This window comes from Pseudoalteromonas sp. Of7M-16, from assembly GCF_022347805.1.
GTDB lineage: Bacteria > Pseudomonadota > Gammaproteobacteria > Enterobacterales > Alteromonadaceae > Pseudoalteromonas > Pseudoalteromonas luteoviolacea_F.
On the sequence record NZ_JAKRFY010000004.1, the window covers coordinates 57,672 to 115,342 of the forward strand.

Consider the following 57,671-nt stretch of genomic DNA (forward strand, 5'->3'; position numbering starts at 1 on the left):
CAATATTACGGTCAACTATTTATTGGAACTTTTCTATTCAACCAATTCAACAACTTAAAATTAAAAAGTCACCATATATCGAATTCACGAACTAAGGACGTGAAATTGACACATAAATGCTTGTTGTGGCTAATTCATGACTAGATGGCAACGAATACAAAGAAAAAAATTTAACATTAATAACTTCAGTGGTTTGTGGAATCAAATATTTTAACGGTTCGATTTTTGCTTAATACTAAGGTAGTAGAAATGTTTGATGGTGTGTTTATGAAAAAAACAGACAAATATTTTAGTAAGTTTGGGGTAGCGCTTCTATCTCTGGCGACAAGCTTTTCTGTGTTTGCGAATGAAAACACCTGTTTAGACGGACTTTTTGCGATTGACAGGTTTTCGGGTGATGGTCACAGTGCAATATATCACATAGATACTGATGCTCAGGTTAGTAGAGAAGTGCCAGGTGCTACATTTGCATCGAGCAATATTGCTGGACTAGGTGAGAAGTTATATACCATGCAGCGGATCGATAGCGACACAAACGCGTCTAAGTTGTATGAGTTTGATATGCAATCAATGCAGCAACGTGAAATTGCTGATACAACCAGTTTTCCGATCAAACGTTCGGCGGTTTCTCCATCGGGAGACTATTTATTAGCGACCAGCCAGACTTACATGTACCAATTTGACTTAACAACTGGAGAAAAAACAGTTTTGGGAAAAATGAAGTCTGACAGCGCAACGTATGACGATTTTGCTCATGGTGATATAGCGTATTCAGCGGATGGTAACTTCGTATATGTACTAAATGCAAAGGCACTATACGTTCTTGATGAAGCAACTATGACATTAAATGAAATTGGTGAGCACAACCTACACTGGGCGTCAGGCTTAGCGGTTGACGAAAATGGCACTATCTATGTTTCTGCTAGAAATAGTGGTGAAAACGCAAAAATATATACTCTGGACGGACAAACTGCCCAAGCAACCTACGTCATGGACGGTCCAGCGCACATTGCCGATTTAACCTATGTCCAAGGCTGTGGTGATACTTTACCTGTGATAGCAAACGCGCTCCAAAAAGAGATCGACAAGGCCAATTTATTCTGGCTAGCTAACGGAAACAGCAACAAGGTGGCGAATTTAGCGGGCTTTAAAGACGGTACTTTTAACTTTAATGATCAAGGGTTTCCTGTTGAGTCGAAAGACAAGTTAAACAAACACAATCGTTTTACTAAAAACCCCAATGCCAACCGCTGCGCGCGGATGTGGAACAACTTTTTAGAGCATCAATACACACTTAATCGCAATGGCAAAGGCAGAAAAAAAGCAGATGGCAGTACCAAGTGGTACTTTTCTACCGAGGCTGGTGAATATAAGGTGATAAAAGCAAGCAAAGGTAGCTGCCACTATGGTTATGCTTCTGGGGCACCGGGTAAAATCATTTACAATTCAAAAACAGGCATTGTGTCTGTTCAGTAACACACTCTTTGAAGCTTCATCAGGGTAACGCAGCGCTTTCGCTGCGTTACTTCTTTGGATTGGATGTTTGAGCAAAAAAATTACAACCTCAAATGCAACCTTTTCCCTCTGTGGCACGTCTTAATTTTAATCTGGGAAGTACCTATCTTTACTATTTTGAGGATTAAAATGCAGCTAATTTTATCAGCTATTTTTATTATTTTTACATTTGGCTCACTGAAAGCGTTTGGCGCGATGAGTACTGAAATACAGCATTTACTCGCATTTATTGAAGCTGCTAATTGTCAGTATGAGCGCAATGGCACAATACATAGTGCTCAAGATGCAAAAGCTCATATATACAAAAAATATAATTATTATCAAGATGATATCAACTCAGCGGAAGACTTTATACGGTTGGCAGCAACAAAAAGTAGTCTCTCTGGCAAGCACTACCAAATACACTGTCAAAATAAACCCATAATAAAAAGCAGTGAATGGTTGTTAGCGGAGCTTGCGAGGTATAGAGAGGAGTAGACAATTAAAAGAAAACGTTCTTTGTTCAGAAGTCTTATGCTTTACTCGCGATATCCGAAAGTTGAATATGCAAATTTAAAGTAATATTTATTAGGTTGTGCTATTCATTTAATTTTTAAATGTGACAAAAGAGATTTTAGGGAATAGAAAATTCTTTATTTAAATTTAATGTTTTTGACCTTTTTATGATCAGATAACTGTCATATATAATAATTTAATAACATAAAAAACCAATTGTTAATGATTAAATTATTCCAAGGGTTTGTTGTTTCCATTATAATACGCCTTCAATTTAGAGCTTTGTATTTTAGGGGCTTTTAAATATATAAGGCACTTTCAAGCAGCTAGCGACGTGACACGTGGCCTATCAAAGTTGCAAGCCTTACCAAACGCAGTTACCACTAGTCTTTGTGACTAAAAAACACATTTAATCGAATTAAATAGAACCGGTTCAAGGATCACGAGCGTGATCTTTTACTGGTTTTAGCATATTTCAGTCATTGTTAACTTAGGGATGTAATAAACACAATATGGCATTAAAAGACTTGTCAATTTCTAAACAGATCGGCTTAAGCTTTACGTCGGTATTTTTGGTCTTCTTGGGTGTAAGCCTTGTGACTTACAACGGACTAAAGGGGATCAGCGAAGACCTTGGATTCATAGTACAAACGAGTATACCGTCAGTTGAAATCGTTAAAGATCTGCAAATTGAATTGACCACCATTAGAAAAGATGAATTTGGTGTTGCCACAAACCCAAACCATCCAGAACTGGATGAATGGTTAGTCACTTTAGATAAGTTAAAGTCAGGTATTAATAGTAAAATATCGGCTTACAGTAAATTGAACGTCTCGGATCAAGAGCGTTTTCAGTTTGATGCGTTTGAGCGCGCGTGGCGAAAGTATGCGTCAGCGACGGCGAGTTTTAATCGATTAGTGCGCAGTGGAAATGTTGCTAAGGCAAACGACATTGTGCTCAATAGCTATACTTTTTTTTCAGATGCTATGGAAGAGCTCACTAAACTTGGCAAAATAAACAGCGACAATGTTGGTCAAGCAGAAACATCAGCGGTCCGTGCTGTTGGAACCGTGATCACTGTGATTGTTATTTGTGCTTTGATATCAGCGGTGATGATCGCTTTGATTTGTTTTGTGCTCAGTGGTGCAATCAGAAAGCCATTGGAAAAGGCGAAGAATTTGGCTGGTAATATCGCCAATGGTGATTTGAGTTCAAGAATTGATACACACGATTTAAGTGAAAACGAGCTAGGGTCATTGCTTCTTTCTTTAGAGAGAATGCGCGAGCAGCTCAATAGTCTTGTGGTTAAGATTAATGACAGCGCTATCCAGTTAACGACGGCAGTGGAAGAGGTCAATATGATCTCTGCGCAAAATGCCACAGGTATGCAAAATCAACAAAATGAGTTGCAATCGGTCGCGTCTGCTATGACTGAAATGCAAGCAGCAGTATCTGAAGTTGCTAAAAGCACGGAAATGGGGGCCGAGTCGGCCAATCAAGCCAACATGAAATCACGTGAAGGGAGCGCTGCGCTTAAAAGTAATATTGTACAGATCTCGAGTGTCGCAGACACCGTAACCCGAGCGGGTGACCTCGCAGAAAACCTCGAGAAAAACTCGCAAAATATCAATGTCGTCGTTGACGTTATCAGAGAAATTGCTGAACAGACGAATTTACTGGCATTAAATGCAGCAATTGAAGCAGCACGCGCTGGTACACAGGGACGAGGTTTTGCAGTTGTTGCTGATGAAGTACGTTCATTAGCGCAAAGAACGCAAGATTCAACAACTCAGATTGTCGAAATTGTGAGCGATTTGCAATTGAAATCAAAAGAGACAGGTGAAGCTACCAGAACGTGCCAAAAGGGCATCGATGTGTGTGTTCAGCAGACTGAGACTGTTAGCAACACAATCACCAAAATAGAGCAAGAAATTGACAGCATTGCGGCGATGAGCACACAAATCGCTGCGGCCTGCAATGAACAGTCAGTGGTTTCCGAAGAACTTAATCGCAATATCGAAAACATTAATGTAGCAGCTGTTGAAATGACTGAAGGTGCAAATCAAACGTCACAAGCTTGTCATGAAATCAGTGAGCTTGCACATGGCCTAAAATCAAGTGTCGAGCAGTTTAAGTTGTAAATGATGGGCTTTATTCAAAAGCAGTATCGTAAAAGTCACACCTTGGTTGAAAAAACTAAATGTTGTATATTAAAATTGTCTCGGTAGACTAATATTTATAAAGCGAACCTATATGGTTCGCTTTTTTATTATGTCTAAGAACTCTTTAAGTTGAAAAATATTAAAGTTTTTTGGGAAGGTTTTTAGCTGTCATATTTGTGCGCTCTGTATTTGTATTTATTATTCTGTACAATTTGTAAATTATAATTATTTTATAACTGATATTATTTAGTTTTTTTAATTAGTGGTGTTGATTAAAATCAAGGAAAGACAGTGGTTAAGTGGGTCATATTTTTAATTTTTGTATCCTATTCTTTCGTTAATGAAGCAAAAAACTCGCAAAAAATTGTGCTGAATGTCCCCATCGTCGAGCAAGGTAAGAAGCTGTGTGGTCCTGCGACCATAGAAATGATTTTTAAGTATTGGGGCATTAAACACTATACTCAATATGATATAGCAGAGTCTATTTTACATCATTATGAAGATGCGCCGGTATTTGTTCGCTCAGGTATTTTGAACAACTACCCAAGAGATTGGGCCGACTATCCAGGCACCAAAGTGACTTATTTACAGGGGTTTTTAGAGCAATATGGCAAGACGCGTAGCATTAAGTTAGGCAAAAAAATGGATGGGGCTGAGAGCGTCGATGAAAAACGCGCTCAGTTGTTTAATCACGTTAAGACATACATTGCCAGTGGGATCCCGGTAATTGTATTTCAATATTGGGAGTTACCTAAATCGCAAAGCCATTATCGTGTGGTGGTTGGGTACGATGAGGCTAAGCGTTTGGTGTACTTAAATGATGCAAAACGGGCGCGGCGTGTTGTACAAACTTATGAAGAGTTTTTAAACTTATGGAATGTGGAGCATCCAAGATTGCGTTATTACGCCGTTGCTTTTAATACTGAGCGTAAAAAAATTCAAATTCAGCTATAAATATAGCTGGGCGGTTTCTTAGGGGGCTGGCGATTAAATTTGAATGGGTTAGTGAGGAATATCATGATCAGAAAAGGTCGTTCATCAGATATTGAGTCAGTCTTGCTGGTGTGGCTTGCAGCTTCCCAGCAAGCCCATCACTTTGTACCAGAAAGTTTTTGGCGTGACCATCAAGATACCATGAGACATGTCTATTTACCCAGTTCAGATAATTATGTGTATTTGGATAACCATGAAATTATCGGTTTTTATGCATTGGTTGAAAATACCTTAGCTGCGATTTTTGTATTGCCTGAAAAGCAGGGGCGAGGTGTGGGTAAGCGGCTGATCGCAGATGCAAAATCACGTTGTAATAATTTGGAACTGTCAGTTTATAAACGCAACATTGCCAGCGTGGCGTTTTATCAACGACAAGGTTTTGAAATTATCGGTGAACAGGAAGACGCGATGACGGGTCAAAATCAATATATTATGTGTTGGCAGTGTGAGCAGTGCATTGACGCGGAGCAATAGCTTTGTGGACAAAAAGATTTTAACTAAAAGAAGCCAAAGGGCTTGGTGTCTCAGAGCCACTTGGTTGTTGCACTGTTCAGTTTTATTGGTAGTAGTGTGTATGACAGGTTTGATGACTATTATGTTTGACTTTCCGTTTGACTTGATAGTGCCATTGAGTTTGCTTTTTATTCCTGTGCTGCCAAACCTCAGCGAAATGATAACTCGCAGCGCTGAGCTTCGAGCTTGTCAGCCGAATGGCTTCTTTAGTCTATGTTCGAAAAAGGAACGAGATAAATATGGGCCTTTTCGAGCAAAGCGACGTCGGCAACAACATACACGTATGTAAAACTTGATGTTGAGTTCTAGTATTCTGATATACAAAAAGAATTACTGTTACATCGAATCGCAGGCGCTTTGCGGCCTAAAAATAGCGATAGTCTAAACTACAACAAAAATTCTGAATAAAAATTGAACTATTTTGGTAAAAATGCTCGACAAAAAAGATTTTCAGTGTATTATACGCCGCGTATGAAGATATTTGATTTATTTGTTGTTTGCGTTAGTTTCTGTTTTTGTCATAAAACCTAATTTTAGCCACTCATTTACTTCCGATACTGTACACATTTTTTTTAATTTTAATATAAATAGGTAATTTATGTCTCAAGTAACAGGCACTGTAAAATGGTTTAACGAGTCAAAAGGTTTTGGCTTCATCGCACAAGAAAATGGTAACGACGACGTTTTTGTTCACTTCAGAGCGATCCAGTCTGAAGGTTTCCGTACTTTGACTGAAGGTCAAAAAGTTAGCTTTACAGTAACTCAGGGCGCTAAAGGTCCTCAGGCTGAAAACGTAACTGTACTTTAATCAGTTATGTCGAGGTGCGGCGAACCGCTGCACCTTGTTGTTTATTCGACGAACTTTTCCTGCCCCGCAAATCCAGAACGTTTGCAAATCTCCCTGCAATTACAAAATCGCTTTAGATACTCCTGAAAATATAGTTTTTGAAACTGTCTCGTAAAACTTTGCTACGAATTTTCGATATGTCTGCTTATTACTCTATTGTACTTATTTCTTAAGTAACAACAGATCAAAGCTGCGACTCAAAAAGTAGCTCCTTGTTTTATAAGCAGAAATTTACCATGTTGCTCAGCCAATACTTATTGCAAGACGCTTGTGATTAAATTCGCTTTAAACTCAATCAAACAAACAATTTTAGTTGAAATGTGCGACCTATGGCTTTGCTGCTATTTCGCATCTTGTTGCAATTGATTGTACCGCTGTGGATTGATCATGTGCAGCTGTGAGATGCGTTGTTCTTCTCTTTTGTAACGACTTATTTCTTATCTCGATTTATGTATTTTTGCTTAGTGTAATCGGGTACAGTGATAGCCTGTTAAACACAAAGGAATCAAGAAAGTGGCTAAGCTACCAATTTATGTGGTTGATGCATTTACCAGTACTCAATTCAAAGGCAATTCGGCTGCGGTTGTGCCTTTAGATGCTTGGATAAGCGAAGAGTTAATGCAAAATATTGCAGCTGAAAACAACCTATCTGAAACCGCATTTATCGTGCGCGGTAGTTCAAACAGTTATCAGATCCGATGGTTTTCACCGTTAACCGAAATTGCCTTTTGCGGCCATGCAACACTCGCCACAGCGTTTGTATTATTTAATCATTTAGGCTTGAACAGTTCTGTCGAGTTTACAACACAAACAGTTGGCAGCTTAACAGTAACACAGCTCAGTAATGGGAAGTTGGAAATGAACTTTCCGATGCAAATGCCAGAACCGCTATCTGATGTGCCAAGCGCATTAATAAAAGGCTTATCGGTCGAGCCTAAAGAAATACTGAAAAATCGCCAAGCGTATTTTGCAATTTACGATACGGATACGGATGTAAAACAAGTTAAATATGATGCCGAGCTACTTAAGCAGTTGGCCCCATTGGATGTGGTGGTGAGTGCACCAGGAGTTAATGATGATTTTGTGTCACGCTATTTTTGGCCAGCCAATGGCGGAGAGGAAGACCCTGTAACTGGATCAATTCATACCGGCCTTGCGCCTTTTTGGGCAAAGAAGCTCGACAAGCATGTATTACATGCCTTTCAAGCTTCAGCGCGAGGGGGACACCTTGTGTGTGAAGTCGACTTTTCAGCCCAGCGCGTCACAGTGATCGGTGAAGCTGTGCTTTATCTGCAAGGTCATATAACGGTATAAAACGGCTGTTGATGAGGTCATCTAATGAGGAAATTACCATGATGCACAAACAAAAAATAGCGGTACTTGGATTGATCTTTGTGGCTTTGATGGCCGCAGTGACAGTGGTTGCACATATGTCATGTATTTGGTTGGGAGAAGCATGCTACCGTGCGCAGTTGGCCCCAAATATACTGGTGGAGTCTGCTAAACATGGCACGTGGCTGGCACCTGTTGCTACTGTGGGTGTCTCTTTGTTGTTTGCAATATGTGGCGCGTATGCGCTAGCCGGAGCAGGTTTAATCCGGCGTTTACCGCTCACTTATTTGGCCCTAATGGTGATTGGAATATTGTGCGTGATTCGAGGTCTTGCTGGCTTGGTACTAAGCATGGTGTTTATTGATCTGGTTACGCTATTCTCAGTTATGGCCAGTGTTATTTGGTTTATGTGCGGTATTTTGACTTGCTTGGCTCTAAAATGGGTGCCAAATATAAAAATGGCACCCGCAAGCTCTACAAGTACTTAAGTAAGGGGCTGTGGTGGGTTCGTTTCAGCGCCAAGTAGTATTTGCAAGGAATATACAATGCTAATGTAATGACTACCCATGCTATATAGGCAACCCAGAGATTAGGCTCATAGCTACTGGGCCAATCAAGTGGCGTGCTAAAAAAGTCTATGGTTTGGCCATAGGTTAAGTGGCTGTATATTTGTGCACTGAGGTTAATAACCGGAATATGGAGCAAATAGTAAAACAGTGGCACGCCGCCGAGTATTTTCAAACTATTAAGCCAGTTGAGAGAAAAGCTGCGTATTTGTGCGTATTCAAGGGAAGCCAAAACAAGTAGGCCTGGACCGATTGTCATCAGCAGGTATACCAAAGAGGGCGGGTATTTACTGTTGTTAAGTAATGACATGATAGACGTGATCAATGAGGGATCGGGCACAAATAAATTAGGCTCACCATATATATTACCCAGCTTTAAAAGTGCAAATACAACAATTGTGATCCCACCGAGCGTGGCAAACACCTTGTATCTCAAGCCCGCATTGAGTTTGAACAAAATGCCGCAGCAATAACCTAAAGACATGACTGCAAACCACGGAACTAAAGGGTACAGAGCGAAAATTTGGAGCTGATCTGTGAGGTTAAATGTGGTTGGGCTGTGAAGTAAATGCCAAAGCCAAGCCCTATCTTGCCCAAGCCAATTTAGAATAGCATGATCATTCAGAGCGTTATGTGTGATGATCACTGAGAACGATAAAATACAGAGCAAATTTAACGGTATATATATCATCCCGGCCAAGATAATCATAGAACAACCAATTACCCAAATCACCTGCAAAAAAACCACATCATAGCCAAACTGCCAGCTAAAATTGACGACTGTGAGCTCTAGTAAAATCAGCCAGCCCCCACGACTGAGTAGGTAGTTCCGTAAAACCGCTTTAGACTGAACTTGTTGGCCGTACAAATATGCGCTGATCCCCGTTAAGAAGATAAATAAGGGGGCACAAAAGTGTGTGACCCAACGAGTTAAAAACCATGCTAGCGTTGTTTGGTCTAAATCGGTAGGTGAAAAGGGGGTTTCGGCCCAATAGCGCCGGGTGTGGTCAAGCGCCATGAGGACAATAATTAAGCCTCTGAGAATATCTAGAGAGTACAGTCTGTCTATCTTTGCCACGTAGATTGTCTTATTGTGAACTTAATGTTAATTAACCTTAGTTCAATTTCTCAATATGCGCGGCTTAATGAAGTGAAAGAGTGTCACTTTTCTTACACTTAGTCGAATTGCTCTCGAAAAGCAGAGACAGATTTACCAAAATGACGCTTAAATTGTTTTGATAGTGCCTGTGGGTCTTGATAGCCAACGGAAGTTGCAATATCGGCGAAGTGTTTATTGGAGTAAATCAGCTGCTCCTTGGTTTTTTCAAGACGCAGCAAGCGAATATAGTCAAATGGCGTCATACCGATAGCAGATTTAAAGCGTCGGATCAGCGTGCGGCCAGATACACAGGCTATTTTGGCCAACTCATTGAGCGTAAAGTTCGTTTTTAATTGTGCCTTGATATGGGTTTGAACAGCCTGAACAGCGGTGTCTTTATGTGAATCGAGCGCACTACTGATCATAAATGCGGTTTGGCGCAATTGAGGCTCAGGTATCGCCAACCAGCTCACGACTTGCTGTGCAATACCCTCTCCTATTTGTTGTTTAATGAGCGCGAGCATGACATACATATAGCTATGGGCAGCACCTGCGGTATAGAGTTTTTGGTCGCACAGATAAATAGGTGATGTATCTAAGTTAAGTTCAGGAAAGTAGCGATTAAAAAACGCCTCTAGCCACCAACTGGCAGTAATACGCTGTTTGTCCAATAAGCCAAGCGCTGCCGCATACGCAACACCACAGCACCCAGCAACTAAGGTTGGCGCAGAAATGCCTTTTAGCTTTTTACTCAATAGCGGTGCATAGGAGCTTATCGTGCGGCATTCCTGCCAGAGGCGTTTATCTCCTTGGTATTGGCTGCCGATAATAATTAAAACGTCAAAGTGATTAAGTTCGTTCAGTGTGCAGTCCACGTTAAACGACAGACCTTGGCTGCTGACAATACACTCGTCACCCAGTGACACAATCTGCCATTGGTAGAAGGTTGTTTTCATAACGAGATTAGCCACATTCAATACATCGATAATGCCGGTAAGTGCACTGGCCATCACACCTTGCTGACATAGAATCGCTACCTTCATGTCGTTTTCGCCTTTAATGTTGTCATTGGTGACACTTTAGGGGGCGGGAAGCCTGCTGTAAAGTGACACTACTCTGATCTTTTAAAGGAAATATCTATGTGGATCCATTACCCCATTTTTGCGTTAGTTCTGTTATTTCTATGGCTTTGGCTAGCGACAGCAAGGTTAAGAATAACAGCCGTAAAAAGAGGTGAACTTTCGCTAAAAGCCGTTAATTATGTGCTAAAGGATGAAATGAACGACAGAACTCGACTGTATGGGAATAGCTATGACAACCAATATCAGCAGCCGATTTTGTTTATTTGTCTTTTGGCACTGCTGCATATCGAGTCTATCGCCAGCATTGGTTGGTACATGTTGGCGTTTATTTTCGTCGTGTCTCGATACTGGCATTGTTATGAGCATATTCGCTCAACCAACATTCGAAAGCGTACCGTTGCATTTGCACTTTCAAGCTTGAGCTTATTTGGCGGGTGGATAGCTTGGTTTACGCTGATGATTTTAGGTTGAAGTGCGATGATGTATAAAAAAGCAAGGCATTTGCCTTGCTTTGGTTGGTATCATTGTTTGCCACAAATTAACTGTTGTGGCGCAGTGAGATTGAAACTTTGTAGGGCTTGGTTATTTCAACCATTCAATCATGTTATCCAATAATGCCTGTGTTGCGATAAGCCCATCTTGGCCACCAACATCACACAAACCTAAGCCACATCCATCAAAGTGGTGTTCAGCTTTTTCTAGTAAATGCAATTCGCTGCCAGTACGGCATTGAACCTGAGCATACTGCTTGGTGAAAGCGAGACCATTAGCTTGTGCAGGGCCTGATGAAATATTACCAGCCAATGCATTACAGAGTCTTAGAGACTGAGTTGGAGAAACTATGGTGTCCGCCATTCCGTGACTGATAAACATATCAGGTGCGAGGTGTGGCGCTTGTTCAATAGCTTCCAATAAGCTGTTGTTTACTATTACAGGCTCGTTGCCAGTTAAGTCTTGCCAGTGTGCTTTACCAGATAATGTTGCTATCATTCTTTCAATATAGCCATGAACATAACTACCATCTTGCACTTCCTTAAGTTGGTGAGCAAAGTCAGGCACTGGAAACATGGGGGCGATTTTATCAACTTTGGCTGGGAATTGCTGAGACAGCCATACTGCCATGTGACCGCCAGCTGATTGCCCTGTAATGCGCACCGATTTATCGCTGGTTGTATAGTTTGCATTGTTTGCTTGTACCCACAAAAATGCATCGCGAATATCTTGCTTACTGTCTTCAATGTTTACTTGATTGCATGCAGGCCCAGCTTCTCTATCCTCGACTAAGCGGTAAAATGGCATGTACACCACAAAGCCTGCGTCTGTAAAGTGCGCGATTTGCGCTTCTGCTGTGCGTGCTGTGCCGAGTCTCTCTAGCCATCCGCCACCGTGGATCATCATAATTGGTGTCGCGCTGTGATTGTTAGCATTTTTGTACACCCGCATTTCCAAGTGGCAGCTACCGCGCTCATTATAGGTTGTTTTATAATTTGTCCGCTGTACTAATGGTGTCTCGGCAAAGCTTTGTGGTTTTGTTGTAACTGGCAATGTGGCGCTATAGCCAGGCATCCATGCATCTTGCACATAATTGAGGTCTTCACTGTTGCCGTAGCGCTCTGCACGAAAATCAAACTCTCTTAGGCAAAACTCGGTATCAGACTCATTTTTGTACTCAATTGCAGTTGTACACTGAGCATCTGTGTAATACCAGCTTCTGTGCACACTGTCTGCTGACAGTGCTTTACACTGACCATCTTGGCTATACAGCGTTGGCAATAAATTTGTAGCGGGCTTGCTGGCAACGGCAGCAAAGCAATAGCTTGCGCCTTGTAAAATGCCGGCAATTTCTGGAGAGCCGCTGTTTAGCATATCCCGCAATGCAGCATCATGGTGTTGAAAATAGCCCATTGATGCTTCAAGTGGTGCGCTTCCGTGTGTGGGCTTACCTTCTAAATAGTGTGTGAGCAGTGCTTGTGGATCTGGAAATATTGATGCACTTGCAATAGCAGAGGCGGACAAAGCGAGACAGCCAAGTAAGTTTGATACGTGTTTCATAAAGGTTCCTTGTTGACATACTAAAAGTAAAGACGTGTATTTATTTCATATATTTAGATGTTTTTGGGTGTTTCACATGAATGTAACAAGGTGTAACTGGTTTTGCTTGGTCAAGCGAGATAATAAAGTTGTAATTATATGAATAATAAAGGGAGTTTTATAATTGAATTTTTTATTCAAAAAGAATGTTTGGTGAATTTTTTGTGTCTCAAGTGTTATTTTTATTCCTTTTTTGTGTTTATACTGAGAACAAGGTTTTTGGGTACAATTGTTAAAACAAACAGTAAGTAGCGATTTATGAATATAAAAATAACAAAACTAGCATTCGTTGTAGCCGCTTCTTTAAGCGCAAATGCACATGCCAATATCGAGTATCCTTTGATGCCCGGTGATCCTCTTGTTGACCAGCAATGGCACTTGAAAAATACCGGCCAGGCCGCTTTCTCAGATAGAGGTGGAAAACCTGGTGAAGATATGAATGTATCGCTTACTCATGCTATGGGTATTATGGGCGCAGGAGTAACGGCGGCAGTCATCGATGGTGGGGTGGAAATAATGCACCCAGACTTGAGAGACAATGCACGTCCAGGTTCTTGGAATTTTACAAACAATAGTCCAGACTTGGCACCGGGCAGCCCAACAGACAGACATGGCACAGCCGTTTCTGGGATCATTGCTGCAAGTGCCTTTAACGGCATTGGTGGACGTGGTGTTGCGCCAAGAGCTGGCTTAGTTGGTTTCAACTATTTAGTATCTGGCAACCAAACAATGGCTAACTGGCTGCAGTCTCATGGTATGTATTCCGATGGCTTCGCTAAACAGTCTTTTGACTTTCCTCGTGTTTTTAACCAAAGCTACGGTAGAACGCTCTCTTCACCGAGAAGCTTCGATTACGAAGAGTCTCCATGGCTCAAGACATACGAAGATGCACAAGAAGAAATCACACGCACAACACACGGTGGTCGCGGCGCAATTTTTGTGAAATCGGCAGGTAATGGCTATGAAAGACAAAGTTTCACAGATAGCAAATTTGGGCGCGGCTACCTGCGCTTCGACAATTATAACCATGGTTTGCCACTGCAAAATGTAAACCTTGAGCGTATGGATTCAAGCTTCTGGAACCTAGTTGTTTCAGCGTATAACGCTGACGGTGAGCGCTCGTCATACTCTACAGTGGGTTCAAGTGTATTTGTATCTGCGCCTGGCGGTCAGTATGGTACAAGTTCACCTGCGATCATTACGACAGATGTATCAGGCTGTGATGCTGGTTATAACCCGCTTTGGTTGCGTAATGATTTACATGGCGGGCACCCGCTGGATCCAAACTGTGATTACAGTGCAAGATCAAATGGTACTTCGGCAGCAGCGCCGAATGTTGCTGGCGCGATAGCCGTTATTATGTCGGCAAACCCTGCGTTATCTTGGTTAGATGTGAGACACATCTTGGCAGCGACATCTCGTCGTATAGATGCAGATCATCCAGGCGTAGCACTGTCATTTAAAGATGCAGGCGGCGAGCAAGTGAGCTATCAAGCTATCGACGCATGGCAAACTAATGCAGCAGGTTATCAATTCCATAACTTCTATGGATTTGGTGCTGTCGATGTAGATGCAGCGGTAAACCTCGCGCGTTTTTACGATAAAAACTTAGGTGAGTTTGTAAAAACTGACAGAGAGCTTGTCACGGCAGGAGTTGAAATTCCAGATGGCCGTTTGAGTGGTGTGCAAAGCAATTATCATTACGCGCAAGACCTTACAGTGGATGCTGTGCAGGTTCGCGTAAATATCGACCATACCAGTACTCGAGATTTAGCGATTGAGTTAATTTCTCCGTCCGGAACACGAAGTGTGATCATGACGCCAAGAACAGGTACGATATTGGGCAATGAAGGTATGCAAAATACTCAGATGTTAACGCATCACTTCTATGGTGAACAAGCCAAAGGCGAGTGGACATTACGAGTGATCGATACTGCATCTGAAGATGAAGCTTACATCTTTGATCCACGTGCCTCAGGTGAGCCAAATATCAATATGGTTCATCGCAATAATACTGAAAATGGCGTACTAAAGTCTTGGGATATTCGCTTTTTTGGACGTAATTAAGGAGAAGTATCATGAAATTTAAATTAATCCCTTTACTCGCTGTTGTTGGTAGTTTATACGCAGCACAAGCGAGCGCCCAACCTGCATATGAAGCGACGGCTGTAAGCAGTTCGTCCGGTGTTAGCGTTAACGTGAATGGCAAAGATTATGTCCTAGCAGCATCAAAAAGTGACCAAGATATGGTGACTGGTGCTGCACTGATTGATGTTTCGACCGATGAGACCGTCACACTTACAGGTGAGCTGGTTGTTGAGCTTGAGTCTTTGATCAATGCCAAAGAGTTTGCCTCTGCAAACCGACTGAACCTGATTTACGTTCGAGGTAATCGCGCAATTTTCCAAGCTGCGCCCAATGCTGCGCTGTTGACGTTTAAAAGCGATGTTGAAAAATTAAGTGGCGTTGTAAACGTGCAATTAGGATTTCAAGTTGAAGGATTAGAAGCAGAGTAGGAAATTAAATAAAGCCACGTTTGTGGCTTTATTTTGATGCTGAATCCAAAGCCCCACATGGGGCTTTTATTTTTGCATAAGTTGATTAATGTACTTAACTGGTGCGCTACCGTAGCTTAAGAATTCTTCATGGAATGTTTTTAAATTAAAGTCCTTACCAAGTTTTTCTTTTTGCTGCTCACGCAAGTCATAAATCTCACGGTAACCACTGTAATAACTGGTTAACTGTACCTGACTTAATGTCGCTCTGCGCCATTTTCCTTCAGCCTCTGCACGTTCTTGGAATGCACCATTCATCAATAAATCTAGGCCTTCATCACGGCTGATCCCTTTGACCTGAATTGCATAGTCCAAAATGGTGTTACAGATAACACGCAAGTTCCATTTATAGTACATCAACCACATTTCAGGCTCGTGATTGCCATAGCCTTCTTCTAACATCATGCGCTCAGTGTATACCGCCCAACCTTCTATCATGGCACCGTTTCTTAAGATAGTCTTAATCATTGATGGCGATTTGTTGGCGTAAACAAGCTGCGTGTAATGACCTGGTACAGCTTCATGGATGTTTAGAATTTGTAAGATCCAGTGGTTGTACTCTCGTAAAATTGAGCTCGCTTGCTCTTCTGTTCTCAGCTCTAGTGGCTCGACATTATAATAGGTATTTTCTTTAGCGTCGTATGGACCCGGCGCTGAAATTGACGCCATGGCAAAACCACGCATAAACTCCGGCGTTTCACGCACGACCAGTGGCTTTTCGGGATCTAAAGAGATGAGATCCTTTTCCATAACAAACTTTTCAAGTAATGGGATCTGGCGTTTAATCTCATCAACAAACTTCTCTTTTGGCACATGATTTACAGATAAGTGCTTAATGAGTTTTGCGATGGCTTGTGCATCATCTGTAGGACGCGCTGTGTTAGGGAAGTATTTTGGCCACAACTGGTTTGTTAATTTAACCATTTCTTTGGTAACACGTGCTTTATCTGCGAGTGCTTTTTCATACATGGTCTTTGCGGTGTAACCTGACTGAATATCAAAAGCAAACTTTTCTTCATATAACTCTTCACCAATTCGGAAGCTACGCGCATTGCCATTGGCAGTTAAGTCTTTTTCTAATTCGGTTAGAAAGCTAATGTAGCCGTTAATGGCTGTTTTTGCATTGACAAAGCGAGTCTTAAATAGTGCTTTTTCATCTGCTGTAAGGGCATCTGATGCATCTATTTTGTCAAGCAGGTCGTCCGTCAATACTGAGAATGCCCCTTGGTTTTGGGCAATCGCCAATTGAGTATATTCAAGGGTTGGAGTGTCGATGCTTTTTTGTGCAGCTTGATAAAATTCTGGTACATATTTTAAACGCTCTAAAACCGTTTTGTATTTTACTTCGTCTGACTTAAAGCGGCTGTTTAAGATGGTGGCAAAACCGTATGAAATATTGTAATTGGATGGGTTCCACTGCCAAGCTTTAAACTTTTCAATTTCCCAGATGTTTTTTTCAAGGCCGTTTTCAAGCAAATAATAATCTGTTTTTTGATTGTCACTCAAACTGTTTAAATCAAAGCTACGCAATTGACTTAGTTTCGTTCTTGAGAAGGCTAAATTGCTTGCGCGCGACTCGTCATTAGGTATGGTAATAATATCATCATATTTGCCGTAGCCCACATGTAGAGAAAACTCTGGGTATTGACGCCACATATCTTCAATGAATTGCTCTGAGAATGCAGTAAACTCTTGATTTTGAGAAGCTTCAGCGACAACTGGAGCGGTCGATTGAGAAGTTGAATTTGTTGTTGTACAGCCAGCTAGAGCCAGGGCAGCTGCAACAGCTATTGTGAGCGCTGTTTTTTTCATTCGCTTGTTCCTATTTTTAATTTTCCTTATCATAACAATTTTTTGCGGCTCTTGCTTGCTCTGGCTGTTCAAGCCATACAGCACCGTTACTTTCTTTTGCCACAATGTCATCAGGGTTGTACATAGGGCATGATTTCATAGATAAACAGCCACAACCTATACAGCCATCAACCATCTCTCTGACGCGCATCATATATGCGATTTTTTCATCTAGCTGTGCCTGCCAGAAGCGTGACATATTTGCCCAATCTTCTTTGGTTGGTGTCCTGCTCTGCGGCAATTGGCCTAAGGTTTCCTGAATTTCAGAAAGCGAAATGCCCATTTTTTGCCCTGCTTTAATAACGGCAATTCGGCGCAGTACATCTTTTTTATACCTGCGTTGGTTACCAGTGTTGCGCCAACTTCGGATTAACCCTTTTGTTTCATAAAAGTGCAATGTAGACACTGCAACGTCCGCGCGTTTAGCCACCTGTCCAACACTTAATCGTGGCTCATCTCTGGGTGTAGAGTCCGACATCTTAGCCCCTTTTTAAAAGTTCAAATTAATGCTTTACCTAAACATAGGTTGAGGTTTTAGCCTAGCAGCAAATCAAATAAAGGAGAACAACATTGAACACAATTATCGTATATTCGAGCGCAAAAAAAATGGGCAACACGGGCGTAGCTGTGGAGGCAATGGCTAAAGAATACAACGCACAAACGTTATTTCTGGATGATTATGTCATCAATGATTATAGCTATGAGCACAAAAATAAAGATGATGATTTTAGAGCCTTATTTAGACATGTTCTCCAATTTGAACATGTGGTTTTTGCCTCGCCAGTATATTGGTATGCAGTCACACCCAGAATGAAGGCATTTATTGATAGGATCACTGAGTTTATGGATGACGAAGTACTTAAGCCAGAATTACGTGAGTTGAGAAGTAAACAGTTTTCAATACTGTCTACATCAATACACGAAACTGCACCGCTCGCATTTACGGATATGTTGAGAAAAACCTTTGAGTATTTGGGTATGCAGCTGCGCGGAATGTACCATCAGCAGTTCCCCTACGAAGACTAATTCGATTGTTGCTGTAAAAACAGCGTTTGATACTGCTTAGGCGTTTTATTGAATGCTTTTTTAAAGCTTCGGCTCAATTGACTGGGGTGGCTAAATCCTAAGGTGAAGGCGACGGATGTTACGCTTTCACCCCGTTCCAATAAGGTGCGCGCGGACATCAGCTTTTGACCATGGAGCCAGTTTTGGGGAGTAGTACCAATGCGTTTTTTAAATTGATCAAAAAACTTACTGCGGCTCATGCAAGCGATTTTGCACAGTTTATCGATGTCGAGTTGTTCGGATAAGTTGTGTTTCATGTAGTCTATGGCTGCATGGATACCGGTTTTGAAATTGCACTGCGCCACTTGCTGAAAAAGGAGGTCTCGGCTCTGTTGCTGCAATAGGCGAGCGACCAGTTCATTCAAAGCCAAATCAATGTAGAAGTCACGTTGTGGGGCATTTTCACAAAATAGATGGGTTAAGCGGTTCAGTAGTTGCTGTGTTTGTGCATTATGCTCATTGTGCACCAGTTCTGGATGATAATTGTATAGTAGTTCTGGGCTATCGTTATGTTGATTCAATTGTTCTGCAACCGCAGCGATTTTATCCCTGCTGATTTCTATTGCTAAACAGGTTGTTGGACGGTCAATACAGGCTGTCGGGAAATCAATATAGACTGCTTGTTCTGGTGCCAGTACAAAGCTTTCATTGGGTAAAAATGCTTGGTGATAATCACAACTGTTGACGTGCATGACCTTTTTGCCGGTCAACATGCCACAAAAAAGTACATTGTTGGAGTAAAGCCGGATATGCTGTGCGTTCTCATATGTATCATAAATGCTAAGTTCAACATCATTGCTTGCAAAGTGTACGCGATTCTCAACCAGTGACGTGATTTTTTGCCTTTTTTTATTCAGTTGATCAAGCATTCTTTATTCCCTGTTTGGACTCCTACGCAAACATTTTATACGCAGAGTTAAGTTTTTAATCCGCCTTTTGATTAATGTCAACCAAATAACAATAAGTTTACCGCCAACAGTGCGCGTGAAATAAAACGACAATTTCAAGTTTGAAGAGGCATTTATGATTTATGCAAACCCAAATACATCAGATGCAATAGTGAATTTTAAGCCAGTGTATGACAACTTTATTGGTGGCAATTGGAGTAAACCAGTTGATGGGGTGTATTTTGACAATATTAGCCCTGTTAATGGCAAGGTCTTTTGCCAAGTCGCTAGATCTGGCGCGAAAGATATTGCGCTGGCACTCGATGCTGCGCACAGCGCCAAGGAAGCTTGGGGCTCAACATCAGTGACAAACCGCAGCAACATTTTGCTGAAAATAGCAGACAGAATTGAAGAAAACTTAGAATATTTAGCAGTGGCAGAAACGTGGGACAACGGTAAAGCGATTCGCGAAACCCTTGCCGCAGATGTGCCTTTAGCTGCTGATCACTTTCGCTATTTTGCTGGATGTATTCGGGCGCAAGAGGGGAGTATTGGCGAAATAGATGAACACACGGTCGCATATCATTTTCATGAGCCACTGGGTGTCGTTGGACAGATCATTCCGTGGAATTTCCCTCTGCTGATGGCTGCGTGGAAGCTTGCACCTGCACTTGCGGCGGGCAACTGTGTTGTACTTAAGCCGGCAGAGCAAACACCGGTTTCTATATTATTATTGATGGAGCTAATCGAAGATTTAATTCCGGCGGGTGTAGTTAATATAGTCAACGGGTTTGGTATAGAAGCCGGTGAAGCACTGGCAACCAGTGATCGCATCGCAAAAATTGCGTTTACTGGCTCAACACCTGTGGGTTCACACATTTTGAAATGTGCAGCGGATAACATTATTCCATCCACTGTGGAGCTTGGCGGAAAGTCACCAAACATTTACTTTAGTGACGTCATGGAAAAAGACGATGAATTTTTAAGCAAGTGTGTTGAAGGTGCGGTGCTGGCCTATTTTAACCAAGGTGAAGTATGCACCTGTCCATCACGATTATTCGTTCAAGAAGATATCTATGATGAGTTTATAGCCAAAGTGATTGAGCGAACAAAGCAAATTAAACGCGGAAATCCTTTGGATACCGAGACCATGGTGGGCGCGCAGGCCTCACAGGCTCAATTTGATAAGATTTTAAGCTACATTGATATTGGTAAAAAGGAAGGTGCGGAAGTCCTACTCGGCGGAGAAGTTGAGCAGCTGAATTCGGAATATGAACAAGGTTATTATATTCAGCCAACCTTATTGAAAGGGCACAATCAAATGCGTGTTTTCCAAGAGGAGATATTTGGTCCAGTGATCTCATTGTGCACGTTTAAAGACGAAGCCGAAGCATTAGCGATGGCAAATAGCAGTGAGTTTGGTTTAGGTGCTGGGGTTTGGACACGCAACATGAATCGCGCGTATCAATTTGGCCGAAAAATAGAAGCGGGCCGCGTATGGACAAACTGTTATCACATGTATCCTGCCCATGCCGCTTTTGGTGGTTATAAGCGCTCAGGTATAGGGCGAGAAACACATAAAAAGGCGTTGGATCATTACCAACAAACTAAAAACCTACTAGTCAGCTATAGCGAAAGTCCACTTGGGTTCTTTTAAGTTATAGCCTTTGCAAGATGCGCGACCAGAGCCATGGTCGCGCTCTTTTTTGCAACATTGTTTGGCCAAATAGCATATACCGGTATCGGGGATACATGCCAATCGGGCAGCAACTCACTTAATTCTCCTTGCGCCAAGGCTGACTCGACCAGATAATCTGGGGGAGTTGCAATACCTAACCCATCTTTACACAGTTGCGTCATCCCCTCGACCGTATTAACGGATACTTGGAATTTAAATAGAACATCTTGGTGGCCCAATTGGTGATGGGTGAGTGTTCGTTTATTTGGCAGGCTGGCCAATTTTATCCAAGGCAGCCGTTCAAGGTCTTTTGGTTCATTGATTTGCATATCTGGCTTTATAAACCTAGGGGCGCAAGTCAATTTTCGATTAATGTGTCCAAGGCGCTTACTTTTGAGTTCGCTGCTGGGCAAGCTCCCCACCCGTATTGCGATATCAATGCCTTTCTCGATCAAGTTTTCGTATATATCACTGTAGTTAATGTGCACTTCAAGTGCGCTGTGTCGCTGACAAAAATCAGCCAGGGCACGGGTATACTGCGAGCGCACCAGTGCGGTTGGCAGGCTCACTGTTAAACGTCCACAGAGCGCGTTTGTTTGTGCGCTGATAGCTGATAAACCCTGTTCAACACTTTGCATCATATTGGTACTTACCGCCAATAATTGCTCTCCTTGCTCGGTTAAAGAAAGTTTTCGAGTTGAGCGATACAGTAAGGGCGTATCCAGCTTTTTTTCAAGCATGGTGACGTGGTAACTGACGACCGAAGGAGACAGGTTGAGTGCTCGCGCTGCGCCTCTAAATGAGCCCTGTTCAACAACAGTAGAGAAGATAGCGATGCTTTTTAAATCATCAATCATATTGAGTAAGTTTTTAGAACACTGATTTCTATTTATACCATCTAATAAAAGTTATAACAGGTATGTACACTCAAATTTTACATAAGAATGGAGTGTATTATGTTGATGATCATGGCGATGGGCTTGTATGCGTTTTCTATGTCAATAACGCCTGGACCGGTTAATTTAATCATTTTTTCTGGGGGGCTAAATCGTGGCGTCAATGCCACATTGCCCTTTATTTTTGGCGCGACAATGGGATTTAGCGTTTTATTAGTTGCAACTGGCCTCGGGCTTGGCTGGGTGGTACAGCAACATACTTGGTTAGTCACTCTTTGTACGCTGATAGGCTGTGCTTTTATGTTGTATATTGCGTATGGGCTTTTTCAGGCTGATGGGCAAATAGGCGCGGCTAAAGGATCACAAGCAGGGCTCGGCGCTGGTTTTGCATTAATGTGGTTGAACCCCAAGGCATGGCTTGGTGCAATAGCTGGCAACAGTCTATTTATAGAACCTAATCAAACTGCCAAGTTATTTGTGTTTGTGACGGTATACGCTTTGGTGTGTTTTATCTGTTTAACGCTTTGGGCAGTGTTTGGCAAACAGGTTTCTAAGCACTTAGCTAACGCGCAAAGTTTACCTTGGCTCAATAAAATTGCCGCAGGGGTATTGGTTGGTATGTGCGTTTTGGTATTGCTTGAATTGGTGAGTTGAGATTGGCGCGTTTATTTTTATCTCAACTAGATGGTTATTGATGTTTATGCAGCTACATTGCGTAGTGAATAATCGAGATTGCAAAGGGTTACTAACATACCTTCAAGCAACTGATGTCCATAGGCCCAGTTGAACAGAAGTTTTTTCACAGTGAAGCACGCTACACAGCAGGATATCTAGTTGCGGCCTAGAGTTTAACGCTCTAAGGCCCTTGTTAAGGCTATGGCTTGAACTTTTGCAAAGTACAAATACCAAATAAGATGAGGTGGATTGCATGATTAAGGGCCCCTGAAGTACTGAGATTCGAAGATTGATTTTGTGTTGTTGTGGCTCAGATTGGTCATCCTACTTTTTGCCAATTTTATCGTTTACTTCATTTGTTCACTGCCAGATACTTCTTTTAATTAGCACATTTGGAAAAGTAGCTGCTGAGCCTAGGAGTTGTATGCAACAATATAGCTATGTCAGATATTGTTGTTGCTTATGTATAATCCTAATTTACCGCTAGTTTACCATCCAAACTATTCGTTTAGCTTTGATCCGAAACACCGCTTTGTTGTCAGTAAGTTTGCAAGATTAAAACAGTACTTGGAACAGCAAGGGGTCATTCAGACCAACCTACAACAAGGGCCGGTAGGGCATTACTCCGATTTAGAGCTCGTTCATTGTGAGCAATATGTACGTGATCTATATCACAACCAACTGTGCCCAAAAGCGATGAGAAGGATAGGGATCCCGTGGTCAAAAGAGCTGATGGCGCGTACTTTTACTGCCCCATTAGGAACTTATTTAACTGCAACGCTGGCACTAAAAAATGGTATTGCATGCCATTTGGCAGGTGGCACACACCATGCCCATTACGATTTTGGTTCAGGTTATTGTATGGTAAATGATCTTGCCTACACAGCACAGCGCCTAATAGACGAGCAGCAAGTGCACAACGTGTTAATTTTTGACTGTGATGTGCATCAAGGAGATGGAACAGCGGCGATGTTGGCACACAACCCATATGTGTTTACCTGTTCAATTCACTGCGACAAGAACTTTCCCTTTAGAAAGCAACAAAGTGATTTGGATATAGGGCTAGATCCAAATGTCAGCGACCGTGAATACTTATCTATCGTTCAAGCAACAATAACTGACTTAATTGAACAGTTAAACCCCGACTTGGTGCTCTATGATGCGGGTGTGGATGTTTGGCAAGAAGACACGTTAGGCAAGCTCGATATTAGTTGGCAAGGGCTTGAACAACGAGACCATATCGTTTTGACCACGTGTCAGCGCAAAGGTGTACCTGTTGCGACTGTGATCGGTGGTGGTTACGACAAAGATCACGAACGTTTGGCAAAGCGGCATGCCATCGTTATTGAGCAAGCAGCCAAAATTTAACCCAATATGTTAAGCAAACCTGCATCTTACAAAGCACCACTTTGACTAATAAAATCAATATTTTGAAGCAAGATTTTACTATGTGAAATTTTGTTTTACCGAGTATTTACGATGTTTTTGTGGTCTCTTGGCCATGTTTTTTCCAGTATCAAGATGAGTCCGAGGTTGGGACAGTGTTTTTACCGAGAAAATAAAGGAATAGATTATGGAAAAGCATTTATTGATGATGGGGTTCATGAGCGCGATTGTACTTGTTTCTGTGCAGGTTCATAGTCGTGAATTTGTGCAATGCGGTGGCAGTGGTCACCATGATAGTGGTCGCCACGAAGGTGGTCGCCAAGTAGAAAAGCAAGAGTGCAGTTGGACCGACTCACAGAGCAACAGACAAATCCCCCAATTTTCCGTTAAATTTGAGCATGATGGTACGTCTAGTACCGAAACTGTCTTTATCTGTCGAGACTTAGGACATGTTTTGGGGCGTTTAGTAAACGGTATATGTTATACGTCATGGTATGGTCGAGAGTTTGCAAATAAACGCTTTCAGGTTCTGACAATGGCGTCTCAAAACTACCGCTGGGAAGTGGCAACAGAGCGTATCGATCTCTACGGCGCGACCGAACAAACTGATAAATACTTAGTAAAAGGGTCGTATGAAAGTGGTTTCAATACTTATGTATGTGGTGTGACTGATGGTCATGGCGTACTCAGGGCGGGGAAATTACTGAATGGATATTGCTGGTATGGGGCTGGTGGTCGTGAGCGGAGTTACCCGCTTGCTAGCGGCCGTGTCCATGTGCTTTTTTATACCGAGAGTTGAGCAGGTCGATAAAAGTTTTGAGCCGCAATGTACAGCCTTGGCTCTGCTAGATTGAATCACCCCCTTCAGTGCCAGCTTGTAGACTGGACTGGAATTTACAATGCCATATATAGATTAGGTAGTAAGTATCAGTTCCACCATCACTGCATGCAATTGTGTAGTCGTTACCAGCCTATGATAGGTAAACTTTCAATTCAGGCATACTTGGTTCGGAATTTGCCTAGATATTAAGGGGAGCACCGCTTTTGTACTGGTTGCCGGCATCACGATATAGACAAGTAGCAAAAGATTGCCATACACGGCAAATAGATTGATATATCTGCTAGGTATGTATGGACACAAGAGGGAATTTTTATGTATGTAAACAGCTATGTAGAAACGAGCTATGTAAACAGTGCGACTAACGGGGCAGAGGTTGCAGCAGAGCAAGCATCAAAACCGCAAATGCGAAGTCGTCAATCTACCCCAAGTATTGATAATCGAGAGCAATACGTTAAATATATAAATTCTGCCAGTGAGGAAAAGCTGGCTGGGTCAATTGATGCAATTAAACAATATGGGCCGCCAATTGCAATGTTTAGAATGAGTGATATTGAACAAGCGGCTAATTCAGGAGAAATGCATGATCGTATCGGCAGAGCGATAGCGCATTTTGATAAGGAAGCACAGAAATACCACAAACAGGAACTCGCAATCATCAATGATGGAGCCAAAACAGGGAAGTCTTCTAAGGAGATCTTAATGGAGATTGTCGAATTACGGGATCAACAATCAGAGCTTTTCAAGATGGGAATAAATTGGGGAAGTAAAGGGCTTGCCCATCCTGAAAACTATGACAAGCTGGTTGCTGCAACGCCTAGCTACGTTAATTACTATGCATAATAGCTTCAATGTTGTTCAGTTTAACGTCCAAATGAACAGCGCAACAATCAAGGTTTACTGGCAAGTAACTGTAACAGTTTACCCAAACACAGTTGGTTGTGCTTGTACTGCGAACTAAAAATAAGTACTGCAAAGATGTTGTTGATGACACATTGGTATCTGTTAAGTTTGCGCCTACTGACGTAAATGCTTCAATGCCGCCTTTCGACTTTAGAAGGTAATGGCTGGCTAAGCTTAAAAAATATTACGTCATCAATATTAAAAGTTTCTTCATTTGTTAATGCTGTAGTAGACGCCAAACCAATGGTCAGAGAAAGCAAACAAAGTTCCGCGTTAATATTTTAATAGTGGATAGCACCTTTATCTAAACAATTGCAGTGCCGAGGCGTCAAAGTTAGTTAAATTCGGAAATATGTCAGAAACTTCGATATCACTGAGTCCGAACCATTTGGCAATCGGTGCAAAGTACTGCTCATTAGAGAATTGTGGGATTAGCCGTCCTCCGCCTACATCAATTGCGCTTTCTAATTGCTGAGACAGCATTGTACCGTGCAGCTCCTTACCATTAACTGCCGCTCCCATTAACAGTTGGTTGCCAGCCCAACCATGATCTGTGCCGTCGCCATTGGATGTAAGCGTACGACCGAAATCTGACATGGTGAACGTTGTTACGCTCTCTTGCAGTGACAACTCTGCCAACGCGCTATGAAACTCGGACAACGCGGTTGCCAAAGTTGCAAAAAGGGCAGGTTGACGAATTAATTGGTCATCGTGGGTATCAAATCCGCCTAGAGAAACAAAAAATATTTGCCTCTTATTGCCCGTGTGGTTGCTGATACTCAGCGATTTAGCTACCGCTGCAAGCTGCTCTGATAAGGGGTTATCGCTAAATTGTGTGTTCAGAGTTGGCGCTTGTTCAAGGAGTGCATTCATGTTTTGGACATTGGAAATTGAACTAGAGAGCCTGCTTGCATACGCATCTTGGATTGGGTTGGTAGTAGTACTGAGCAATCTGTCGACAATACTTTTAACGTGGTCCACTTGGGGCTGATAGCCCTTTAAAGCATTAATTTTTGTAATGCCATTTTTGTTTAATGCATAGGGAGTTGTATTGGCACCAACTTGCCACGGATTGGCACCTGCAAGAGAAATATTGCTGGTAAAGCTCGCGTGCTGGTTTAAGCGCTCTAGAATTCGAGCGCCCCAACCTGTATTCAAAGAAACCTTTTCTTGACCATGCATCCAAGTGGCTTGTTGGTCATTGTGTGAGAATAAATGGCCGGGTAAGGGCACTGCTTTGTTTTTGTAATCAGCGAGTGAGGTCGGAGTGATAAGCGTGCCTACTCCGCCAACAAATCCCAATTGACCGGCATTAAATATTGGTTCTAATGCGCTCATACTCGGGTGTAGACCAACACCCCCCGAAAATTGCGTGGTGGTGTTTAATGTGATCGGCTCGGTGACCACTAAATTTTGTCGACTTAGTTCATAATCTACACGTTCAGAACCCGAGGTGGGAACGAGCATATTTAGTGAGTCACTACCGCCGTGCAAGAATATGCATACTAAAGCCTTATAGTCATTGATAGTACTTGAGGAGGCAGAACTGGCGAGTGCTTGCAATTGTAAACTGGTGAGTGCTGCAATGGAGGCTCCGCCTTTTAAACACAGTGACAAAAAAGCTCTTCTCGATTGCTCATTACTATATGGCATAGCGGCAACTCCTAGTTTTGATAATTGAAGTCAGGTGACAGTGATACCATGTAGAGTAGCTGAGCTACTCGATGAACAGCGTCTTTACGGGCAAAGTAGCTATCTAAATCAACCAGAGCAGAGCGTGTACTGTCTGACATGCTGCCTGCAAAATAAACAAGGTTGTAGTAGTCCAGTAATGCTTGTAGACCGTTGTTTGACAACATGGTGATGTCCGATTGCCCATACATATAAATGGTTTTGGGATTTAATGTGTTCTTTCGTTCTGCCATTCGCCATACAAGGTCGCCATAGTGGCCATTGGTCGTCGCAATCATGTTGGAATCAGTGGCTATCTGTAGCTCTGGTGCCACCAAGCCAAGCCCTTGTAACTCATTGGGTACATGATCTGGCCTGAAGAAATTAAATACGGAAGGCGAAAGTAGCGGGCCCTGGCCGTAGGTCGTTGATAAATTCCACGTGTAGTATCGATTTAATTCTGAGCGGGCGTTGAGGACGCGCCATAAATGCACTTTTGTGAGTATCGGCTCTTTTATTTTCCCGCTATGTACAAGCACTGAAGAGTATTTGCGTGCTTCGTCATCAAGTAAAATAGCCTTAATTACAGCAGCTAGGTCGCCTCTAATACCTTGTCCGTTATCATTGAATACCGATGCGACGCGCTCAACATAAGCAGGGGTAGGGTTGGACTTTACCAGCCTTTGTATCAATTGCTTGCTGATAAATGGCGCAACGTTTTGGTGTGAGAATAAGTTGTCTAATGCTTGCTGCATCGACTCTTCAGGCCCGGTGCCTGCCGGTATGATGTCGCCATTGAGCAATGCTTTTTCTTCCATTGAGTGGTAATCAGAAAAAGCGTGCATTGGTAAAGTATAATTTCGACTAGGTCTATCCCAGCGTGCTGAATATGCAAATGTCCAGCCCGTAAACACCTTTGCAAATCCTGCAATCTCTTGTTGTGAGTATGTTGGTATGGTGTTGTTATCATTCAGCTTCGCTGTTCCATCTAAATTCAGCTCATTTAGTCCGATTGTGAATAGTTGCATAACCTCGCGAGCGTAGTTCTCATCAGGTCTTATATTTCGCTCTGCATCCGCTTTTTCATTTCCGAGGTGGCTGAGGTATACGCCCATGACAGGAGATAAGGTTACCGACTCAAGCAGAGCTCTAAAATTGCCAAAAGCATGTTTTAAGAGGGTGTCATAATAGGCAACCATACCCTCAGGTTCACCTTTGAGTGACGTATTGGCATCTGAGACAACGAAAATCTCACTCAGCGCAAATGCTACCCGCTGCCTAAGCTGATCAGGCGCGCTTAAACTTGCCTTCCACCAGGCGTCAATGCGATTTATATGACTTGGATTTTCGCGGTCAGGATAATTTTCCAAAAAAGGCGTGTGGTAGGTGGGCTCAAGGAGTATTTGTTGGTCAAGCCACTCTTCTTCGCTTAACCCCGTCGCTGCTTGTATTTCTGTCAGTGTGGCACCAAGGGTCGCCTGCTGTAGTAAAGCTGAAGCTTGAAGCTCTGTCATTGCATTGACGGATTCAATGTCGGTTTCTACATATGTGCTCAAGCCAGCGTTATTGGTAACAGTTAATGAAAAAGTAAACAGATCTTTTTCGACTGAATGCGTGGTTGGTAAAATAACAGTCAAATTTTGAGAGTCGGTACCTATTAATGTGGCTTCGGGTCCGGCTACTTGCATCCAAGCGTAAGTTAAATTCTCTGTTGGGCTAGTCACAACACTATTAATAATGATTTCATTGCCTTTGCGCAGCACCGCACCGGGGGGCTTCAGGTCAACAATTGGTGCAGTACCAATGTTATCGGCAGCGCCTTCATTTTCTTCGTTGTTACCTTCAGATGAAGATTCATTACCGTCCGCATTACTTTGATGATCACTTTGCCCATTTGTATTGTCGGCTTGTGAACCCGAAGAGACATTGTCTTGCGTATTTGTATCACTGCTGCTTTCGGTACGGTCGCCGCTTGGAGAGGCTGCATTGGCATTTGAAGAGTTAGAGCTATCGGGCGCTGCGTTACTATTAGAGTTGGATTCGCCGCCTCCACCGCAGGCGGATAATAGCACGATGGTAGCAACAGAAAGGAAGCGCATCTTCATATCAAATTCCTCACAAAAGTCTCATCCTTTTATAGCATGGAGGAATATTTTTACAATGTTTTTTTATTAAATTAAAGTTTCTTTTTTAATGAAAAAGGATTGCATTTGCATTTATCTCAATGATTCAAAAAGAAAACCCAAAAGTGACTCAGGCAGGTTAATTATTGAGTCGTACAAGGTTATCTACATGGCACTGCTATTGCTGATTAACGTTTTATCCAATTTGAGTAGAAAGGGCTCACTTGAGGTTTTCATACCGTATTAAACTTTTTCAGACGCATTTGTTTTCAGTGTGAGCGAATATATCCAGCCAACAAAGAGCCCCAGTAGTGTTGAATTCAAGTTTAAAAAGCTCACGTCAGACAAGGTGACTAAAAAGGTGAGTAATGCAGGTTCCCGATACTGTTTAGATTGAAAGGCTGTTTGTAAACACATAAGTAAGGTGCCAAGTAAGGCAAATCCGGCAAGTATATGCGTAATTTCAGTGGGGAATGATAAAAAGATTGATACAACGGAAGTAGCTAGCACGCCAGCGCATAGATAAAAAACACCAGCCCACAGCACTGCTTTGTATCGTGCACTTTTGTCTTTATCTACTCCCTCATTCATACAGATAGCAGCAGAGATAGCCGCTAGGTTTAAACTAAAACCGCCAATGGGCGCAAAAAGCATATTCACAGTACCAGTACCAAATAAAATAGGTTTAACTGGAGATTGATAACCATACGTTTTCATCATCGCGATGCCGGGTAGGTTTTGGGAGAGCATGGTAACTATATATAGGGGGAGTGATATGTTCAAAATAACCGAGAGATCGATATTTGGTGTGACCCAACTGGGCTGAGCTAGGGAGAGTGTAGTTGCAAAAAGCACAGTGTTATCAGAGTGAAATACAAAAACTAGTCCAATGACGAGTAAGGTCAACATTGTGAACCTTGGGAACAATCGCTGGCTGGCAATATAGGCCGAAAACATAAGTAAAAATAGCGCTGGAGTTGTTGTTACAGGTTCAAAAGCGCGAATGCAAAAGGGCAATAAAATAGCGCCTAACATCGCCGTTGCTAGTGGGGCTGGGATCCGCTGTAATGCTTTTGACAATGGCGAGATAAGCCCAGTTAAAAATATGCATAAGCCAGTGAAGACAAAAGCGCCAATAAGGTATTGCAGCTCATAATTCGGCGCCGCGCTGACCAAAATGGCTGCACCGGGTGTAGACCAAGCGGTGAGAATGGGAGTTTTGTAGTACCATGAGTAGCCGATCGAGGTGGCTCCCATAGCGATCCCTAATGCCAGCAACCAACTTTCAATTTGGCTGGGTGATGCACCGGAAGCTGAGGCTGCCTGTAAAATGATCACAATTGAACTGGTATAACCGACCAATACGGCAGTGAAGCCAGCAACGATATGGTTTAGCGTAGAAGATTTTTGGTACATTCTCGCTCCATGAAGTAGAGTAAAATTAATGTGCGTTATAGCGCACGTTAGGTAATGTAGCACTGTGCGCTATAACGCACAATAGGGGGTTTAGTTAATGAAAGAGTCGATGTTTAAGTCCGAGATCGCTAACCATTTGAAAGCAGAAAGAAAAAGAAAAAAGTTGAGCTTGGATGCCACCGCAAAATTAACTGGCGTCTCTAAAGCTATGTTAGGGCAAATAGAACGTGAAGAATCCAGTCCTACAATTGCGACGCTGTGGAAAATCGCCAGTGGACTAAATACTTCTTTTTCGGCATTTTTTGCAAATGAACCGGCTTTACAGTCAGGAGAGCGAGTATTTCCCGAAGACGCGCGAATGAAGGTAAACACGATATTTCCGTTTCAACAAGATACCAGTATAGAGGTGTTCGAAATTACTTTGCTCGATCATCACCAGCAAATGTCCAGTCCTCATGACATCGGGATTGTTGAGCATGTTCATGTAATTCGTGGCAAAATGAAAGTCTATTTTGATCAGCAGTGGCATGTGTTAGAAGCGGGCGAGCGTATACGCTTTTATAGCGATCAACCTCATGGCTATGAAGCGATATCAGAAACAGTCGTGTTTCATAACATCGTAAGTTATCCAAAATGAAGGTCTCATTTATATACTCTGAGACTCTACTCAATTTCAGATCTGACTGTCTTACGATAAGCGAGCTTGGCATCTTTTCAAAAATGTTGGCTTGCAAGCTCACTAAGATATTGAAGTGACGGAGTGGCGTTAGTTAGTTTTTCTTAGCAAGCTGAAGCAAACGCTAAATATCAACAAGACACACCCTGCTAAAGCTGTAAAATTAGGTATTTCTTGAAATAAAAAGTAGCCAAACAGCAGCGAGTATAAAATATTGCTGTATTGGACATTGGCAATGACATTTGCATCACCATATTTAAAAGCCGTTACTCCAATCCATTGTGCGAGTGAAGAAATTACACCAACGGTGACCAGCAAAATAGCTTGTTCAAAAGTGGGTGTTACCCAATTTTTAACCGCGGGAATTATCGTAATAATCGCGATAAATACAGCTTGGTATACCAGTAAGTTGGTGCTGGATTCAACTTTGATAATCTTTTTGATACAAATTGAAGTGGTCGCAGCTCCTAACGCTCCAAATAACCCAAGTGCAAAATAGATACTTTTCGATCCATTGAAACTAGGTTGGATTATTAACATCACACCGATAAAACCGATAATGACAGTCGCCCAGCGATTTACCGTGATCTTCTCAGATAAGAATAAGGGTGAAAATAATGCAACAAATAACACACTTGTGAAACTAATCGCGATTGCACTTGCTAAAGGCAACTCTCTAAGCGTGATAAAACTCAGATAGAGTGCGAAAAATGCACCGATTATTCTTATTATGTGTAGTCGGACATGCTTGGGTTTTCGCAGGGTATTCACATTGCGAAATATAGTGGGCAGGAGCAACATGATAAAAACGAGCTGCCGAAAAAGTAAAATTTCAAATTCACTTATCGATGTGCTCAAAGTACGCACTATGGTACTCACATATACAAATAGTCCACAAGATATGAGCGCTAACATCACGCCCTTAAAGTAGCCGGGCATTGTTTTCGTAAACAATTTTAACTGTTCGATGTTTTTATACGCTGCTTGTTTATACGCGTTCGACATAATCAACTCCTCTTAAAACATGACTAGCCTTGGCTATAAACCTTTAGTCAGGTCAAATTTGATGTTTTGAAAAAAGCGCTTGAAGGCAGTTGACCTGACCATAGCTTCATACCCTAGCTTGCAACTGGCGTCATTATTCAAATAAATAAAGAGGAACCAAACGTGAAAAAACATCTGTTTTCAACCGCAATGTGTTTAACAAGTTTATTGCTGGTTAATAGTGCACTGGCTAAGGATTACAGTGAAAAGCATAATGCGGATCAAGAATTTGAGTTTGTAAAAAAAGATGCTGTCACTATCGACAGGAGCAGTTCTTTTCGCTTAAACATGCCACCGAGTAAAGCATTGCCTTTATTTACAGCGCCCGGTGAAATTCTTTGGGCGCCGGGTTGGAAACCCAACATACTTAGCGGGGATGGCTTCGAAAAAGGCACTGTTTGGTTAACCAAACATGCAAACAATACGACTTATTGGCATGTTTCCGAATATGATACATCTAGCAATGTGGCGCTGTACACCATGGTTACACCGGGAGTCAGTATGGGGACTGTGGGTGTGGTGGTGTCCAATAGTGGTGACAATGGCTCTTTAGTTTCAGTGACGTATAATTTAACAGGTCTATCTGAGGCGGGTAATAAAAAACTACTCAAGCTGTACAGTAAAAAACATTATCCAAAAATGATTGCTCAATGGAAAGACTGGATTGAGGCCAATATCGATAAAATTCACCGCCATTATTAAGCGGATGGCAGGGACAAGGCACGAGACTCGTGCAGTCACGGCCTTGTCCCCAAATACAGCTTATTCAATCGGCATGATGTGATTGAGATGAGAAGTTTTTTACTTGGATTCGAGACTGCATGGGGTACATATGTATACGGTTAATCAACTGGGAAAAATGTATGACTTGTCACGGAGCACTTTGTTGTACTACGACAAGATAGGGCTGTTGAAGCCATCTGCAAGGTCGGAGGCCAATTATCGGCTGTATTCGAACAATGATCTTAAGAAAATGGAAAAAATTGCCACCTATAGAGAGGCGGGCCTGTCCCTAGAATCTATTGCTGACATTTTGAATTCTGATGATACCAATTCGACCGCAATCCTTGAGCAACGATTGCACAATTTAAACAGTGAAATAAGTGAGTTGAGAAAGCAGCAACAGCTCGTTGTTGAGCTGCTGGGTAAAGACTCATTGGTCAGAACCACAAAAATTATGAACAAAGAACAGTGGGTAAATATACTGAGGTCGTCAGGGATGGATGAAGATGATATGCACCGCTGGCACAGAGAGTTTGAGCGCGATTTACCAGAAGTTCATCAGGATTTTCTAGAGTCATTGGGTTGCAGTCCTGAAGAAGTAAGTAGTATACGAAAATGGTCTCAGTAGCACGGCTACGAGAATGCAAAAGGTAATCACGGGCAACCAGAATGTGCAGTTAAACTTCTTAGTAAATACACAGTAGTCTGTACTTCCAAAACGCATAGCCTTTGCAATATCAAATGAGTCGCTAGCAATAAAATGCTTGAGATGGGATGGTGTACAAATTGTGTGGACACTGCTTGGTAAGAGAATATTTTTTGTAATTATTATTTTCTTACCAAGCAGCTCACACTTTAAAACCAAGTAACGGGCAAGTACTTGGTTTTATCATTACTGCCCGAGTAGGCGGACAGAATTGATGGGAGAAACTACTTCAACAGTGGGTTTTTACCATTTAAACAGTTTACATTTCTGAATTCGTTTACCGCCATAGTTAGCAACTAGATATGGGCCAACTTGTGCTTCACGAATGGTGTCAAATGTATAACTGATGATTTCAACGTCCAATGAGCCATCACTGTGCAATTCGTATTCAGCATTCAGTTTGGTTGACCCTATTTCAAATAAACTGACAAACTTATTTTCAAACAGGTATTGGTCTATAACGATGCCGTTGTTTTCATCAACAGCAAAATGCCCCTTGGCTTTATCCAATGTAACCAATGTATAATTGCGTGGGCGTGCATTGGCACCTTCACCGTAGGTTACTATCCAGTCTGCGCGATTGTCGACTGGGCTACCAACTTCCAGTGACATAGGAAACTCATACAAAGATCCTTTTCCTGGGGCAATTAATTCACATTGACCCTTAAAAAAGCCTTGCCATTGAGTTGGTGCAGCTTGGGCTGTGAGCGAAAGAGCCGAAAGGCTCATGCATAAAGCAAATACTTTTTTCATTTTTCCTTCCTTTTTGATGCCATTTTTGTGTGTGCTAATTTAAAAAACGTGGATTTTTTCAATAAATAACACAAGTACGAATTTTTTTATTAAATGGAAGAAAATTGACAGAATTGTCTACCGCTCATCAGAAAGAGGGTGTCACAATTAAAGTGTTGTGGTTATGAAAAAGCCATACTCAGATCTGTTGAGTATGGCAAAGTCTTGATTAGTCTTGTTGTTTGAGCGCTTGCTCCTTCACAACTTTAAGCGATTGCTCTTCTGTTATGCTGTAGCTAAGCTCTTCTAGCCCATAGCCAGATTGTTCAGGCGAGTTATCCAAATTCGCGTTGCGTTGGTAATAGTAAATAGCCTCTTGGTCTGATTGCACAGCAGGATCAGTTACATTCAGCGTAAATGCACCAAAGTTATTGTTCTCATTGGTTTCATTTACTTTTCGCTCGACATCAGCCATTAACACGATGCGGTATGATCCCTTAGCTAAGTTGAGATTTCGCATTGGTAATAACACTTCATGCTGTGAACCAACATCATTAAGCACTTGAACGGCGCCAAAGTAAGCCAGTGCATTGTTATTCGCATCCGCTAAGAAAACGCCTACTTTTGGCAATACTGGCGAGTTCGGGCATCCGTCATTCTTGACTACAAATGTGACTTTAAGATTACCTGCATAACCGGTAGATATGTTTGCAGGAGTCATGGAGCCTGAATGGAATAGCCAGTCCGGTTTACCAACAGTACCAAATGACGCCGTGTTGTGGCTCACAGATACTGAGTTATTGAACCTTGCGACAACTTGAAAATCGGTCGGCAAGCACAAGCTGCTCAGATAGGCTTTGGTGGTAGGGTCGATATTAAATGGACTGACTTTAAAGGTATTTTGCGTGTTTATGGGCCTACAGCCATTGCTAGCACAGTTTAAATTAGGGGCTTCTCTACCAACGTAATAGCCTGTTGCACCACCGTCTTTAGTTAAGAAAAATTCTACTTGGCCACCGGGGTTAAATATCTGAGAACCAAATAAATAGTAGTTAATATTAAAGTTTGCCGAACCGGGGTTTGGGATCACCGTATTGCTGTCAAAACCGACATTGCCAATTGTGATATTTGCCAAGACAGATGCACTGAAAAGTGACGAGGTAAGTACTGCTAGACGTAATTTATTAGACATAATTTCCCTCCATTGTTGAAATGTCTAAAATTTGCACAGATAAATTGGCGATAAAGGTTATGTTAAAAGTATGTTTATTTAAAGTTTTATTTGTGTGTTTTTGACTTGGCGCAAATAATTTAGTTTTTTCATATCAAATATTAAATCCATACAAATTAAGTGTTTTGTAGTTAGTATCTAATTACTAACAAAGATTGGTTTGATACTTGCGTGAAAGCCGGATTTACCGAAAGATAAATTTTTTAATATTTATGTCATAGTTGGAATTAAAGCTCTAATTAAAACAGGGGCTAGCCTTCAAAGTTTGGCTGTCTCGCTGCCTAGCAAACACTTCATGTTGCTGCAGTCGCAGCAGCTCCTTTTGGCTTGCAGGGCTGTTCGCTGGCAAATACGTTTTATCTATTGAAGGCATTACGAAATCGAAAATAAGTTTGACACGGGGTATGTGAAAATCGGAGCTAATTATTATGATTTTTGTGGCCTTGTGCATTGATAGCAGTGGATAAGTCAACGTTGCATCTTCAATAGTAAAACGACTGTGTGCATCCTCTAGGAATTGATTTTGCGCTACTCCATGGCGGATTAAATACTGGCGATTATATTTCGCATGTGAGGCTTTGGTTTGGTTGAAATTTTTACCAAAGCCTCCCGTACATATGATTTTACTAGTCTGATCAGAGTCCAATACATCGAGCGCGAGTTGACAACGTGCAATTGAAAGTGGGGATAATTGCCCATATTGGTCATTTTTATGCCCTAATACAATAATCACGCTGCTCATCAAATACCTCTTTTGTTATAAAAAACCTACGAATGCGCGCTTGGCAACCGATTAGTTAGATTTAAGGTGTTAGTTGCTGTGTAAACCAATGGCTCAGTGTGTATGCTAGGTTTTTATCCTGTTCTAACAGTGGATAACCGTGCCCTTTTCCTTTATATACTAAAAATCGACTATTGGCGTTTTTGGACTCAGTGAATAAAGTTTGTGCACTGGTGTAAGTCGTACCATCTTCTTCCGCTGCGATGATCACTGTTGGTTTATTTGATAAATCATCGACATATTTTTGAATATTACTATAGCTTTGTGCCGAAGAGAAAAAGCCGATCGCAGACACTGGGTTGTTCTGTGCCAGTGTAATGGCTTGAGAACCTCCGCAACTTGCTCCTATGACGCCTATTTTTCCATTTTCTCCGACTTTATTTCTAAGAAACTCGTAGGCTATTTCTACATCTTGAGGCCAGTGTCGAGTCATGTTTTTCCACGCTGAGGCTCTTTCTTGTTTCTTCATTTTGGCAATTTCGCTGACGTCAAATGCTGAGCTTTTACTCTCGCCATAGCCTCTAAAATCGATACTCAATGCGTGGCTACCTTGCTCTGAAAGTAGTTTTCCAATCTGGTTGTACATAGAGCGATTGAAATTACACTGGTGCAACATCAGTACTGCTGTGTTATTCGACTTTTCGGCACTAAAGTAGCTTGCCTTAAGCATAAAGCCATCGTTAGCTGGTAGATCGATATGAGAGTCGGCAACGCTGTTGAATGCCAAAAATAAGGCTGCAAGCTGTATTGTTGTTTTCATCACGGTTCCTTTGCTTTTTTGTTTAAAATGGCATCAATTTTTCCAACTACCAACTATCTTGCGGTGAACAAACAAGATGGTTAGACACATGTCTTGTAGAGCCGTAAAAAGTATGAGGTCAACGTCGTAAATCGCACTGCACTCAACTTGGCATCGTCAGGTTGAATATAGTTGCTTAAATAAAGAAGCCAGACCTACAAAATTAAAACCTGTTTGCAAAAAAATGACACTAATCACGCTGCTACCAAGCATCATGTTTCAATGATAAAAAATCGATTAAATTTATCTATCTATAATTATCAATGGTATAGCTCTATCAAAAGTCTATTTTAGCAATTAATAGATAAGCTTTAAGACCTATTAGCCCCACCTAGCACATATTCAAGTGGCAAATTAATTAGGAGCTATTATGAGATTACACCCTGTATTTATGAGCGCATTTTCTGTGCTGTCAGTTGCCACAATGTTTCCTGCTCAAAGCGGTCAAACTAAGTATATTGAGCCGCCAATGGCGAGCATTCCAAAAGGCACATTTGTGATGGGAAGTGAGCAGGGACGGGAGGATGAAAAACCGACTCGCAAAGTATCAGTGCCTGCTTTTCAAATGGCAAAATATGAAGTCACAGTTGCAGAGTATAGGAAGTTCATCGAAGCAACAGGATATGAATATACCCAAGGGTGTGCACACCGAATTGGTCGTCGTTGGTTCGGCAGCGGAGAGCGCGATGGTACTTGGGATGACAATATATACGTGTTAAGTGAATTTCACCCTGTGGTGTGTGTTTCGCGCAAGGATGCTGTGAATTATGCCAAATGGTTGTCAAAAGTGTCAGGTAAACACTATCGCTTGCCTACCGAAGCCGAGTGGGAATACGCCGCACGTGCAGGCACAACAACAAAATACTACTTTGGTGATGAGGGCAAAAGCCAAAACGCTTGCCGGTATTCTAATGTAGCAGATTTACATGCGTATTCGCTGACAGAGAAATTGTATAATGCTTCATATAGTGGCGGTTATACCGTTAATGATTGCAATGACAATGAGGTTCTCATTTCAACCGTTGGTTTATATGAACCAAACCGCTTTGGTGTATATGATATGATAGGCAATGTGGTTGAGCGCGTTGCTGATTGTTACAAAGACTCCTATCAAGGTGCACCTACCGATGGCAGTGCAGTAAAAGAAAATGGCTGTGAAGTGTATGTCGGACGTGGTGGAAGTTGGCATTGGGCTGCACATACCTCGAGTCAACGCATGTCCATGAATGAAGACTTCTTTGCGGCACTTGAAGGGTTTAGGCTAGTTAGAGACACAAAAGGAAAAGATATCCCAGCCAGTCAAGGGACGCCATGGTTTGTTAAAAAATTGAGTGCAGCTCAGCAAAAAGTAAAAGCCAAACATGTTCGTGAAAACCCTAAATACCCCACTAAACCAAAAAATTTAAAGGTTTCGAGTCATGACAATGGCAATAATAAAGTGACCTGGCAATCAGCTGGTAAAGGCCAAGTTACTGGCTATCAAGTATATCGACAAGATCCTTTGAAAAACGTCAGTACGCTACTGGCTAAAAACCACAAAACAGCGCACTTTATCGATAAAAAACCGTTGCAACACAATGCCAGATACCATGTCATTGCACTCAATGGTGATGCTAAAAGTTTGCCAAGTGCCAGTGCTGACAGTGGTTCAAAAACAGCCCATGTGATCCCATCACGTATTCAAGGTGAAGCATTTAACTTTGCGCCCGGTGTGGATGTGATCAACTCCGGTTTTGAACCAGAGTCTGACAAGATCATTAGCTCTATCGGCAAGAGTAAAGCGAGTTATTTCCTTGCAGCAAAAGAAGCTGGAAAGTACAAAATGGATATTCGTTTGTTCCACTCAGGTGCTGACCAACGTTACTGGATTAAAGTGAATGGCAATGTGATTACAACCCCTGCATTGTCTGGAGAGCGCGGTTGGAAAACAATACAAGGTATTGAGGTAAACTTAAGTAAAGGACGTCACACATTAACAGTGCAAGGAGAAGCCTCTTTATTCGCAGTAAACTGGTTTGATATTCAAAAAATGTAATACTGACCGGATGCAACATATTGACTGGGTAGGACTCGATATGGCTCTCAAACTATTGGGGTTGGGAGCCGAGCTGCAAGACGAAACCGATGTTATGACCTGCCGTCACTACATGCAAAACAGAGCTCGCACCCGATACCAGTGTGTTAACCGAGAAAAGTTCTCAAAATTGAGGTGGATTAACCCTTGTGAGCAGAACAAGAAAAAATCTAGCAGATAGCTATGAACGAAAAACGGACTTTAACATTTGATTATCAATGCCGTTTTTAATTACAAAGCAAGCGAATGTCCCCATCCTCAGAAAAAGAGCAAATCGCTCATTTTTGATTATGGGGAAATTCTAACGTGAAATGAAAGCCAGAAGTATTTATATTTCTATGGTTTAGGTGATAACCTTCTAAAAATCAAAGTGCTCAATTGACGTACTATCTAGGAAAAATCTTACTTAGCTTGTTTTTTCTTAAATCTTCTCGTTTTGTTTATGTAACTTAAATGAGCTATTTACTCTTGTTTAAGCACGACTTTTTTGTTGGGGTTTTCTGCAAAGACGTTAACACCTTCTGGAAATTGAAACCAAGGCAATGCTTTACTTCCCCATGCATGTAAAGGAGGCGTGATCCAGTTCGGGTCATCAAAACTACCGCCGGCAACCGCGATGCCGTTAGGCATAGCTTGGGCCGTCCACATTATTGTTGTCCCGCATTTTGTACAGAAGCGGTGAGTCACACTTCTTTCGCTATCTGCTATTCGCGTATATTCTTTGTATTCACCTTGTAATTTAAGGTTTTCTTTTGGAAAAAAGCAGCCCATACCAAAGGCAGAACCTGTACGTTTTTTGCAGGCAGTACAGTGGCAAATAGCTAAACCCATTGGGTCCCCTGAGACTTCATAATTAAATTCACCACAAGCGCACGATCCAGTTTTTACGGCAGTCATATATATCTCGTTTTTAGTTATTTACTTTAGATTAATGATGAAGTTATGGTTTATACAGGCTGCATAACGCCCGCTGATTCACAATGGGCTTTAAATGCCTTGTTCAAGTCTTTAAAGCTCTTGGTTAAACCAAGCTTAAGTAACGGATAAAGTAAGTAACCATGAGCTTTAAGTGTCGGCTTAGCTTGGAAAGAAAGTAACGTGCGATCAGTTGATACAGCGGTGAGGGTAAAGGTTACATCGTTACTGCGTACCGGAAATAGTTTTGGCGCGTTTTTCACTTCCACTTTCATTGAGAGCGTGCCGTTGGCGCTGTCATAGTGTGTAATTATTTCCTCTGCTTTTAGGCCATAAGGTTTATCGCTCAATTCACAAACTCGACCAGCACAACTTGCACCTTCCAATTGGGTATGTGCTTTCAGTGCGTAAGATTTTTTAACAGCTGGAAACCATAATTGAATGCTCGTGAAATCCTCTGCCAGCAGCTTCCATACGGAGTCTTTATCTAAGTTTATTTCGATAGCGGTAGCTATATTCATGTTTTTGTCCCAAGTTCAAAGTTTCAATTTATTGACATGAAATGATTTTAAACGGACACTCAGCATTCCGATATAGCAAAAAAGAGACCTTTGCGGTGCATAAAAGTTCCATAGACTGGCAGGATGTTCAGTTTTTTGTTCATGTTGCAAGAGCTGGCAGTGCAAGAGCAACGGCTGAAGCACTGGGTGTTAGTCACACCACAGTTAAACGTCGTATAGATAATTTGGAAAAACAGCTCGGTACGCGTTTATTTGAACGAAAGGTGACAGGCTTTAAACTTACCAATGAAGGGAAAACAATGATGAGCCATGCCACCCAAGCTGAAGATGCCATTTTAAGTGCTGAGCGCCAGCTACAAGGAAAAGATCACGAATTAAGTGGTGAGATCCACTTAACTTTGCCAGATGTGTTAGCTCATGAGCTGCTTATGCCACATTTGCATCAATTTACTGAGCAATATCCAGCGATAGATATTGAAGTACTTATTTCCAGCCAGGTACTTAACATCTCTTCGAGAGAATCAGATATTGCGGTGCGTATATTGGGGTTTGGTAAACAACCACCAGAACCTTTAATTGGCAGGAAGTTAGCGACGATTAGTAGCTGCTTTTATGTCAGTGAAAATTACCTTGAAAATAGAGACTTAGAAGCAAAAGACACGGATGCCTGCTTTTTAGGGTGGGGTGAAACAGATACTAACCCAGAGTGGATAAAAATATCTCCATATCCCAATATAAAAAGGCGTTATAACTTTAATACCGCGGCGTTACAAGCCCAAGCACTAAAAGCAGGGTTAGGGATCGCTATGTTACCTTGTTTCTTTGCGGATAAACTTGAAGGAGTGATGCGCTTACCCGATTGTGAACCTATGTTAAATCATGAGGTCTGGTTACTGTCTCACCCGGATCATAGGGATGTAACACGGTTAAGGCGTTTTAGAGAGTTTTTAGTGGACTTGTTTGAGAGCAAAAAAAAGGCATTGTTAGGACAGCAACAAAGCTAGACGAAGCAGTAAGTCCAAATTTTCATATGTTGTTGCTCTCAAGTAATTTAACTTTGTCCATACAAAAGGTGAGCAATGTTGTGCAAAAACTCACAACGTGTGAGGAGCAGCGCCATAGGCTTGGTATTTTCTATTCCTTCGTTTACGGGTATAGCTCAGAGGTAACGTTGCTCGCACCTTTTTGCGCTGTGATTATAATCAACAGCTTAAAAAAAGCAGACTATCAGAATTAGTTGAACCTAACATGTCAGTTCGGGAACATACTTATCCAACCAAAAAATTTATAAGTAATTGACTTTAAGTTGAAAGTTTAAATTTCGACAGTGTCGGTGCCAATAGTCAACTTCATTTATCGTTAAGAGTTGGCGTAGGGACTTCTATAATGGACGACATAAAAATACAGTGTGTTGCTCATGTATCAAGTTCGACTAATAGGGCTTAGTCAACCCCGATTTTCTGATACAGACCAGTAACAGACACCGATGATAGTCAGCATAGCTTCCATTTCAATGAGAAATCATGTTGTGGTAACTCCCGAGTAATTAAGCTACCTAAAACAGTACGGAAACAGCCAATCAAGTCCGGCTAGTGACAGTATTAAAGAAACCTGTAAAAATTATTGTGACCATTGTGAACGATAACGCCATGCCAGTGAACAATAAAAGTTGGTTAAAATACGAGGCAAAGGAGCATTGGCATCAATCATTTATCTGTCCTTTTGGAATATTAAAAGTTTCTCTTAATACGCAGTGATTATACTGAAGAGATAATCACTCTAGGACAAGCTGATAAAACTAACTTCCACATCCATGTTTAATTTTAATATTAGTTAATTTCTAGCTTGTCCAAATGTCAAACTTCCGCAATGAAACCGAAATATAAAGCGAGAAAGGAGTAGTTAAACCGTTACTTAAGTAACAGTAGATTCAAGGTCAACTTTTAATACGTTGCTTCATAATTATTTCCTCTAACTCATAAATTGTATTTTCAGGCTCAGCTGAGTTTACAGGTAAAACTATATCAGGCTCTATCGGTTCATGACATTTCACTGCACCAGCTGAGCGAGTAAATATAGCGGTTGGTATGGTCACTTCCAGATTAGAGCCAGCCAATTTGAATGGTTGAATTCTACCCGTAGTACATGACCGTACTCCAGTTCGCTGACCTACAATTACTGCTTGTTGAGCATCTTGAAATGCGGTTAGAAACAAGATTGTCGATGAGTAACTCAATGGTCCCATTAATAAATAAGCTTTACCGGGAATTTTTTGATTTTCTTTCCCTGATACGGGTATAAGCGGTTTATACGGGCGTTCAACTATTGTGCCTAAGTCACCTTTTGCCGGCCCTAATTTCAAGTTACGCTCAGTGAGGCGAACTTTATATTTAGATATAAATGGAAATGGCTTTGAGGCGACATAAGGCGAAATACCTCTTTGCCAGTAATGATCCGTTCCACCAGGGTTAGTACGTACATCTATAATAACGTCTTGCACTTTTGCTTGCTTAAATAGCAGCCAAGTCTCTTCCATAAACTTAAAAAATGATTCTTCAAGGTAAGGAGGGTAATAGAATCTATCGATACGTAAATAGCCAATATTGTTATTTAAAACCTTTCGATTAAGAAAGTCATCGATGGTGAAGGTAGATTTATCACTCTCGCCAAAGACGCCATCAATCACAACCTCTCGCCGCTTAGAGTCACTGTATATTTCAAAGTGATAAGCTCCTGAATCTCCATACATTAGCCAGAACATCTTAGCAAACCTATCTGAAGCCAGAGCTTGACGGTGGATTAAAGAATCACCATGCATCCGGCTTAAAATTGTGTCAATCACATCACTTGCATCACTACCGTTTATCTTGGTTATTTCATCACCAAACATTATATCAAGTGACTCGTATTTGTTGGTATTGACGTAAAGCTTATTCGATTTACTGATCCGTATATCAATTGGAAAAAGTTGTCCCCCGTTTGCAATATGCTGGTTATAGTTTTTATTTAGTTTGGGATAAAAAATTGCCATATGACCATCAGAGAAAAATGGATTGAGTTGAGCCATATATTTCCATGCTTCCAATTGGCTAAGCGGTGTATTTAGCTCCTCTGACAATTTATTTATATGTAGCTTTGCTGCTTCTACATCCATCGTAAACCTCGGATCAGGGTGTGTAGAATCCAGTAGCTCCTTGAGCTGTACAAAATCACTTTTGAGTGCCTCGACCGAAATTAATGTCGTTTTCGATTGATTAAGTTGTTGAGGTGATGAACAGGCCATTAATAGAGCTACACCTAATAAAACTAATGTTATTTTCATGTAATACCTTAATTATAATAAGTTTTATAGATAGACAGTTTCAATTTACAATCTTTATCCCATGAAATAAAATGATAAGAACTAACGTGCTCATGAATAAAAATAATAAGGAATGTTGTGAGTAAGCTACCACCATTAAAATCTATGCAAGCATTTGAAGCCACAGCACGGCATTTGAGCTTTAGCCTAGCTGCACAAGAACTATGTGTAAGCCAAAGTGCAATTAGTCATCAAATTAAATCATTAGAAGCATTTTTAAACAAAAAGCTATTTATAAGGAGCAACAATAAAATTTCTTTAACTGGAGATGGTGATATTTTTTTCTCAGTGATAAAAGATTGCTTTAAGCGAATGCAAACGGTAACTGATCACCTTATCCTCGAAAAGAATGTTAAGCTCAAAGTGATAGCACAAACCGCCGTCGCGGTAGAATGGTTAGCACCGAGAATACCTGAGTTTTATGAATTAAACCCCGACATTAGCATAGACCTTTCAATGACAGGAGAAGCAGAATTAGCAGAGCCGTCTGAGTACGATGTTTTAGTCGGTTCCTGGCCTGCCCCACCAAATTTTATTTCTCAACAGATAAGAGAGGAAAACTGGTTTCCAGTTTGCGCGCCAGAAATATATAAGCAATTAGACTTAGATAGGCCTCAATCCTTGTTAGACTTCCCTCTCATAAGCTCTGAGAACGGACAGGATTGGCTAATTTGGATACAACAACAAAAACTAGAGACACCTAAAAACTTAACAATACAACACGTAAGCCATGGGTTGTTAGCTGCTAAAATAGCACAAGGGAACGGCGGTATAGCTATGAGTTGCGACTTTATTATTAATGATCTCATCAAACAAGGCCAGCTTATTGCGCTGGATACATTAAGCTTCCATTTGCCTTGGGGGGATTTTTTCATTCACTTTAGCGCAGGAAGTCATTACCGCGATAAAATTGAAATCTTTGTTGGTTGGCTAGTCGACCTATGTAACGAGGTAAAATAACATCCTCTTAGTAGTCTTACTAAAAACGCGTCTGTTTAGTTGACCAAGTATGTCTATCAACATATTTCAACTTTGGCCTTAGTGAGTGTTTTAATTGGCTGTACATTTATACTCTATTCTCTACCAAAAGACCTGGGAACGGTTGATATCGCGGTTGCTAACGTGAGCGGTATCATGGGCTGATATGCAATTCTTTCTATTGCCGGAATGTACAGGGAGACAATTGAAAAAAGAATAACGCAAATGGTTTAAGCGGACTAAGCGCCAAAAAATGTAAAACCAACTAATTAAACAGGGTAAGCCTTGTACTTATACTTAGTTGACCTGTGCATGGCATTGAAATAAACGATAAGTACGCGTGTTTATTATCACAGTATATGAGTGTATTTTTAGGGGAGATTAGTTTGCTTGTTAGAAATGTCAAGGATGCTGAAGCCGTTCAATGGTGACTCATAACCTTGATAGTGGCCAGCTTGATCGGAGTAATAATTACAAGCTACGCTGGATTAAATGCGATTTTTGTTGGATACGGCTGGAGCGAGCCTACTTTCTTCACGGGATTAAGCCTCACGCTTACGAGTCGTTCAAAGAACAGAATAAACGCATGTCCGTTATTCACTCATTAGTGCCGAATAAATAAATGAATTTAGAAGTGTCTCTTTAAATTTCTAGGATTTCAGGCTTCAGTATAACGTACAGGAGATTCCCTAAAAAATGTTTGTACATCGCCTCTATCTCTTCTTTGCATATCGTCCCACCGCGTATCAGCATCTCTTGTCTTTCAGCAGGTTCTTTCACAATATATCCTGTAGAAGTGAATCCATTTTTTTCATAAAAAGCTTTACGTTTAATTCTCTGTTGAAAATTATCCGCTGAATTATCAAGCTCCTCAATATTCAAGATAACTCTTTGCCCGGAATATTCATCTTTCATCGAATCCATAACCTTGCTGCCGTAGCCATCAGAACGACGCTGCTCTGATATTGCAAAAAACTTTACAAATATAATGTTTTTATACGCTTTAACATAGATAAATCCCACCCAAATATCTTGGTCATATAGAGAATAAAACCCTGCTTTACCGTTTCTCAATCTATATTTAACAACCCATGAAGGCAGCCGTTGCACCTTTGGAAAAGCTTCAAAAAAAAGATCTATAACTTTTGCGTAGTTAGTATCATGTTTGGTAAGAGGTTTGAATTTGATGGTCATATTTAGTATCCGCAAATAGAGTGATATAGTTCGAAAATTAAGCGGTGGTCACTAATACGTAACGAAATATATCGCTACTCGCTTTTATTAACACTTTAACTGTTAAACTTGTGAGGATCTCACTAGCTCTGAAAACCAATCGAATGTTAAAGTTGTGGTGAAGGCTTTAATCCTATCAAGCACGGAAATAATAATATAAATGCAGCCCTAGTTTTTTTACTTTTCACATTTTTCCAATATAAGAACTTTGCTTTAAATTCATTCCTTATATCCTCAGCACTGTCTTTCATCATGAAGTCCTTATTCTTTTTCACGGGTTTGACTAGAACAAAATACTAGGCGAGTTGCAAACAGTATGTTGTAACAAAATTTGAGTTGGATAGCTCCGAATTGTTGGGTGAAAAATGATATCTGACAGTCTCTTGTTCTCTCAAAACGACCAGATGACACTCAAATCTACTCTTCTAATCACTAAGCTCATGTATAAACTTTTAATATATCAAGTTAGATCTTCTTCTTGTTCTGCTCATAAGGGTTAATCACCCCTAATTTTGAGAGCTTTTCTCGGTTAACGCGCTGCCATCTGGGGCGAGCTGTATTTTGGATGTAGTGACGGTAGATCATGGCATCGGTTTCATCTTGTAGCTCGGCTCCCAACTCCAATAGTTTGAGCGCCATATCTAGTCCTACCCAGTCAATATGTTGCATTCGGGCGGTATTAAAGCTTGTGCGTGCGTGTTGCTTAGCTAACTCGGGCTGCTCTAGTCGATGATAAATTTTGGCAAGTAAAAAGTGTTTCCTGGCGGGCTCAGTAATATTACTTGTTAAAGCCAAAGCTTGCTCAGACTGATCTTGACCTAGATATAAATTCGCGAGCTGTTCACTGACAGAGAAAAACACCCAGTAGTTTTCAGGTGTAACTGGTTGTTCTAGCACTTTTAAATAAAATCGTTGCTTTTCCTCAACGGTTTGCTCAAACAGCGCAAAGTGGTAAAAAATAAGCATATAGTGAGAACCGTCGAGTTGATGATCGGCAAGGAGTGTTTTGGCTTGAAACAAATAGTCGTACTTCTCTTTCTCACGCTTTAGTTTAAATGCATTTATCGATAGCAGAGTATAAGCCCTTATCTCTTGGACTGGTCGGTTAGCCAAGCGAGCTTGGCTGGCAGATTTATATAAATGCTTTTGAATTGTTGGGAAATCTTTGTGGTGTGCGGCAACATCTGCAAGTGACTTACTGATTTCGCTGTTGAGTGCATTAAAGTCGGCTTGGTCCATCAAGTTGCTGGCTTGCTCTAAGTGCTGTTGTGCGAGTTGAAACTGGTTTAATGCGATGAATAAACGCGCTTTTAACCATTGTGCATAGGCCATGTATATCGGGTGGTTTTGTTGCTCACTCAGGCTTATCATTTGCTCAATTCGAGCGCTGGCCACATTGTGGTTATATTCAGACAGCAAACGTTCTATCAGATGTTTTAAAACGTCTAAATCATTAGGGTCTTGGTTATTGAGCATTGCCAGCTCTGAGGTTGTAAAGGAGTCTATTTGCAGATAGAAATAGTCTGACTGTACAAGGCTATCTATTTTTCTTTTTAACTGTGCTTTAAGGTCATTGACAGTGGAGCCGTACAGATATCCTTGCCAATGCCTTAAGTGGCCTTGAAGGCGGTATTCCAGTAAAAATACGTGTTCATCTTCAATACGTTGTTGATATACAAAACCACTCAAAATTAGCTTGTCCGAAGAGGGCACGAGTTTTTTGTATTCTATGTAAGGTGAATTGAATATCGCTTGTGCGGAGCTAGTATTACTAGGAGCAAGGTAATTGGTAGACAAGGTATTGTTTAGGGCTTGTGTTTCAGAGCTGAGGTGCCCCTCAAACCGCGGGGAAATAGGCACTAACAAAACTGATTGAGCTTTTTGGGGGACACTATGGTTTGTTGTGATGTTACTGCTAGGCCAATACCAAAACAAAGCACAAAGACTGATCGTTGCAAATGAAATTAGCGCTAGGATCAGAGGCAGGCTTGCTCTACCTGTATTCTTAAGTGGGTGTTCGTCCGATGGAGTGTCGCCAACTGGTGGTGTGCTTAGTACAAGCTGCCATTGATAGCCGCGTTTGGGAAAGGTTTTTATCGCTTCGTCTGAAATTAGCGCCCTTAGTTGGCTGATATTTTGGAATACGACTTGTTCAGATACCACGCGATCTTGCCAAACATGATCAAGTATGTCCTCTTTGCTAAGAACTTTATCTTTTGATTCGATTAATAGTGTTAACAGCTTACATTGTGTAGGGGTTAAAGGCACATTACTCTGATTTTTAAAGAGTAATCCTTGTTGAATATCGAATTTAAAGTCTAAAAAATACAGCATGGTTTGGGCAATCACTCCATTGTAGTGGCTGCAATAGTAGCGCAGAGGCTGTCATTTGTGAATGCTCTGAATTCCACTTAGTTTTTATCGCTTAATGTATTTGAAAGTGACCAAGCTACACTAAAGGAGTTAGGTGTAGCTGCGTATGATTTTTGTAGCGGTAAATAAAAGAGACTAAATGGTGGCAAGATATTTATGAAATGGTTAAAGGATATAGATGAGTCTTTTGATGTGTTACTCACAGACTGTTATCAGCAAAGAGAGATGGAAATGGAATTCCACATCAACCAAATTCGATTTGTGGGGCTGATGTCACTATTTATTCTAGAGCTTTTGATAGGCTTGCTAAATAGAGGGATAGATTGGACGCTTATCATTGTAGACGTTGGCACTATGGCGTTGACTGCAATTTGGTGTTTGTGCGTGGCACGCTTTGCTAAAAGTGAGGGGTATAAGCCTTGGTTAAAGTATGTATCAATTCTATTCGACTATCTCATTATCTTGGCAATCACACTGGAAATGGAGTTTTTGTCTGAGATTGGGCACTTTTTACATGATATGCACAATACTGAATTTGAATTAATGCTCATTAGCGCATTGATTTTGTTTAATGTGATGAGTGCGTTTAGGCAGGGCAAACTCATTATTTACTATTCAACGTTATGTTGTTTGGCAACAGGAACCATTATTTTAGAACACAGTGGCACTGCCCGGGCGATTGAAATGCATGAACAGATTATCATATTGTTCTCGGGTCTACTGGCGTGGTCAATTTCAAGTTACATCACAAACACCTATACCCGTCTACGCCACAGAGAAAGGTTACTTAGGTATTTACCAAAAAAGCTAGTGAGTGCGGTTGAAACGGGCAAAGTCGATATCGAGCCCGGTGGCGAACGGCGCAATGTCACCGTACTTATGGCTGATATAAGACGTTTTACAAGCTTGTGTGAGTCGCATGAGCCCGAAGTCATAACCGGTTTATTAAATCGCTATTTTTCAGCCATGAGTGTTATCGTTTTTAAATATGATGGCATGGTTGATAAATTTATTGGTGACGCAATTATGGCAATTTTTGGCACTCCCCAAGATGAAGGTAACAGTGCCAGAAATGCGATAGATGCGGCAAAAGAGATGTTGCAGGCGCTAGAAGCACTAAACAAAGAGTTTGTCGACGAAGGATTGCCGAGTTTAGAAATTGGCATTGGTGTTCACAGTGGCGAAGCTATTGCCGGCAATGTTGGCAGTGTCAGTTGTATGGATTACACCGTCATTGGAGACACAGTTAATGTTGCTGCTAGAATTGAGAGCAAAACCAAAGATTTAAAAAAACCGTTGCTTATCAGTAAAGTGAGTGTTGTTCAATCAGAACACATTGACTTACAAAAAGCCGCTGAAGTTACCTTGAAAGGGCGTATTGAGCCGATAGAGGTGTTTTTTGATCCGTCAATTTAAATGTTTATTTTTCGTTTATACATTGAAAATATTTTGGTTTTATTTTGAGCGCTTTTGATTTATTATGGGGACAGCTCAAAAATAAGCTTGCCAAAATTATTGTTCTTTTTGGGAAGGTATTAAACTTTCTCATGCTTTGAAGCGCATGGAAGGGGTCATTGAGAATTCAAAGGAGTAATGAATTTTTGGTAAGCATATTTTTGAGTGGCAAAAAGAAAAGAGCAAAACGACTTTACATCGCTTTACTCTTTTGACATGGAATTACTTATTTATTCGCTTCTTTCGTCGCTTTAAGTTTAGCTGCATGATCTATTTTATAGTCAGGCATAGCTTTGTTTCCGTGGATAAGGTAGTTATCCATCCAACGCATTAGACGAATGCTGTAATCATATTGTGCTGCCACTTTGCGATTGCCGTGACCTTCTCCCGGGTAATAAATCAGGCGAACATCTTTACCTTGTACTTTCATATATCTGTACAATTCCATTGATTGTGCAGGGTGTACACGTGGATCATCTTTACCATGCATAATCAACAGTGGTGTTTTTGACTGACCGGCCCAGTATATAGGGCTTCGTTCCAGATACCATTGCCACTTCTGCCAAGGATAAGAGCGCGCGTGTACCAAAAACATTTCATTTGAAATATCAGTTGTGCCAAATTTTGATAATTGGTTTGTGACACCAACAAACATAACACTTGCCGCGAAATGTTCAGTAAGTTTTGTCGCGCCCCAAGCAGACGCATAACCACCGTAAGAGCCGCCAGTTATACCTACGCGTTTTGTATCAACTAAACCAATGTCGACAAGGTATTTTTTCATATCGACTAGGTCGTCAAACTCTTTGCCTGCGTAGTCACCTTGGCCTAACTTTGAGTAGTCAACGCCTTTGCCCGTAGAGCCACGGTAATTTGGATAAAATATAGCATAGCCGCGTGCTGCGCCCATTTGGCCAGGATCTGAATAGCTCGTTAACCAGCCATTTTTATCGTGAGACTCTGGACCGCCGTGCACAGACATTATAAGTGGGTAGCGTTGGCCTTCTTGATAATCCAGTGGGTAGATAAGTACACCGCCAATTTCAACACCATCTCGCGCTTTGAAAGTCAGTGCTTCTTGTTTTGCAAAACGTTTGTTATCTAACCATGCGTTTGAATTAGACAAACGAGTAGGGCGTTTTTTGCGCAGCATAAACACTTCGCTCGGGTGTTTTGCAGTGTGGGCTGTTAGTGCAATTGTTTTGTCTGAGTCAGAAACAGACAATCGACCGGCAATAAATCGGCCTTCTTTGACTAATTTTTTATATTTTTGCGAACCAACTTTAATTTGACCAACAAAGCTTTCGGCACCTACATGCCCTACGAAGTTCAGTGTATTTTTGCGATTAGACCACTCAAAGTCGCCAATATGGCCCATGAAATTAGGGATCCACTCTTCAACTTTGCCTGTTTCTGCATTTGCTAAGAATAAGCGACCTTTTGCAGGATCGTGTTTGTCTTCAGCGCCTAAAATAGCAATATACTTACCATCGTGTGAAAACTCGGCTTCACCTAACTTACCTTCAGTTTTAAACGATGTGGTTATTTGCCTTGTTTTGGCATCCATAACATGCCATTGAGACTTCATGTATTGGTCATCTATGAGTGCTGTAGGCTGCGTTTTTACAAGCAGTTTGCTCGCATCATCGGACCAATTAACATCGCTTACATACCCTTCTACGGCGACCACATCAGGCGTGATAGGCTTTTGGCTTGGTTCTAGGTTAATGATGTGAAGCTGTTTGTTCTTTAGGCCCAGTTCATATACTTCGGCCATAAAACCAAGTTTTTTCAGCTCTTTTTCAGAGCTATCTTTTGCTGGCATGGCAAGGACTGCAACTTGTTTCCCGTTAGGGCTAAGCTGATATTTTGATATGGACGTGTCTTTTAAAGCAAATACCTTTTGTGCCTCACCGCCGTTAAAGGCAATGCGATACAAAGTTTTAAACTTATCTGTTTTTTTCTTCGTTAAGAAATAAATAAATTGACCATCAGCTGACCAAGAGATGCTGCTGATATTCACTTTGCCGGTAATAAACGGACGCTCGACGCCATTGTCATCAACAAGGTGAAGCTCAGAAAAGTTTTTTCCATTTTTGTCAACGTACAGTTCACGCGGCACTGAGCGGGTGAATGCTACTGACTCACCATCAGGGCTTACCGCTGAACTGATGACTTTTTGAATTTTTGGAATATCTTCTAGGGTGATTGTATCTGACTGAGCTATTGCCAAAGCACTTGTGCTGACGAGGCCAACAGCAAGAGCAATAGTCGATTTTATCAATTTCATTATACTAGCCTTGAAAAAGAGTGTGAGAAAGACGTGAAACGTCGAGCTATAAAAAATTTACGCCATTTTACGTTCGGCCTTACAGAAAACCACTGTTTGCGACTAATCGTCCTAGGTATGCGACTAACAGCTTAATTGCATAAATAAGCATAATCGATGAGTGATTAAAAATGAACATTTTTACCGCGACATCATTGCTATTTTAACTCACGGTTTTGTGTTCTCTCCTGAGAAACGAATTATTTATTACCGCTAAATTTGTAGAGTTGTTTTTACTTTCAATGCATTAGCCGTTTAAACGCTTTTTGATAGCAGTAAATAACGTAAAAACTAGGCTGAACTTAGCACGCTGAGAAAGAGGCTGATTGCTAGCTGTTTTGATAGAAGAGCGGCCTACACTAGGATTAATGTTAAACCCTAGTGCAGAATATGACGTACGGAGTATGCGGTTGGATTTTGCTAGGTTTTTGCTAAATCTAGTGTGTATTGAAACGATACCTTGCACCAAAATAAAAGCGGCGACCGTTTTGATAAATGGCTGTTGGTGCATATTCATTTCTGTCGTATGTGTAAATAAGCTCATTATTGATATTCAGAAACTCAAAGATAAGATCCAAATCATCATTCAGTGACAGCGTCACATTGCCATCTAGTTGACCATAGTCATCCATTTTCGTTTCACCAATGCCTGTTGCGAACTTGGTACGGTAGTTGTGCGCAAGCCTCATACTGATAAAGCTATTTTCGTAATAGGCAGTTAAGTTTGCACTGTGTCTTGAAGTACCTGGGATCCAATCCGATTGTCCTGAAAGTTGTGATGTACGATCGCCGTCAACAAAGGTGTAGTTGGCAATGACGCCAAACCCGTATGCTATGGCCTGTTGATAGCTGAGCTCAAGGCCTCGGATCACACCTCCCGCACCATTGATAGGCCTGTCTATCGACATTAAAATGCCTTCATGAGATTCGAGTTGGCGATTGAACTCGATGAACGACTCAACATCTTTGCTGAATAGGGCGATAGACGCGAGCGCTGAATCAGCAAAATACCACTCAAATCCAAAATCAAACTGGGTGGCTCTGTATGGATCAAGGTCTGGATTTCCACCTTGCCCTTGGGCTTGTGTCACGTTGTAGTTGGTTGAAGGCATCAAATGATGGAATTGAGCACGTGACATAACTCTCGCGACTGCGAATCGAGAAATGAGTTGATCGGTCAAATCAAATTGAATATTGAGGCTAGGTAAAATATCGGTGTAATTTTTTGATTTAGTCTGCCAAGTATAATTAGCTTGATCACTGGGTAAGGTTGCAATGCGTTCATATGCGCTGGATTTTTGCCAAGTTGATACAACTCGCACGCCTAAGTTCGCTTGGTATGTATCGCCTGCAAGTTCAAGCATAGCGTAGCCTGCGAGCGTTTCTTCTTCAATTGAAAAGCGGCTGGTCTTTTCTTCTGATTGAACAAAGTTTAGTTTCGAAAAGTCGTCTGCTAATGTTTTGATATCGGCAAAACTGTACTCTTTTAATGTGTGTTGATCTCCGACGCCATCTAAATAACCACTAACAAATTGTGCAGGATAGTCCGCAAGAGTCGTATTTAATTGTCCAGCCAACCCATCCAGACCTCCATGCTGCGAGCGCATGCGAATAAAATCTCGTTTATGGCGTTTATATTTTCCTCCAAAACGGAAAGTTTGAAGGTGTTGATAAGAGAGAGCGCGAGAGAAGTCTTTTTGCAGAAAGTAACCAACATCGTTACCGTCTTGACTGTCATTGCGTGCTTCACTGATAAACCATTGGTTAGGGTTGAGTGGTGAAGTGTTATAACTGGTTTTAATATTTTTTACTTGTCTCGTGTCAAAGCTATAGTGGGTATTGGTTGCAAATTGTGCGGTATTATCTTCGCTTGTACCACCGTCACCGTGCGTATACCCAGCTTGGTACTGTGCATGCCACCAAGGACCAACGTATGAAAGGTCAAAATGAACACTTTGTGTTTGGATCTGTGCTTCTCTCCAAATGGCTTCCATACTGGTATTAAATGGCTGTGCCGTGGCTGGTGTTAAACTTCCATAGGCTAGAGTCTGGTCGATTATCTGATAGTCACTAAGTTGACTACCTGCATCTAAAGCTTTGCCCGGTTGCCAAAGGAAATTCTGGTTTGAATTATCGGCACTGAGCTGCGAATGTAGAAGGTGGGTTCTTAAAGTCCAGTGCTCATCGATATGGTAGGTTGCACTGGAGGTAAAGCTTGTAAGTGCCCTATCTTGTTGAAATACCGCAGAGCCACCGCCGCCGGGAGACCATATTTTTTGAAGGTCGCCAGTTTGAGCTTTTGCTGGGGTTAACTGCCCCGCATCATTAATTGTATAATCGCGCTCATGCCATCCCCAGGATTCTAGACCATCTCTGCGTAAGCTACGTTGCTGGTGGTTAACGGAAAACAACAAAGCGAAATTTTGTGATGGATTTATCCAGCTATAAACAGCTGATAGTTGGGGGTCATATTGCTGCGACAAGTCGTTATATTGCAATTGAGAGGTGAGGGACAGAGTACCTGGTTCAGAATAAAATGGATCGAGAGTTTTGATGTTAATAGCACCACCTAATGAGCCTTCATCTTGGTTGGCTTTAGGTGTTTTATACACTTCTAAACTCGATACGATGTCCGCTGGTAGTAAGGTAAAGTTGAATCCTCTACTTGGTAAAGAAGAAATCCACCAATCAGCAGATGCTAAGTATTGACCATTGAGGTAGGTGCGGTTTTGCTCAGGTGTGGTGCCTCTAACGCCGACTCGCTCGCCTTCGCCTTGAACCCGCGATAGTGAAATCCCGGTGATCCGTTGAAGTGCTTCTGCAACATTTTTATCAGGGAATTTACCGATTTCTTGCGTGCTTATACTGTCTGATGTTTGTTGACTAAAACGCTTTACATTGAGAGACTTGACAACGCTGTCATGGAAGGCCCTGATTTCAATATGTATTAGGTCGTCACTCGCACTCGACTTTTTCGTTGGGTCCTGGCTGGACTTGTCTTGATGATTTTGTGTTTGCTGGCTGAAACAAACAGAACATATAAATAGCATTAGGAGGTGAAACAGGTAAATAAAGCGTTTCATAATCATTGTTTCCAACTCCTATTTTTATTTAACGTACGGGAAACTTTGCTTTTATATTTCTATTTAAGTGCAACAGAAAGTGCTGTAAAGTTGCTTTTAGGTAAAATAAATTTGTCCCCCATCATAACATAGTGTGATCATAATGGAATAGTCCGCGATGTGTTGAACTGTATGGTTAAGGCCTGTTTTAGATTGGATCAATAAATGCGGTTTGAACGCTTTTTGTTAAATGATGTTTTAATTGATACTCAAAAAATGAGTGCCAGAGTCGAAGGGAATTGGTTTCCCTTAGAGCATAAGCAATTGGCACTAATAAAGTTATTGATTGACAGAGCGCCGAACCCAGTTAGCAGAGATGACATTATTAACCAGCTTTGGCCAAATTTAATTGTTAGTGATAACTCAGTAAGCCAGCTTGTAGCCCAAATTCGCAAGACCCTAAACGATACGTCTAAAGAACCTAAATTCATTAAAACTGTGCCAAGAGTTGGCTATCAGTGCATTGCTGATGTTGCAAATGCACCAACAATGATTCAGCACGCGAAAACACCACAAAAAAATGTGCCTTTAAACTGGCTAACTGCTGGGCTATTAATTGGGGGGCTTTGCTCATTTTTAGTTTTATTCGATTTCAGTGTATTTAAACCTATTACACAAGTTAAATATGTATCACGTTTAACGTCATCTCCTGGTGCTGAGGTTTATTTGAACTTTTCACCCAATGGCCGCTTTCTTGCCTATAGCCAGATTGTAACAGGGGAAAGTCAGTATGACTTAGTGGTCTATGACCTTCAGACCAACACCTCACACACAATCAAATCTTCGGGGTATAGTGAGCAAGCACCAAGTTGGTCGATGGACGGGAACTGGCTACTTTATTATCGATATAGTCCATTTAGCTGTGAAATAAGAGCTATTTCAGTGCACAACACCATAGAACTTTGGCGCTTAAATAAAGATGTATTTATCTTAGATTGTGACAGTGCACAAATACCTGGCAACGTGACTTGGAACTCATCAGGACAGCTTTTTGTTAGAGAGATGAATGCGGGTAACAAGGAGCTAGTTAAATATCAAATAGAAGCGACAGAAGATAGGCAGATCAACTTGTCTGGGCGAGCAGTGGTAACGCGTGCTGAAGACTACCATATGCGCGGTAACCGAGTTATTTATCAGCAGGCGCAACAATGGTATCAAGGTCTATTGAATGATGATGGAAAGGTTGCGAAGACGACGAAAATAGACATACAAGGGAAGCCGTATTTTGGCCTGAGTGACAGTGATATTTTGAGTGTGGGCAAAGAGCTAAAGTTACACTCAGCGAGCAATGAAGAGGTCTCTTTGTATAAACCATTTGGTGAGGTGTCAGAAATATCGCTGGATCGAAATAAGGGGCTTATTGCACATACTGAAGGCATTGCCGAAGTGAACTTATATGCGTACAACTTGCAAGGTGATAGTTTTGAACCTATTTCTTCTAATTCACGGATAGACACCCATGCCAGTATTTCTGCAGATGGTATGCAATTGGCTTATGTTTCGGCGGCTTCACACGCCGATCCTCATATTGAAAATGTAGAAATATGGTCAAAGCACCAGTTTAAATCTAGTCCAAGCCTTTTGACTAAATTACCAATACAAGATACACCGAAACTGCTGGTTTTTGCGCCCAATGGTGAATACTTGGCTGTTTTAAGCCAGTCTAATACACTATTTATAATCAGTACCTTTTCTAAAACTCCGCGCTCTGTCGTAAAGGAAAACCAGTCTTTAAAAAATATTTATTGGTCCGATGACAGTAAAGCACTCTTTTTCGAGACATCAGAATCAAACCAACCCCAGTTATGGCGTCATGATATCGCCAATGCCAGCAATGCATTGTTGCTTGAAAATGCACAGCAGTATGTACCACTTGTAAAGAAAAATATTAGCTTTCAATCATATATTGAGGATGTTAAAGGGTATTTATTTGAAGCGTTGGAAGGGGAAATTCCGCTACAGCAGCTCTCTCATTCGTT

General features: G+C 41.4%; 49 protein-coding genes (1 of these 49 only partly in view). 27 read left to right on the forward strand and 22 right to left on the reverse strand.

Annotation, left to right across the window (positions count from 1 at the left end; all coding sequences use genetic code 11):
• Positions 1–267 precede the first annotated feature (267 nt).
• The 9 genes from MHN81_RS05505 to MHN81_RS05545 all read left to right on the forward strand — a co-directional run bounded on the left by MHN81_RS05505 (position 268) and on the right by MHN81_RS05545 (position 8,345).
• On the forward strand, positions 268–1,476 hold the full coding sequence (locus tag MHN81_RS05505; protein WP_239425215.1) for a lactonase family protein: 1,209 nt from the start codon (positions 268–270) through the stop codon (positions 1,474–1,476).
• A gap of 168 nt (positions 1,477–1,644) precedes the next feature.
• Positions 1,645–1,992: a DUF5329 domain-containing protein gene (locus MHN81_RS05510; protein ID WP_023398167.1), complete on the forward strand. Its 348-nt coding sequence runs from the start codon at positions 1,645–1,647 to the stop codon at positions 1,990–1,992.
• A gap of 530 nt (positions 1,993–2,522) precedes the next feature.
• Entirely contained in the window at positions 2,523–4,151 is a 1,629-nt protein-coding gene (locus MHN81_RS05515) for a methyl-accepting chemotaxis protein (RefSeq protein WP_239425216.1), read from the forward strand.
• Between the two features lie 312 nt (positions 4,152–4,463).
• Positions 4,464–5,126 (forward strand): C39 family peptidase, encoded by a 663-nt coding sequence (locus tag MHN81_RS05520; protein ID WP_023398165.1) that lies wholly within the window; start codon positions 4,464–4,466, stop codon positions 5,124–5,126.
• Between the two features lie 63 nt (positions 5,127–5,189).
• Positions 5,190–5,639 (forward strand): N-acetyltransferase, encoded by a 450-nt coding sequence (locus MHN81_RS05525; RefSeq protein WP_023398164.1) that lies wholly within the window; start codon positions 5,190–5,192, stop codon positions 5,637–5,639.
• A 100-nt stretch (positions 5,640–5,739) separates the two neighbouring features.
• Positions 5,740–5,967, forward strand: coding sequence for a hypothetical protein (locus MHN81_RS05530; RefSeq protein ID WP_239425217.1), 228 nt, complete (start codon positions 5,740–5,742; stop codon positions 5,965–5,967).
• A 309-nt stretch (positions 5,968–6,276) separates the two neighbouring features.
• The gene (locus MHN81_RS05535; RefSeq protein ID WP_023398163.1) at positions 6,277–6,486 is read left to right on the forward strand and encodes a cold-shock protein; all 210 of its coding nucleotides are present in this window, start codon (positions 6,277–6,279) and stop codon (positions 6,484–6,486) included.
• Between the two features lie 552 nt (positions 6,487–7,038).
• On the forward strand, positions 7,039–7,839 hold the full coding sequence (locus tag MHN81_RS05540; RefSeq protein WP_023398162.1) for a PhzF family phenazine biosynthesis protein: 801 nt from the start codon (positions 7,039–7,041) through the stop codon (positions 7,837–7,839).
• 38 nt (positions 7,840–7,877) lie between these two features.
• Positions 7,878–8,345 (forward strand): hypothetical protein, encoded by a 468-nt coding sequence (locus tag MHN81_RS05545; protein WP_239425218.1) that lies wholly within the window; start codon positions 7,878–7,880, stop codon positions 8,343–8,345.
• On the opposite strand, the gene MHN81_RS05550 is transcribed toward MHN81_RS05545, so the two are convergent.
• The gene (locus MHN81_RS05550; protein WP_239425219.1) at positions 8,332–9,501 is read right to left on the reverse strand and encodes a heparan-alpha-glucosaminide N-acetyltransferase domain-containing protein; all 1,170 of its coding nucleotides are present in this window, start codon (positions 9,499–9,501) and stop codon (positions 8,332–8,334) included. The genes MHN81_RS05545 and MHN81_RS05550 overlap by 14 nt on opposite strands.
• 98 nt (positions 9,502–9,599) lie before the next feature.
• Complete coding sequence (locus MHN81_RS05555; RefSeq protein ID WP_239425220.1) at positions 9,600–10,565, reverse strand: helix-turn-helix domain-containing protein; 966 nt, start codon at positions 10,563–10,565, stop codon at positions 9,600–9,602.
• Positions 10,566–10,661: 96 nt separating this feature from the next.
• Between MHN81_RS05555 and MHN81_RS05560 the strand changes: the two genes are divergently transcribed.
• Complete coding sequence (locus MHN81_RS05560) at positions 10,662–11,075, forward strand: MAPEG family protein (protein ID WP_023398158.1); 414 nt, start codon at positions 10,662–10,664, stop codon at positions 11,073–11,075.
• A gap of 111 nt (positions 11,076–11,186) precedes the next feature.
• On the opposite strand, the gene MHN81_RS05565 is transcribed toward MHN81_RS05560, so the two are convergent.
• Complete coding sequence (locus tag MHN81_RS05565) at positions 11,187–12,656, reverse strand: alpha/beta hydrolase (protein WP_239425221.1); 1,470 nt, start codon at positions 12,654–12,656, stop codon at positions 11,187–11,189.
• A 297-nt stretch (positions 12,657–12,953) separates the two neighbouring features.
• Here MHN81_RS05565 and MHN81_RS05570 point away from each other — a divergent pair, with 297 nt between their 5' ends.
• Both MHN81_RS05570 and MHN81_RS05575 read left to right on the forward strand, forming a co-directional pair.
• Positions 12,954–14,762, forward strand: a complete 1,809-nt coding sequence (locus MHN81_RS05570) for a S8 family peptidase (RefSeq protein ID WP_239425222.1) — start codon at positions 12,954–12,956, stop codon at positions 14,760–14,762.
• A gap of 11 nt (positions 14,763–14,773) precedes the next feature.
• Complete coding sequence (locus tag MHN81_RS05575) at positions 14,774–15,211, forward strand: hypothetical protein (protein ID WP_239425223.1); 438 nt, start codon at positions 14,774–14,776, stop codon at positions 15,209–15,211.
• Positions 15,212–15,277: 66 nt separating this feature from the next.
• On the opposite strand, the gene MHN81_RS05580 is transcribed toward MHN81_RS05575, so the two are convergent.
• Complete coding sequence (locus MHN81_RS05580; protein WP_239425224.1) at positions 15,278–17,062, reverse strand: DUF885 domain-containing protein; 1,785 nt, start codon at positions 17,060–17,062, stop codon at positions 15,278–15,280.
• Between the two features lie 16 nt (positions 17,063–17,078).
• The gene (gene soxR, locus MHN81_RS05585; RefSeq protein WP_023398153.1) at positions 17,079–17,579 is read right to left on the reverse strand and encodes a redox-sensitive transcriptional activator SoxR; all 501 of its coding nucleotides are present in this window, start codon (positions 17,577–17,579) and stop codon (positions 17,079–17,081) included.
• A 92-nt stretch (positions 17,580–17,671) separates the two neighbouring features.
• Between soxR and MHN81_RS05590 the strand changes: the two genes are divergently transcribed.
• Positions 17,672–18,127, forward strand: coding sequence for an NAD(P)H-dependent oxidoreductase (locus MHN81_RS05590; RefSeq protein ID WP_239425225.1), 456 nt, complete (start codon positions 17,672–17,674; stop codon positions 18,125–18,127).
• Here MHN81_RS05590 and MHN81_RS05595 read toward each other — a convergent pair.
• Positions 18,124–19,035 (reverse strand): helix-turn-helix domain-containing protein, encoded by a 912-nt coding sequence (locus MHN81_RS05595; protein WP_239425226.1) that lies wholly within the window; start codon positions 19,033–19,035, stop codon positions 18,124–18,126. The genes MHN81_RS05590 and MHN81_RS05595 overlap by 4 nt on opposite strands.
• 154 nt (positions 19,036–19,189) lie before the next feature.
• Between MHN81_RS05595 and MHN81_RS05600 the strand changes: the two genes are divergently transcribed.
• The gene (locus tag MHN81_RS05600; RefSeq protein ID WP_239425227.1) at positions 19,190–20,710 is read left to right on the forward strand and encodes an aldehyde dehydrogenase family protein; all 1,521 of its coding nucleotides are present in this window, start codon (positions 19,190–19,192) and stop codon (positions 20,708–20,710) included.
• On the opposite strand, the gene MHN81_RS05605 is transcribed toward MHN81_RS05600, so the two are convergent.
• Complete coding sequence (locus tag MHN81_RS05605) at positions 20,707–21,588, reverse strand: LysR family transcriptional regulator (protein WP_023398149.1); 882 nt, start codon at positions 21,586–21,588, stop codon at positions 20,707–20,709. The genes MHN81_RS05600 and MHN81_RS05605 overlap by 4 nt on opposite strands.
• A gap of 99 nt (positions 21,589–21,687) precedes the next feature.
• Between MHN81_RS05605 and MHN81_RS05610 the strand changes: the two genes are divergently transcribed.
• The 4 genes from MHN81_RS05610 (at position 21,688) to MHN81_RS05625 (ending at position 25,369) form a co-directional block, all read left to right on the forward strand.
• The gene (locus tag MHN81_RS05610; protein WP_239425228.1) at positions 21,688–22,281 is read left to right on the forward strand and encodes a LysE family translocator; all 594 of its coding nucleotides are present in this window, start codon (positions 21,688–21,690) and stop codon (positions 22,279–22,281) included.
• A gap of 483 nt (positions 22,282–22,764) precedes the next feature.
• Complete coding sequence (locus tag MHN81_RS05615) at positions 22,765–23,670, forward strand: histone deacetylase (protein WP_023398147.1); 906 nt, start codon at positions 22,765–22,767, stop codon at positions 23,668–23,670.
• 205 nt (positions 23,671–23,875) lie between these two features.
• Entirely contained in the window at positions 23,876–24,487 is a 612-nt protein-coding gene (locus MHN81_RS05620) for a DUF3421 domain-containing protein (protein ID WP_239425229.1), read from the forward strand.
• A gap of 354 nt (positions 24,488–24,841) precedes the next feature.
• Positions 24,842–25,369, forward strand: a complete 528-nt coding sequence (locus MHN81_RS05625) for a hypothetical protein (protein ID WP_239425230.1) — start codon at positions 24,842–24,844, stop codon at positions 25,367–25,369.
• Between the two features lie 360 nt (positions 25,370–25,729).
• On the opposite strand, the gene MHN81_RS05630 is transcribed toward MHN81_RS05625, so the two are convergent.
• The 3 genes from MHN81_RS05630 to MHN81_RS05640 form a co-directional block, all read right to left on the reverse strand.
• Positions 25,730–27,082, reverse strand: coding sequence for a DUF1501 domain-containing protein (locus tag MHN81_RS05630; RefSeq protein ID WP_023398144.1), 1,353 nt, complete (start codon positions 27,080–27,082; stop codon positions 25,730–25,732).
• An 11-nt stretch (positions 27,083–27,093) separates the two neighbouring features.
• Positions 27,094–29,205 (reverse strand): DUF1800 family protein, encoded by a 2,112-nt coding sequence (locus MHN81_RS05635; RefSeq protein ID WP_239425231.1) that lies wholly within the window; start codon positions 29,203–29,205, stop codon positions 27,094–27,096.
• A 261-nt stretch (positions 29,206–29,466) separates the two neighbouring features.
• On the reverse strand, positions 29,467–30,702 hold the full coding sequence (locus MHN81_RS05640; RefSeq protein ID WP_343224725.1) for a benzoate/H(+) symporter BenE family transporter: 1,236 nt from the start codon (positions 30,700–30,702) through the stop codon (positions 29,467–29,469).
• 34 nt (positions 30,703–30,736) lie between these two features.
• Between MHN81_RS05640 and MHN81_RS05645 the strand changes: the two genes are divergently transcribed.
• Positions 30,737–31,276: an XRE family transcriptional regulator gene (locus MHN81_RS05645; protein WP_023398141.1), complete on the forward strand. Its 540-nt coding sequence runs from the start codon at positions 30,737–30,739 to the stop codon at positions 31,274–31,276.
• A gap of 129 nt (positions 31,277–31,405) precedes the next feature.
• Here the strand turns inward: MHN81_RS05645 and MHN81_RS05650 are convergent, their stop codons facing one another.
• On the reverse strand, positions 31,406–32,320 hold the full coding sequence (locus MHN81_RS05650; protein ID WP_239425233.1) for a DMT family transporter: 915 nt from the start codon (positions 32,318–32,320) through the stop codon (positions 31,406–31,408).
• Positions 32,321–32,482: 162 nt separating this feature from the next.
• Here MHN81_RS05650 and MHN81_RS05655 point away from each other — a divergent pair, with 162 nt between their 5' ends.
• Both MHN81_RS05655 and MHN81_RS05660 read left to right on the forward strand, forming a co-directional pair.
• Positions 32,483–33,061: a hypothetical protein gene (locus MHN81_RS05655; RefSeq protein ID WP_023398139.1), complete on the forward strand. Its 579-nt coding sequence runs from the start codon at positions 32,483–32,485 to the stop codon at positions 33,059–33,061.
• A gap of 130 nt (positions 33,062–33,191) precedes the next feature.
• Entirely contained in the window at positions 33,192–33,710 is a 519-nt protein-coding gene (locus tag MHN81_RS05660) for a MerR family transcriptional regulator (RefSeq protein ID WP_239425234.1), read from the forward strand.
• 321 nt (positions 33,711–34,031) lie between these two features.
• On the opposite strand, the gene MHN81_RS05665 is transcribed toward MHN81_RS05660, so the two are convergent.
• From MHN81_RS05665 to MHN81_RS05680, 4 genes are all read right to left on the reverse strand, one after another.
• Positions 34,032–34,541 (reverse strand): hypothetical protein, encoded by a 510-nt coding sequence (locus MHN81_RS05665; protein WP_239425235.1) that lies wholly within the window; start codon positions 34,539–34,541, stop codon positions 34,032–34,034.
• Positions 34,542–34,749: 208 nt separating this feature from the next.
• Positions 34,750–35,712 (reverse strand): hypothetical protein, encoded by a 963-nt coding sequence (locus MHN81_RS05670; protein WP_023398136.1) that lies wholly within the window; start codon positions 35,710–35,712, stop codon positions 34,750–34,752.
• Positions 35,713–35,986: 274 nt separating this feature from the next.
• Positions 35,987–36,493 carry a YdcF family protein gene (locus MHN81_RS05675; RefSeq protein WP_023398135.1) on the reverse strand — a complete coding sequence of 169 codons (507 nt, stop codon included), beginning with the start codon at positions 36,491–36,493 and terminating at the stop codon, positions 35,987–35,989.
• A gap of 61 nt (positions 36,494–36,554) precedes the next feature.
• Positions 36,555–37,292: an alpha/beta hydrolase gene (locus MHN81_RS05680; protein WP_023398134.1), complete on the reverse strand. Its 738-nt coding sequence runs from the start codon at positions 37,290–37,292 to the stop codon at positions 36,555–36,557.
• A 409-nt stretch (positions 37,293–37,701) separates the two neighbouring features.
• Between MHN81_RS05680 and MHN81_RS05685 the strand changes: the two genes are divergently transcribed.
• On the forward strand, positions 37,702–39,366 hold the full coding sequence (locus tag MHN81_RS05685; RefSeq protein ID WP_239425236.1) for an SUMF1/EgtB/PvdO family nonheme iron enzyme: 1,665 nt from the start codon (positions 37,702–37,704) through the stop codon (positions 39,364–39,366).
• 40 nt (positions 39,367–39,406) lie between these two features.
• Positions 39,407–39,586, forward strand: coding sequence for a hypothetical protein (locus MHN81_RS05690; protein WP_023398132.1), 180 nt, complete (start codon positions 39,407–39,409; stop codon positions 39,584–39,586).
• A 281-nt stretch (positions 39,587–39,867) separates the two neighbouring features.
• On the opposite strand, the gene MHN81_RS05695 is transcribed toward MHN81_RS05690, so the two are convergent.
• Positions 39,868–40,302, reverse strand: coding sequence for a GFA family protein (locus MHN81_RS05695; protein ID WP_239425237.1), 435 nt, complete (start codon positions 40,300–40,302; stop codon positions 39,868–39,870).
• Between the two features lie 50 nt (positions 40,303–40,352).
• Positions 40,353–40,841, reverse strand: a complete 489-nt coding sequence (locus MHN81_RS05700) for an SRPBCC family protein (RefSeq protein ID WP_239425238.1) — start codon at positions 40,839–40,841, stop codon at positions 40,353–40,355.
• Positions 40,842–40,936: 95 nt separating this feature from the next.
• Here MHN81_RS05700 and MHN81_RS05705 point away from each other — a divergent pair, with 95 nt between their 5' ends.
• Positions 40,937–41,845 (forward strand): LysR family transcriptional regulator, encoded by a 909-nt coding sequence (locus tag MHN81_RS05705; RefSeq protein ID WP_239425239.1) that lies wholly within the window; start codon positions 40,937–40,939, stop codon positions 41,843–41,845.
• Positions 41,846–42,777: 932 nt separating this feature from the next.
• Here the strand turns inward: MHN81_RS05705 and MHN81_RS05710 are convergent.
• Complete coding sequence (locus tag MHN81_RS05710) at positions 42,778–44,163, reverse strand: S41 family peptidase (RefSeq protein ID WP_239425240.1); 1,386 nt, start codon at positions 44,161–44,163, stop codon at positions 42,778–42,780.
• Positions 44,164–44,280: 117 nt separating this feature from the next.
• Here MHN81_RS05710 and MHN81_RS05715 point away from each other — a divergent pair, with 117 nt between their 5' ends.
• On the forward strand, positions 44,281–45,162 hold the full coding sequence (locus tag MHN81_RS05715) for a LysR family transcriptional regulator (RefSeq protein ID WP_239425241.1): 882 nt from the start codon (positions 44,281–44,283) through the stop codon (positions 45,160–45,162).
• A 660-nt stretch (positions 45,163–45,822) separates the two neighbouring features.
• Here MHN81_RS05715 and MHN81_RS05720 read toward each other — a convergent pair.
• Together MHN81_RS05720 and MHN81_RS05725 are read right to left on the reverse strand one after the other, a co-directional pair.
• Positions 45,823–46,374 carry a GNAT family N-acetyltransferase gene (locus MHN81_RS05720; protein ID WP_239425242.1) on the reverse strand — a complete coding sequence of 184 codons (552 nt, stop codon included), beginning with the start codon at positions 46,372–46,374 and terminating at the stop codon, positions 45,823–45,825.
• Positions 46,375–46,878: 504 nt separating this feature from the next.
• Positions 46,879–48,747: a winged helix-turn-helix domain-containing protein gene (locus MHN81_RS05725; RefSeq protein ID WP_239425243.1), complete on the reverse strand. Its 1,869-nt coding sequence runs from the start codon at positions 48,745–48,747 to the stop codon at positions 46,879–46,881.
• 195 nt (positions 48,748–48,942) lie between these two features.
• Here MHN81_RS05725 and MHN81_RS05730 point away from each other — a divergent pair, with 195 nt between their 5' ends.
• Positions 48,943–50,202, forward strand: coding sequence for an adenylate/guanylate cyclase domain-containing protein (locus MHN81_RS05730; protein ID WP_023398122.1), 1,260 nt, complete (start codon positions 48,943–48,945; stop codon positions 50,200–50,202).
• A 265-nt stretch (positions 50,203–50,467) separates the two neighbouring features.
• Here the strand turns inward: MHN81_RS05730 and MHN81_RS05735 are convergent, their stop codons facing one another.
• Together MHN81_RS05735 and MHN81_RS05740 are read right to left on the reverse strand one after the other, a co-directional pair.
• Complete coding sequence (locus MHN81_RS05735) at positions 50,468–52,531, reverse strand: S9 family peptidase (protein WP_239425244.1); 2,064 nt, start codon at positions 52,529–52,531, stop codon at positions 50,468–50,470.
• Between the two features lie 476 nt (positions 52,532–53,007).
• A complete protein-coding gene (locus tag MHN81_RS05740; protein ID WP_239425245.1) occupies positions 53,008–55,659 on the reverse strand; it encodes a TonB-dependent receptor in 2,652 nt (883 codons plus the stop codon).
• Between the two features lie 198 nt (positions 55,660–55,857).
• Between MHN81_RS05740 and MHN81_RS05745 the strand changes: the two genes are divergently transcribed.
• Positions 55,858–57,671 carry the 5' portion of a winged helix-turn-helix domain-containing protein gene (locus MHN81_RS05745; RefSeq protein WP_239425246.1) on the forward strand. 250 nt of this gene lie beyond the right edge of the window, so 1,814 of the gene's 2,064 nt are visible here — the first part of the coding sequence; its start codon is at positions 55,858–55,860; the stop codon falls past the right edge of the window.

Bases quoted from the DNA above. Each gene is read 5' to 3' on its own strand.
- MHN81_RS05735 (WP_239425244.1), bottom strand. From the start codon at position 52,531: ATGAAATTGATAAAATCGACTATTGCTCTTGCTGTTGGCCTCGTCAGC.
- MHN81_RS05710 (WP_239425240.1), bottom strand. From the start codon at position 44,163: ATGAAAATAACATTAGTTTTATTAGGTGTAGCTCTATTAATGGCCTGT.
- MHN81_RS05605 (WP_023398149.1), bottom strand. From the start codon at position 21,588: ATGATTGATGATTTAAAAAGCATCGCTATCTTCTCTACTGTTGTTGAA.
- MHN81_RS05645 (WP_023398141.1), top strand. From the start codon at position 30,737: ATGAAAGAGTCGATGTTTAAGTCCGAGATCGCTAACCATTTGAAAGCA.
- MHN81_RS05575 (WP_239425223.1), top strand. From the start codon at position 14,774: ATGAAATTTAAATTAATCCCTTTACTCGCTGTTGTTGGTAGTTTATAC.
- MHN81_RS05515 (WP_239425216.1), top strand. From the start codon at position 2,523: ATGGCATTAAAAGACTTGTCAATTTCTAAACAGATCGGCTTAAGCTTT.
- MHN81_RS05615 (WP_023398147.1), top strand. From the start codon at position 22,765: ATGTATAATCCTAATTTACCGCTAGTTTACCATCCAAACTATTCGTTT.
- MHN81_RS05580 (WP_239425224.1), bottom strand. From the start codon at position 17,062: ATGAAAAAAACAGCGCTCACAATAGCTGTTGCAGCTGCCCTGGCTCTA.
- MHN81_RS05600 (WP_239425227.1), top strand. From the start codon at position 19,190: ATGATTTATGCAAACCCAAATACATCAGATGCAATAGTGAATTTTAAG.
- MHN81_RS05530 (WP_239425217.1), top strand. From the start codon at position 5,740: ATGACAGGTTTGATGACTATTATGTTTGACTTTCCGTTTGACTTGATA.
- MHN81_RS05680 (WP_023398134.1), bottom strand. From the start codon at position 37,292: ATGAAAACAACAATACAGCTTGCAGCCTTATTTTTGGCATTCAACAGC.
- MHN81_RS05660 (WP_239425234.1), top strand. From the start codon at position 33,192: ATGTATACGGTTAATCAACTGGGAAAAATGTATGACTTGTCACGGAGC.
- MHN81_RS05740 (WP_239425245.1), bottom strand. From the start codon at position 55,659: ATGATTATGAAACGCTTTATTTACCTGTTTCACCTCCTAATGCTATTT.
- MHN81_RS05610 (WP_239425228.1), top strand. From the start codon at position 21,688: ATGTTGATGATCATGGCGATGGGCTTGTATGCGTTTTCTATGTCAATA.
- MHN81_RS05620 (WP_239425229.1), top strand. From the start codon at position 23,876: ATGGAAAAGCATTTATTGATGATGGGGTTCATGAGCGCGATTGTACTT.
- MHN81_RS05570 (WP_239425222.1), top strand. From the start codon at position 12,954: ATGAATATAAAAATAACAAAACTAGCATTCGTTGTAGCCGCTTCTTTA.
- MHN81_RS05535 (WP_023398163.1), top strand. From the start codon at position 6,277: ATGTCTCAAGTAACAGGCACTGTAAAATGGTTTAACGAGTCAAAAGGT.
- MHN81_RS05595 (WP_239425226.1), bottom strand. From the start codon at position 19,035: ATGCTTGATCAACTGAATAAAAAAAGGCAAAAAATCACGTCACTGGTT.
- MHN81_RS05700 (WP_239425238.1), bottom strand. From the start codon at position 40,841: ATGAATATAGCTACCGCTATCGAAATAAACTTAGATAAAGACTCCGTA.
- MHN81_RS05560 (WP_023398158.1), top strand. From the start codon at position 10,662: ATGTGGATCCATTACCCCATTTTTGCGTTAGTTCTGTTATTTCTATGG.
- MHN81_RS05675 (WP_023398135.1), bottom strand. From the start codon at position 36,493: ATGAGCAGCGTGATTATTGTATTAGGGCATAAAAATGACCAATATGGG.
- MHN81_RS05630 (WP_023398144.1), bottom strand. From the start codon at position 27,082: ATGCCATATAGTAATGAGCAATCGAGAAGAGCTTTTTTGTCACTGTGT.
- MHN81_RS05725 (WP_239425243.1), bottom strand. From the start codon at position 48,747: ATGCTGTATTTTTTAGACTTTAAATTCGATATTCAACAAGGATTACTC.
- MHN81_RS05665 (WP_239425235.1), bottom strand. From the start codon at position 34,541: ATGAAAAAAGTATTTGCTTTATGCATGAGCCTTTCGGCTCTTTCGCTC.
- MHN81_RS05695 (WP_239425237.1), bottom strand. From the start codon at position 40,302: ATGACTGCCGTAAAAACTGGATCGTGCGCTTGTGGTGAATTTAATTAT.
- MHN81_RS05525 (WP_023398164.1), top strand. From the start codon at position 5,190: ATGATCAGAAAAGGTCGTTCATCAGATATTGAGTCAGTCTTGCTGGTG.
- MHN81_RS05545 (WP_239425218.1), top strand. From the start codon at position 7,878: ATGATGCACAAACAAAAAATAGCGGTACTTGGATTGATCTTTGTGGCT.
- MHN81_RS05505 (WP_239425215.1), top strand. From the start codon at position 268: ATGAAAAAAACAGACAAATATTTTAGTAAGTTTGGGGTAGCGCTTCTA.
- MHN81_RS05670 (WP_023398136.1), bottom strand. From the start codon at position 35,712: ATGTCTAATAAATTACGTCTAGCAGTACTTACCTCGTCACTTTTCAGT.
- soxR (WP_023398153.1), bottom strand. From the start codon at position 17,579: ATGTCGGACTCTACACCCAGAGATGAGCCACGATTAAGTGTTGGACAG.
- MHN81_RS05690 (WP_023398132.1), top strand. From the start codon at position 39,407: ATGGCTCTCAAACTATTGGGGTTGGGAGCCGAGCTGCAAGACGAAACC.
- MHN81_RS05635 (WP_239425231.1), bottom strand. From the start codon at position 29,205: ATGAAGATGCGCTTCCTTTCTGTTGCTACCATCGTGCTATTATCCGCC.
- MHN81_RS05685 (WP_239425236.1), top strand. From the start codon at position 37,702: ATGAGATTACACCCTGTATTTATGAGCGCATTTTCTGTGCTGTCAGTT.
- MHN81_RS05625 (WP_239425230.1), top strand. From the start codon at position 24,842: ATGTATGTAAACAGCTATGTAGAAACGAGCTATGTAAACAGTGCGACT.
- MHN81_RS05555 (WP_239425220.1), bottom strand. From the start codon at position 10,565: ATGAAGGTAGCGATTCTATGTCAGCAAGGTGTGATGGCCAGTGCACTT.
- MHN81_RS05730 (WP_023398122.1), top strand. From the start codon at position 48,943: ATGAAATGGTTAAAGGATATAGATGAGTCTTTTGATGTGTTACTCACA.
- MHN81_RS05510 (WP_023398167.1), top strand. From the start codon at position 1,645: ATGCAGCTAATTTTATCAGCTATTTTTATTATTTTTACATTTGGCTCA.
- MHN81_RS05720 (WP_239425242.1), bottom strand. From the start codon at position 46,374: ATGACCATCAAATTCAAACCTCTTACCAAACATGATACTAACTACGCA.
- MHN81_RS05565 (WP_239425221.1), bottom strand. From the start codon at position 12,656: ATGAAACACGTATCAAACTTACTTGGCTGTCTCGCTTTGTCCGCCTCT.
- MHN81_RS05650 (WP_239425233.1), bottom strand. From the start codon at position 32,320: ATGTCGAACGCGTATAAACAAGCAGCGTATAAAAACATCGAACAGTTA.